Here is a 55,460-nt window from a genome sequence, read left to right on the forward strand (position 1 = left end):
TGGCTCCGTCGACCAGCAGGTTGGAGTCGGCGCGCGTACCCGCGGCGGCGCTTTCCGACACCACGATGCCGGTGTGCGCACTGCCGGACGCACAGGGGGTGAAGTCGACCGGGTAGATCACGTTGTTGAACACCGCGGACCCGGTGGAGGCACCACTGAGCGAAAGGGCTGCCACGCAGTCGAGGAGGAAGGTGTTGTTGGTGACCACCGTGCCGGGTGCGTCCACCGCCGTGACCAGCGTCGCGGTGCCGCTGCGGATGAAGTTGCGGCCGAGGAGGGTGCCCCGGGCACCGCCTTCGATCCGGACGCCGTGCACCTCGCTTCGGGTGAGGCGCACGTCGGTGCTCGCGTCGCCGACCACGACGTCGTCGTCGCCCTCCACGTCCATCCAGTCGAGTTCGACATCCGTGGAACCGCCGACCCGGACGGGACCGGTCGTGACCAGCCCGCGGAGCACCACGTGGGAAGCGCCGCTGACGGTCACGGAGCTCTCACCCAGTGACACCCTGGCTGGGAGTCCGATGTCATCGCGGCCTTCGGCGACGAGGGTGATCGGCTTGCCGGGCTCACCGGAGCGGTCGACGGTGAGGGCCTCGTCGTACCTCTTGCCCGGCTTGATCTGCACGGTCTGGCCCGGCCGCACGACCTTGGCCGCCGCCGAGATGGTGCAGTACGGGACGGCCTGCGTACCCGAACCGGAGTCCGAGCAGTTGGAGTCGGCCTGATTGTTGACGTAGAGGCTGGCCGGGGTCTCGGCGGCCGCGGCGGCCGGGGCGCCGAAGAGGGTGACGAGACCCGCGGTGAGCAGGACCGTCGTGCGAGTGGGACGCACCAGGAGGGTTTCCTTCGTGAAGAGGACTGCGTGGAGTCACGAAGGATGCAGCGGCGCCGCACGACTGGCAGGCGTGACGTTCCCCCAGCGACAGTCGGGCGCACGCGACCCCCCGCGCACTGCGCCCATCATCACATTGTCCGAAAGCCGATGTCACCCCCGTTGACGTGGGGGCCTACGGCAGATACGGACGCACCGCCGCCCACGCGTCCACCGAGGCCGCCAAGGGGTCACCGTCCCCGAGGTGCGGACGGACGAGGGCCAGCCACGGGATAAGGAGCTTGATCCGGCGCAGGTGCAGGATGTCGCCGTGCGGGAGGTCCCGCCAGATCCGGCCCCGCGCCGCCGCCTCCTGCGGGTTCAGGTCGATCAGCGCGAGCAGCTCCCGGCACAGGGCCGCCGGATCGCCGCCGCGTTCCGGGCCGAACTCCCGGATCAGGTAGCCCCGTACGGCGGCCAGCTCGGCCCCCCGGGCCAGCTCGCCCGTGCCCTCGGCCTCCGCGCAGCGGTAGGTCGCGGCCAGCGCCACCCGGCCCCAGCGGAGCCGGATCCCGTCCGGCACCTGGTCGTCCTGCATCCACCCCACCGCCAGGGCGCGCAGCGTCCGCGGAGGGGGTTCGTCGCCCAGCGGCGGGCCGGTGGCCAGCCACTCCTCCAGCTCCTCCAGCGAGTGCCCGTCCGGCGGCACGGCGGTCAGCACCTGCCCCCGGCTGAGCAACGCGACCACCGCGCCGGTGAGATGGACCTTCGCGACGTGCCCGGCGTCGAAGAAGCCGACGGTGCGCCCGTACCGCTCTATGCGGCGCAGCCCGAGCCGCAGCTCCCCCACCGCATAGACCTGGCCCGCCCGCGCCACCCCGCCGACGCAACGCACCACGCACACGCCGCCCGTGACGTCGGCCTCCTCGACGGAGTACACCTGCAATTCGGCGATGGACACCGCGGCCCCCCTCTCCCGGGCGGGAGGCTACCGCGTCTGTCCCGTACGCACAGGAACCCCGTTGTCGGGGTGTGAGGGGGCGCCACCCAGCATGAGCCGGCCGTCAGACCGACCGCCTGACTTTCCGGGGGGAAATTTCCATGCGCTCGTCATCCCGTGCCGCGGCCACGGCCGCCCTCGTCCTCGCCGTCGGCGCCGTCCTGCCCGCCGGCAGCGCGACCGCCGCAGACGGTCCGCAGGTGGGCCCGGCCAGCACCTACTTCTCCGTGTCGAACTACCGCCTGGTGGACACCCGGTTCGGTGACGGAGCCCCGTCGGGCAAGGTCGGCCCGGGCAGCGTCACCAAGATCGACATCAGCAAGAAGCTCGGCCTCATGAGCGGTGCCGTCCCGACCGCCGTCGTGATGAACGTGACGGTCTCGGTGGCCGGGCCGGGCAGGCCGGGCCGGGGTCCAGCACCCGGGTGAAGGTGACCGGGCTGAACGGCGTGCCGGAGGGCGTCGCGGCCGTGGTGATCAACGCGACCTCCACCAACGCGAGCGAGGACGGCCACATCACGGCGCACGCCGCCGGCACCGCCGTCCCCGCCACGTCCAGCCTGAACTACCGCGCCGGCAAGGACGTCGCCTCCATGACGATCGTGGCGGTCAGCGCGGACGGTTACATCGAGCTGTACAACCCGCACGGCCGGACCGACCTGGTCGTCGACGTCCAGGGCTACTACACCGGCTGACGCCGGCCCGCGACCAACGGCTACGAGGTCACGCCGAGGGCGCCTCCAGGACGAGGCGGATCTCCGTCACCTCGTAGCCGGCGCGGTCGAAGGCCGCCGCCATCGGGCGGTTGACGGTGTCGGTGGTCGCCGTGACGCGGTCGGCGCCCGCGGCCGCGTGGAAGCGGGTGATCTCGGCCAGGATCTCGTCGATCAGGCCCTGGCCGCGCTGCTCCGGTACGACGCCCAGGTAGCCGACGTTGCGGTGGTACGGGGTCGCGGAGGGGATCGCCATGCCCGCGAGCGTGCCGTCGGGCAGGTGGGCGAGGCGCCACCAGGAGCGCTCGCCGGGGCAGTCGAGGTAGAACTCGAAGTCCTCACGGGCCAGCTGTTCGGCGTCCATGGAACGCAGTTCGGACTGGGTGTGCTCGTCGAGGCTGCCGTCGGACAGCCGGAGGAAGGCCTCCAGGAACTCCTCGTCCGTGCCCTCGCGGAAGACGAGCCGCCCGGTGGGCTCTGCCGTCCCGGCGGCCGGGGTCCACTCGTAGCGCAGGCGCTCGATCTCGTTCGTGAGACCGGTCTTGTACGCGGCCTCCTGGCGCCAGGCGACGGCCTCGGCCAGGGCCGGGTCGGTCCGCCAGCCGCGCGGCAGCGACAGGTTGTAGAGGGGCTGCACGCCGAAGGCCGCGTGGCCCGCTGCGAGGAGCCCGGCGGCGACGGCGGCCGGGTCGGCCACCGAGGCCCGTACCTGGAGGCAGTCGAGCGCGATGGGACGCTCGCTGTCGGCGCGACCCCACCACAGGGCGCGGGCCAGCACCTCCCCGTCCTCGTCCTCGGCGAACCAGGTCCACTCGGGGCGGAACTGTCCGGCGGCGAGCTCCTCACGGATCTTCTCGGCGGTCAGGGCGGGGACGGGGCCGTCGGCCGGGTAGGCGACTGCGCGGTCCAGGTCTGCGGGGTCTGCGGTGGCAGCGCGAAAGAACATCCGGCGATGATCACACGGCGTGATCACCTTGCCCAGAGGTTTTCCTCCCCGTCAGCACCAGGTCACACGGCCGATGGCCGGCCTCCGCGGGGGAGGCCGGCCATCGGTGGGTACAGCGGGGTGGCTACGACCAGGTGATCAGGCGGCGGGGGTGTTCCAGGACCGCCGCGATGTCGGCCAGGAAGCGGGAGCCGAGTTCGCCGTCGATGAGACGGTGGTCGAACGACAGGGCCAGGGTGGTGACGTGGCGCGGCTTCACCTTGCCCTTGTGGACCCACGGCTGGAGCTTGATCGCGCCGACCGCCAGGATCGCGGACTCGCCGGGGTTCAGGATCGGCGTACCGGTGTCGACGCCGAAGACGCCCACGTTGGTGATGGTGATGGTGCCGTTCTGCATGTCCGCCGGGGAGGTCTTGCCGTCGCGGGCCGTGGCGACCAGCTCGGACAGGGCCGTCGACAGCTCGCCGAGCGTCTTGGCGTCCGCGTCCTTGATGTTCGGGACGATCAGCCCGCGGGGGGTGGCCGCCGCGATGCCCAGGTTGACGTAGTGCTTGAGCACGATCTCCTGGGCCGCCTCGTCCCAGGACGCGTTGACGTCCGGGTTGCGGCGGATGGCCACCAGGACGGCCTTGGCGATCAGGAGCAGCGGGTTGATGCGCAGCCCCGCGAGGTCCGGATCGGCCTTGAGCTCCTGGACCAGCTTCATCGTGCGGGTCACGTCGAAGGTGATGAACTCGGTGACGTGCGGCGCGGTGAAGGCGGAGCCGACCATGGCCTGGGCGGTGACCTTGCGGACGCCCTTGACCGGGATACGGGTCTCACGGGCCTCCCGTGCCTCCCGCACCGGCACCTCGGCCGGGGCCGGGGCCTGAGCCGCCACGGGGGCGGGCGCGGGCGCGGCCTGCGGGGTGATCGCCGCGGCGGCCGCCGCGTGGACGTCCTCCCGGGTCACGACCCCGCCGTCGCCGGTGGGCACCACCGCGGCCAGGTCGATGCCGAGGTCCTTGGCGAGCTTGCGCACCGGCGGCTTGGCCAGGGGCCGCTCGCCGGTCGGCTGCGCCGGGACGGCGGCCGGGGCGGGAGCCGGGGCCGCGGCGGGAGCCGCCGGGGCCGTGCCGTTCTGCGCGGCCGTGGCCGCGCCCGCCGGAGCCTTGCGCGGGCGGCGCTTCGTGGAGGCGGTGGAGACGCCGTAGCCCACCAGGACGGGCTGGCGCGCCTCGGGGGCGGCCGGCTCCTCGGCGGCGACGGCCGGGGCCGCCTCCTGGACCGGGGCCTCGGCCGCGGCGCCACCCTCGGTCTGCACCGAGATGATCACCTGGCCGACGTCGACCGTGGTGCCCTCCTCGAAGAGGAGCGCGTGCACGACGCCGTCGAACGGGATCGGCAGCTCCACGGCGGCCTTGGCCGTCTCGACCTCGCAGACGACCTGGCCGTCGGTGACCGTGTCACCCGGCTGGACGTACCACTTGAGGATCTCGGCCTCGGTGAGGCCCTCGCCCACATCGGGCATCTTGAATTCGCGGATCGTCACAGGGCTCTCCTCAGTACGCCAGCGAGCGGTCGACGGCGTCGAGCACCCTGTCCAGGCCCGGCAGGTACTCGTCCTCCAGGCGGGCCGGCGGGTACGGGGCGTGGAAACCGCCCACGCGCAGCACCGGAGCCTCCAGGTGGTAGAAGCACCGCTCCGTGATGCGAGCGGCGATCTCCGAGCCCACGCCCAGGAAGACCGGCGCCTCGTGGACGACCACGAGCCGGCGGGTCTTCTCCACCGACGCCTGCAGTCCGTCGAAGTCGACCGGGGACATCGAGCGCAGGTCGACGACCTCCACCGACTTGCCCTCCTCGGCCGCCGCGGCCGCGGCCTCCAGGCAGACCTTCACCATCGGACCGTAGGCGGCCAGCGTGATGTCCGCGCCCTCGCGGGCCACCCGCGCCTTGTGCAGCGGGTACGGGATCGCGTCGACGTCGACCTCGCCCTTGTCCCAGTAGCGGCGCTTCGGCTCGAAGAAGATCACCGGGTCGTCGCTGAGGATCGCCTGCTGGAGCATCCAGTACGCGTCGCTCGCGTTCGACGGAGAGACCACCTTCAGGCCCGGGACGTGCGCGAAGAGCGTCTCGGGGGACTCGCTGTGGTGCTCGACCGCGCCGATGCCGCCCGCGTACGGGATACGGATGACGACCGGCATCTTGATCTTGCCGAGGGCGCGCGCGTGCATCTTCGCGAGCTGCGTGACGATCTGGTCGTACGCAGGGAAGACGAAGCCGTCGAACTGGATCTCCACGACCGGCCGGTAGCCGCGCAGCGCGAGCCCGATGGCCGTGCCGACGATGCCCGACTCGGCGAGCGGGGTGTCGATGACCCGCTCCTCGCCGAAGTCCTTCTGCAGGCCGTCGGTGATCCGGAAGACACCGCCCAGCTTGCCGACGTCCTCGCCCATGATCAGGACCTTCGGGTCCTGCTCCAGGGCCTTGCGCAGCGACTCGTTGAGCGCCTTCGCGATAGACATCTTCTCGATGGCCATGGTGGTCACTCCCCACCCTCGAAGGACGCGAGGTAGGCGGCGAACTGCGCGCGCTCCTCGTCGACGAGCGCGTGCCCGTCCGCGTAGACGTTCTCGAAGATCGCCATGGTGTCCGGGTCGGGCATGGCGCGTACGGCCTCGCGCACGCGCTTGCCCATCGCCTCGCTCTCCGCCTCCAGCTCGGCGAAGAAGGCCTCGTCGGCACCGCCGGTGGCCAGCAGGTGGGCCTTCAGGCGCAGGATCGGGTCCTTCGCCTCCCACGCCGCCGTCTCCTCGTCCCGCCGGTACTTCGTCGGGTCGTCGGAGGTGGTGTGCGCGCCCATCCGGTACGTGAACGCCTCGACCAGGGTCGGGCCCTCGCCGCGGCGCGCCCGGTCCAGGGCCCAGCGGGTCACGGCCAGGCAGGCCAGCACGTCGTTGCCGTCGACGCGGACGCCCGGGAAGCCGAAGCCCTGCGCGCGCTGGTAGAGCGGCACGCGCATCTGGCGCTCGGTCGGCTCGGAGATCGCCCACTGGTTGTTCTGGCAGAAGAACACCACGGGGGAGTTGTAGACGGCCGAGAAGGTGAACGCCTCGGCGACGTCGCCCTGGCTGGACGCGCCGTCGCCGAAGTAGGCGATGACCGCGGAGTCGGCGCCGTCCTTGGCCACACCCATCGCGTAACCGGTCGCGTGGAGCGTCTGCGAGCCGATGACGATCGTGTAGAGGTGGAAGTTGTTGGTGTTGGGGTCCCAGCCACCGTGGTTCACACCGCGGAACATCCCGAGCAGGTTCGTCGGGTCGACCCCGCGGCACCAGGCCACACCGTGCTCGCGGTAGGTCGGGAAGACGTAGTCCTCGTCGTTCAGCGCCCGGCCGGAGCCGATCTGCGCCGCCTCCTGGCCGAGGAGCGAGGCCCACAGGCCCAGCTCTCCCTGGCGCTGCAGGGCAGTCGCCTCGCCGTCGAAGCGGCGGGTCATGACCATGTCGCGGTACAGCCCGCGCAGGTCCTCGGTGGTGATGTCGGCGACGAAGGGGGCGAATTCCGCGTTCTCGGCGTTCTCGACCCGGTCCCCTTCGGGCGTCAGCAGCTGTACGAGCTGAGGTTCGGCGTCCTGCGACTGCGCGGTGGCAGCGGCGGTCTTGCGGGCGCTCGCCGCGCCGGCCTCCCGCTTGGTGCCACTGCTGCGTCGCGGCTTGCGCGCGGCAGTGCTCTCCACGGTCACGTGTGCTCCTCCGTCGGTCCGGCACCCGGGTTCTCCGGGGTCCAGTGCGGCTCACCTGGATCCGTACCAGCGCACGGGGTGTGTGCGCGTCGTGTACGGGATTCAGGCGTGACAGGTGCCCCGGCGAGTGCCCTGCGCAATGCACGTTACCCAGTGCGCCGCATAACTGCGAAACCCCGTTTGACCTGCGTTTTTGCTTGGATTTCCAAGTAAATCCGCTGAAGCGGGAACAACCACTGGTCACAGCCTTGCAGGGGCCGGGAACAACGGCACGTTATCCCGGGTAACTCCGGCAGGGAAGAGGTGAGTGTGTGAAACTGACTTCGTGCGCGAAGACGGAAAAATCAAGGTTTTCCTCCTGGACGACCACGAAGTGGTACGTCGGGGTGTCCATGAGCTGTTGTCGGTCGAACAGGACATCGAGATCGTCGGCGAGGCCGGCACCGCCGCCGACGCCATGGTCCGCATCCCCGCCACCCGCCCGGACGTGGCCGTCCTCGACGTGCGCCTGCCGGACGGCAGCGGTGTGGAGGTGTGCCGCGAGGTCCGCTCCCAGAACGAGGACGTCAAATGCCTGATGCTGACCTCGTTCGCCGACGACGAGGCACTGTTCGACGCGATCATGGCCGGCGCCTCGGGCTACGTGCTCAAGGCGATCCGCGGGAACGAGCTGCTCAGCGCCGTGCGTGACGTCGCGGCCGGCAAGTCGCTGCTGGACCCGGTGGCCACCGCGCGCGTGCTGGAGCGGCTGCGCGACGGCAAGAACGGCAAGGGCGACGACCGGCTGTCCCACCTCACCGAGCAGGAGCGGAAGATCCTCGACCTGATCGGCGAGGGTCTGACCAACCGCGTCATCGGCGAGCGGCTGCACCTGGCCGAGAAGACGATCAAGAACTACGTCTCCAGCCTGCTCTCCAAGCTGGGCATGGAGCGCCGCTCGCAGGCCGCCGCGTACGTGGCCCGCCTGCAGGCGGAGCAAAGCCGCTAGCCGGCGCCGCCGGCCGCCGACAACTTCAATTCCCGGGACTCGCGCCTGTAGTCGGTCCAGTTCACCGGAACCGCACAGATCGTCGAACCGACCACCGCCGAACTGGAACTATTCGGCCCCGGTCCGCATTTCGTGGACGGAGCGGTCTTCGACCCCGTCTACACGCAGATCGAACCTCAGTTCGTCACCGTGCACTCTCTTGCCGGGAATCCCGACCGGGAATACCAGCACGCACTCTGACCAGCTCTTTTCGACGTACTAGCCGACGTACGCGTGTCATTCCTCGGAGTTGACGCCGCCCGTCTCCACGGGCTTCGACGGCGAGTTCGTGACCGACTTCGACACCGACGGCGACGGGGAGGACGAGGCCGACTTCGTCGGGGAGGACGAAGCCGACGGCGAGGCCGAAGCCGAGGCCGACGGCGACGTGCTGAACGTCTGGGACCTGCTGCGGCTCGACGTGGGCGGAGTGAACGTGGGGCTGTCGTCAGGGCTCGCCTGGGACGAAGCGGTCGGCGGGGTACCGGAGACGCTCGGCTGCCCGCCGGTGGAGGTCTGGACGTTGCTCGGCGGCTTGTTCTCCTCGCCCTTGCCGGCGCCCACGGTCTTGACCGCGTAGGCCACACCGGCGGCGACCGCGACGATCGCGAGCACCGCGAACAGCCACATCTTCCAGCGGCCGGCGCCGCGGTCCTCGTAGCCGTCGTAGCCCCCGCCGTGGCCGTGGCCGCCCTGGCTGTTGCCGCCCCCGCCGGGGAAGGCCGAGCCGTCGTCCGGGTTCAGCGGCGGCACCATCGGCCGCTGGAACTGCGAGGTCGAGGCGTTCGACGCGTACTGCTGCTGCCCGCCGGTCCCGCCGCCCACGGGCATCGCCGTGGTGGCCGCCGCCCCGCCCCGCCCGTGCGGCAGGGACATGGTGACCGGGCCGGTGTTCCAGGTACCGGTGTTCGGCCCCTGGTCGTGCAGCATCTGGAGCGCGTACTGGACCAGCCCGCGCATCTCCTCGGCACTCTGGAACCGGTCGTCCGGGTCCTTGGCCAGCGACCGCATGACCAAGCCGTCGAGTTCCAGCGGAATGTGCTGGCCCTCCGGCAGCTGCGAGGGCGGCACGGGTGCGTCCTGGACGTGCTGGTAGACCACCGACAGCGGGGTCTCACCGGTGAACGGGGGCCGCAGCGCGAGCAGTTCGTACAGCAGACAGCCGGTCGCGTACAGGTCGGAGCGGTGGTCCACGGCCTTGCCGAGGGCCTGCTCGGGCGACAGGTACTGCGGGGTGCCCATGACCATGCCGGTCTGGGTCATCGTCGACTGGGCGCCGTGCAGGGCGCGGGCGATGCCGAAGTCCATCACCTTGACCGCGCCGGTCTCGGTGATGATGACGTTCGCCGGCTTGATGTCACGGTGCACGATGCCGTGCTGGTGCGAGTAGGCGAGCGCCTCGAGCACGCCCGAGGTGATGATGAGCGCCTGCTCGGGGCCCGGGGCCTCGGCGCTGATCAGCAGGTCGCGGATGGTGCGGCCCTCGACCAGCTCCATCACGATGTACGGGACGGTGTTCGGGCCGACCCGGTCCTCGCCCGAGTCGTACACGGCGACGACGGCGTGGTGGTTGAGCCCGGCGACGGACTGCGCCTCGCGGGTGAACCGGGCCTTGGACACCGGGTCCTCGGCCAGGTCGGCGCGCAGCAGCTTCACGGCGACGGTGCGGCCGAGACGTACGTCCTCGGCGGCGAACACCTCGGCCATGCCGCCACGGCCCAGCCTGTGGGTCAGCCGGTAACGGCCGTCTCCCACCAGGCCGCCGGCGCCCCAGTGCTCAGGACCATCGGCCATCCCGGCGCCGTTTCCCTCGGGTTCGGGTGCCATCAGTCCTCGCCGTCGTATCTCTCGGCCGCCGCTCAGCGGTGTCCTCTTCTTTGATGCTCCGGTAGACGCTACAGCCTCGGAACCGGTCACCGTTCGGACAAGGCGCCCTGTGCCCGTGTGGTCACGGAACGGGCACCTGGCTTGACGTGTGCTTGCCCTCCGGCAGACTGGGCGCGACATGCGCTCAGCCAGACGCGTAGGGACACATCCCGAGGGGAAGCAACAGTCATGAGCCAGGACGGCACTCAGGGCCAGTACGCGGGCGGCTCTCTGGCCGGTGGCCGTTACCAGCTAAGGGACTTGCTGGGTGCGGGCGGCATGGCCTCCGTGTACCTGGCGTACGACTCGGCGCTCGACCGGCAGGTCGCCATCAAGACCCTGCACAGCGACCTCGGCCGCGAGCAGTCCTTCCGGGAGCGTTTCCGACGCGAGGCCCAGGCTGTAGCCAAACTGTCGCACACGAACATCGTCTCGGTATTCGATACCGGTGAAGGTGAAGTGACGTTCGGCTCAGGCTCGGGTGACGGCGCGGTGATGCCGTACATCGTCATGGAGTACGTGGAGGGCCGGCCGCTCGGCTCGGTGCTCGACGCGGACATCCGGCAGTACGGGGCGATGCCGGCGGATAAGGCGCTGAAGGTGACGGCCGACGTGCTGGCCGCGCTGGAGACCAGCCACGAGATGGGCCTGGTCCACCGCGACATCAAGCCCGGCAACGTCATGGTGAACAAGCGCGGCGTCGTCAAGGTGATGGACTTCGGCATCGCCCGCGCCATGCAGTCGGGCGTCACCTCGATGACGCAGACCGGCATGGTCGTCGGCACCCCGCAGTACCTGTCGCCCGAGCAGGCGCTGGGGCGCGGGGTCGACGCCCGCTCCGACCTGTACTCCGTCGGCATCATGCTGTTCCAGCTGCTGACCGGGCGGATCCCGTTCGACGCCGACTCGCCGCTGGCCATCGCGTACGCGCACGTGCAGGAGGAACCGGTCGCCCCGTCCTCCATCAACCGGTCGGTGACCCCGGCCATGGACGCGCTGGTGGCGCGGGCCCTGAAGAAGAACCCGAACGAGCGCTTCCCCACGGCCGCGGCCATGGGCGACGAGGTCGCGCGGGTGCTGGGCTCCGGGCAGACCGGGGCCCCGGTCATCGTCCAGGGCGCCAGCACGGGCGGCAGCGGCGCGGGCGTGGCCTCGGCCGTGTTCCCGCCGGTGGACTCCGGGTACCAGGCGCCGCCGTCCGTGCAGCAGCCGTACCAGCCGCAGCACACCCAGGCGCCGTCCCCGTACGCGCCGACGCCGGCCCCGCAGCCGCAGTCGCAGGGCGGCTACGCCTACCCCCACACTCCTCCGCCGCAGCAGCAGTACGCGCCGCACACCCCGCCGCCGTACACGATCTCGCCGACGACCACGGGCGGCGGGACCGCCGGCCCGGCCGGGGGCGAGAAGCGGAACATGCCGGTGATCGTGGGCGCCATCGCGGTGGCCCTGCTGGCCGTCGGCGGTCTGATCGCCGCGATCGCGATGAACGGCGACGACGACAAGGGCAAGGACACGGCGTCCCCGGGGACCTCGACGGGCAGCTCCGCCAAGGCCGGGTTCAAGGGGCCGGACCCCTCGCGCACGATCGACCCGAAGAGTTGCAAGGAGCCGACGAAGCACTACAAGGACGCGGGGAAGTACCAGGCGCCGGACCTGCGCTACAAGAACCTGCTCTCCGTGAAGGAGTGCATCCAGGCCTCGGGCGGCCAGTACACGGTCGTCAAGAAGGACGAGGCCGTGTACGGCCAGGACATGGTGCTCGAGCAGAACCCGCGGCCCGGCGACCCGATCAACAAGGAGGGCACGGAGTACACGCTGACCGTGTCCACCGGCAATCCGGAGTAGCGGCTCAGGCGCCTCGGCCCTCGCCCCAGCCGTCACCTCAGCCCTGTCAGGGCGCGACACACCGACATCCCGGGTACCCCGATGAGGGGCCCGGGATGCCGCTTTTGCCCCACTATGTAAATCTGGGCGGGACAGCTCGGTCTCTCGGACGGGAGGGGCACCCGTGATCCAAGGTTTCCGCCCGCCGCGCCGGCTGGCCTGGGCCGTGCTGACCGCCGCCGCGCTCGCGGCGGCCGGCCCCGCGTACGCCGTTCCCGCACACGGCGTTCCCCTGCTCGGCGTTCCCCTGCTCGGCGTTCCCGCGCACGGCCGCCCGCACGCCCCGGCGCCCGTACGGGACGACGTGCCCGACGACGTGCGCGAGGGGCTGGCCGGCAGCGCCGCCGGCTCCGGGCGGGAGCGGCCGGGCAGGCCCGCCACCGAGCCCGCGAACCCGGAGATGCTGGTCGCCTCCCGCCCGCTGCCGGTACGGCCGCCGCGCCCCGTACCCCCCGTACCCCCCGAACTCCGCGACCCGCCGCGGGTCGTGCCGACTCAGCCCGAGGCGGTGGTCAGGGCCCTCGGCACCGAGCCGAACGAACGGGCCGCCGACCTGGCCGCCCACATACTGCCGCTGGGCACCGGATTCGCCCTGATGGGACTGGGGCTGGGCTACCTCGGCATGCGGCTGCGCAAAGGCTCGTGACCGCCCCTCAGGCCCCGGCGTCCACCCTGGGATGTACGACCGGAGATGGTTGCAGGAGGTGAACATACTCGGTATATATACCGAGTATGTCGATCCGCCACGGGCTTCTCGCCCTGCTCGAACGGGGTCCCCGGTACGGGTCCCAGCTGCGCACCGAGTTCGAATCGCGCACGGGCTCCACCTGGCCGCTCAACGTCGGGCAGGTGTACACCACCCTCGCCCGCCTGGAACGCGACGGCCTGGTCGCCCCCGGCGGCGAGGACGCCGCCGGACACACCCTCTACGCCATCACCGAAACCGGCCGCACCGAACTGCGCGAGTGGTACGAGCGCCCGGTCGACCGCGCCAACCCGCCCCGCGACGAGCTGTCCATCAAGCTCGCCATGGCCGTGGGCGCCCCCGGCGTGGACATCCGCGCCGTCATCCAGTCCCAGCGGCACGCCACGATCAAGGCGATGCAGGACTACACCCGGCTCAAGGCCACGGCGCTCGCCGCGGTCGAGAGAGGGCAGTCCCGCGAACGCGACGACCTCGCCTGGCTGCTGGTCCTGGAACAGCTCATCTTCCAGACCGAGGCCGAGGCCCGCTGGCTCGACCACTGCGAATCCCGGCTCGTCCGGCTCTCCTCGCCGGCCGACGGGAGAGCCGCACCCGAACCGCCCCAGGCCGCCGACACCCCGGCCCCGACCCCGGCCGCCACGACCACGACCGCCGCCACCGACCGGCCCCGTACCGCCCGCACGCGGCGGGCCTGAACCGTTGTCCCAGGGGGGACCCTTCATGCCTGATCAGCACCAGCCTCAGCGCCCCGTACTGCAGTTGGACCAGCTCATCCGCACCCACGGCAGCGGAGCCACCGAGGTCCACGCCCTGCGCGGCATCAACCTCTCCGTCTTCCCCGGCGAGCTGGTCGCCGTCATGGGCCCCTCCGGCTCCGGCAAGTCCACGCTGCTCACCCTCGCCGGCGGCCTCGACACCCCGACCAGCGGCCGGGTGATCGTCGAGGGCACCGACATCACCGCGGCGAGCCGCAAGGAGCTGGCCGCGCTGCGCCGCCGCAGCATCGGGTACGTCTTCCAGGACTACAACCTGATCCCGGCCCTCACCGCCGCCGAGAACGTGGCCCTGCCCCGCGAACTCGACGGCACCTCCGCCCGCAAGGCCCGCGTCTCCGCGCTCGCCGCACTGGAGGAGATGGGCCTGGGCGAACTCGCCGACCGTTTCCCCGACGAGATGTCCGGCGGGCAGCAGCAGCGCGTCGCCATCGCCCGCGCCCTCGTGGGAGACCGCCGCCTCGTCCTCGCCGACGAACCCACCGGCGCCCTGGACTCCGAGACGGGCGAGTCCGTCCTCGCCCTGCTGCGCTCCCGCTGCGACGCGGGCGCGGCCGGGATCCTGGTCACCCACGAACCGCGGTTCGCCGCCTGGGCGGACCGCGTGGTCTTCCTGCGTGACGGCAGCGTGGTCGACGAGACCCTGCGCAGCCAGGCCGACTCCCTCCTCTCGGGGCAGGCGGCCGGCCAGTGACCTCCTCGCTCCAAGGCTGGTACCACTCCTGGGTCGCGGCCCTGCGGATAGCCCGTCGCGACGCCTGGCGCGCCAAGGGCCGCAGTGCCCTGGTCCTCGCGATGATCGCCCTGCCGATCGTCGGGGTGAGCGCCGCCGACCTCACGCTGCGCAGCGCCGAGCTCTCCCCCCAGCAGTCGCTGGCGCGGCGGATCGGCGGCGCCGACGCCGCGCTGAGCATCTCGCACATGGGCGGGCCCATCTACCAGAAGCCCGACGCCACCAGTTACGCGCCCGTGGGCGGCTACGACGCGTACGACCCGTCGAAGGCGCACAAGGAGACCTCGGAGGCGGTGCCCGCCGTGCTCCCGGCCGGCGCCCGGTCCGTCAAGGACAGCAGCGCCTACAACAAGGTCCGCACCACGCACGGGCTGCTCGACACCGAGCTCCGCGAACTCGACACGCACAGCCCGGTGGTGGCGGGCCTGATCACGCTCGACCGCGGCCGGCTGCCCGAGCGGACGGGCGAGGTCATCGCCACCAACGCCTTCCTGAAGCACTCCGGCTTCCACGTCGGCTCCGCGGTCACCCCGCGGGGCGCGACCTCCGCGTACGAGATCGTCGGCGCGTACGAACTGCCCTCCGAGCTCAAGAAGGACGAGCTCATCGCCCCGCCCGGGACCCTGCTCGGCCCTCTCGACCAAGCCCTGCGGGCCTCCGGGGGGTTCGGGATGCGGACCCAGGACACCTACCTCGTCACGGTCGGCGGCGATGGTTTCACGTGGAACATGGTCAAGGAGGCCAACGCCAAGGGCGTGACGGTCCTGTCCCGAGCCGTCGTCCTGAACCCGCCCGCCGACTCCGAGGTACCGCTCTACCAGCAGGAACCCAGGGAGCAGTTCGAGTCCACCGGCAGCCGGGCCACCGAAATGGCCGCCCTGGCCACCATCGTGGGCCTCGCCATGCTGGAGATCTGCCTGCTCGCCGGCCCGGCCTTCGCCGTCGGTGCCCGGCGCTCGCGCCGCCAGCTCGGCCTGGTCGGCGCGAACGGCGGCGACCGGCGCCACATCCGCGCCATCGTGCTCTCGGGCGGCCTGGTCATCGGCGCCGTGTCCGCCGTCGTGGGCACCGTCATCGGCGTGGCGCTCACCGTCCTGCTGCGGCCGGTGCTGGAGGACCAGCTCGGCAACCGCTTCGGCGGCTTCGACGTCCGCCCGCTGGAACTGGCCGGCATCGCCCTGCTCGCCGTGCTGACCGGGCTGCTGGCCGCGATCGTCCCGGCGATCACCGCTTCGCGGCAGACCGTCCTGGCCTCGCTGACCGGCCGCCGCGGGATCCGGCACGCCAACCGGGTGCTGCCCGTCCTCGGCCTTCTGGCCGTCGCGGGCGGCGCCGCGATCGCCCTGTACGGCACCACCTCCGACATGGGCTCCACCGTGGTGGCGGGCGGCAGCGCCATCGCCGAGCTCGGCATCGTCGCCCTCACCCCGGTCCTGGTCGGCCTGTTCGGACGGCTCGGCCGGTGGCTGCCGCTGTCGCCGCGGCTCGCGCTGCGCGACGCCGTGCGCAACCGCGGGCGTACGGCACCCGCCGTGGCCGCCGTCCTGGCCGCCGTGGCCGGCACCGTCGCGGTGGCCACGTACGAGCACAGCCGGGACCTGCAGAACCGGCACGAGTACGTCGCCGATCTCCCGCACGGCACCGGCATCTTCCAGGTCACCGAGAACAGCGGCCACAAGGAGGTGCCCGCGCTGCGCGAGGCCCTCGCCAAGGAACTCCCGCTGGCGCAGCGGGCGGACGTGGACCGGGTGGTCGTCGGCAAGCCGAGCTGCGAGTCGTACGCCTCGGAGCCGGGGTGCGGCCGGGCCGAAATCCTCGTACCCAGGGAACAGCGCTGCCCGCTGCGCGAGGCCGAGAACGGCCCCGCCTCCTTCACCCCGGAGCAGGCGAAGGCGCTGCGCCAGGACTGGCGGTGCAAGGAGTCCCGGCACAGCGCCTCGCACGCCACCGTCGTCGCCGACGAGAAGCTGCTCGCCGTACTGGCGGTCACCGACCCGGGCTCCGTCTCCGCCCTCAAGGCGGGCCAGGCCGTCTCCTTCGACAGGCGCAACGTCAAGGACGGCAAGGTCACCCTGCGGCTCGTCACCGACCCGGAGGCGGCCGACGCCGTCAAGCCCGGCGAGGACCCGCCGGGCGAGGACAAGGTGCTGCCCGTCCACCAGGCGCCCGACGGCGCCGAGGGCTGGGGCCTGGAACTGGTCCTGCCGCCCGGGGCCGCGAAGGCCTCCGGGCTGAGCACCGCGCCGTTCGGCTCGTACTTCACCCTCGACGGGACGGCCCGTACGGAACAGCGGCAGAAGATGGAGGGGGAGATCGACCGGATGGGCGTGGAGGCTAGCCTGCGCATCGAGGCGGGCTACCAGGCCAACAGCGACCTGGTCCTGCTCGCCCTGACCGTCTTCGCGGGCCTCGTCACCATCGGCGCGGCCGGTATCGCCACCGGGCTCGCCCAGGCCGACGCCGAGGCCGATCTCAAGACCCTGGCGGCCGTGGGCGCGGCCCCGCGGGTGCGGCGGACCCTGAGCGGCTTCCAGTGCGGGGTGGTCGCCCTGATGGGCGTCGTCCTGGGCTCGGCGGCCGGGGTGCTGCCGGCGGCCGGACTGCGCCTCGTCCAGCAGCGGGAGCTGGAGCGCCTCTACCGGTCGGGCGTCGACATGGGCTACATGCCGATGGACTCCGTGCCCTACGTGCCGATCGCGGTGCCGTGGGAGACCCTCGGGTGGCTGCTGATCGCGGTGCCGCTGGGCGCCGCGCTGCTGGCGGCCCTGGTGACGCGGTCGAACGGCGCCCTGGCCCGGCGGGCGGCGGGCTGATCTCGTGCCCCCGTACAGGGTGGATCACGCTCGTACGGGGGCACACCGTCTGCTAACGAAGGTGTGCGAGAGAATGACGGCATGGAGATGCCGAGGAGTGAACGGTCGCAGGACAGTCCCCCGCACGTCCTGATCGTCGGACAGGACGGGATGACGGTCGGCGGCGCCGATGACGAGTCGCGCGAGGTCCCGGTGACGGAGATGGTCGAACAGCCCGCCAAGGTCATGCGGATCGGCAGCATGATCAAGCAACTCCTGGAAGAGGTACGTGCCGCGCCTCTCGACGAGGCGAGCCGGGTCCGGCTCAAGGACATCCATGCCGCCTCGGTGAAGGAGCTGGAGGACGGTCTGGCCCCGGAGCTCGTGGAGGAACTGGAGCGCCTGTCCCTCCCGTTCACCGAGGAGGCCATTCCCTCGGAGGCGGAACTGCGCATCGCCCAGGCGCAGTTGGTGGGCTGGCTGGAGGGTCTCTTCCACGGCATCCAGACGGCCCTGTTCGCGCAGCAGATGGCGGCGCGGGCCCAGCTCGAACAGATGCGCCGCGCCCTCCCGCCAGGCGCCCCCCACGACGACGACGATGACGGCGGCCACGGAGCAGTCCGCTCGGGCCCGTACCTCTAGCCCCCGGCGGTCAGCAGCACAACGGCGGGTCCGCATCGCACACACTGCGATGCGGACCCGCCTCCGTTGTGTCCGGCCCTGCCGCCCACAACGGGCGCCGCCGAGCACAACCCACCCCCGCCGAACACAACCGCGCCGAGCACAACCCACCCCCGCCGAACCCAGCCTGGCCGGGCACAACCCAGCCGCGCCGAACCCAGCCTGGCCGGGCACAACGCAGCCTCGCCGGGCACAACCCAGCCCCGCCGGCGTTTGAGGCGCGGGGTGCGGGGCGGAGCCCCGGTCTTTCAGCCCCGCCGGCGTTTGAGGCGCGGGGCACGGGGCGGAGCCCCGGTCTTTCAGCCCCGCCGGCGTTTGAGGCGCGGGGCACGGGGCGGAGCCCCGGATCCCTGAGCCCCGCCGGGCACAACGCCGCCGCATACTCTGGGGCATGAGCTACGACGCGATCGTCCTGGCCGGCGGCGAAGCGCAGCGCCTCGGCGGGGCGGACAAGCCCGCGCTGAGCGTAGGCGGCCGCCCCCTCCTCGACCGCGTCCTGGACGCCTGCCCCGACGCCCGGACCACCGTCGTGGTCGGCGGCCGCCGGGCCACCGCCCGCCCGGTGCGCTGGACCCGCGAGGACCCGCCCGGCGGCGGCCCGGTGGCCGCGCTGGACGCCGGACTGCGGCAGACCACCGCCGGGCTGGTCCTCGTACTCTCGGCGGACCTGCCGTTCCTGGACCGGGAGACCGTACGGTCCCTGCTGACCGCGCCCGGCGGGCGCGAGGGCGCGCTGCTGCGCGATCCGACCGGCCGGGACCAGCCGCTGATCGCCGTCTACCGGGCGGAACCGCTCCGCCGCGAGCTGGCCCTCCTCGCCACAGAGCACGGCAACCTCATCGGGCTCCCGCTGCGCGCCCTCACCGCCGCACTGGACCTCGCCCGCGTCGCGGCGCAGCCGCTCGCCTCCTTCGACTGCGACACCTGGGAGGATCTCGCCGTCGCCCGCGCCAGGATCAGGGAGCATGGAACCGTGCTGGACCAATGGATCACCGCCGTCAAGAACGAGCTGGGCCTCGACCTCCCCGTCGACACCAAGACCCTGCTCGACCTCGCCCGCGACGCCGCGCACGGCGTCGCCCGGCCCGCCGCACCGCTGACCACCTTCCTGGTCGGCTACGCGGCGGCGCGGGCCGAGGCCTCCGGGGCGGACCCCGCCCAGGCCGTCGCCGAAGCCTCCCGCAAGGCGGCCGACCTGGCGCTGCGCTGGGCCGCCGAGGCGGAGACCGACACCACGTCTCAAGAGAACGGCTCCGGATGACCCCCACCGACGCCGAACACGCCCTGGACCAGGCCCTGGCCCTGGTCAGCCGCACCCCCGAGCCCGGCGGCGGGGGCGGCGGCGGGAGCGGCGGCCACCGCGCCACCGCCTGGCCGCGGGCCCGGGACGTCGCCGTCCACGCCGGCAGCGGGGTGCGGGCCCGCACCCACCAGGCCACCCTCGCGGACGCCCTCGGCGAGGTACTGGCCGAGCCCCTGGACGCCCTGACCGACCTACCTTCCTTCGACACCTCCGCCATGGACGGCTGGGCCGTCGCCGGTCCCGGCCCGTGGACCGTCCGCGCCGGCGACGGGGTGCTGGCCGGGTCCGAGCGGCCCGAGCCCCTCGCGGACGGCGAGGCCGTACGCATCGCCACCGGCGCCCGGATCCCCGCCGACACCACCGCCGTCATCCGCAGCGAGCACTGCCGCGAGAGCGGCACGCAGCTCTTCGCCGACCGGCCCGTGCACACCGGGCAGGACATCCGCCCGCGCGGCCAGGAGTGCCGCGCAGGCGACCTGCTGCTGCCCGCCGGGTCCCTGGTCACCCCCGCCGTGCTGGGCCTCGCGGCGGCCGCCGGGTACGACGAGCTGACCACCCGGCCCCGCCCCCGCGTGGAGATCCTGGTGCTCGGCGACGAGCTCCTCACCGAGGGCCGCCCGCACGACGGGCTCATCCGCGACGCGCTGAGCCCCATGCTCGGTCCCTGGCTCACCCGCCTCGGCGCCGAGGTCATCGGCACGCGGCGGCTCGGCGACGACCCCGCCGGGGCCGAAGCCCTGCTCAAGGCCGTCACCACCTCCGCCGCCGACGTCGTCGTCACCACCGGCGGCACCGCCTCCGGGCCCGTCGACCACGTCCACCCCGTCCTGCGCCGGGCCGGCGCCGAACTTCTGGTCGACGGCGTGGCGGTACGCCCCGGCCACCCGATGCTGCTGGCCCGCGTCGGCGACCGGGCCGAGGAAGGGGCCGACGAACGGGCCGAGGAACGGGCCGACGAACGGGCCGACGAACGGGCCGAGGGCCGGAACACGGCCCGGTACCTGGTCGGGCTGCCCGGGAACCCCCTCGCCGCCGTCTCCGGGCTGCTGACCCTCGTCGATCCGCTGCTGCGCGCCCTGGCCGGCCGCCGCCGGCGCCCCCGCTACACGGCCACGGTCGACGGCGACGTACCGGGCCACCCGTACGACACCCGGCTGGTCCCGGTCCTGCTGAGCGGCGAGCACGCGGTGCCGCTGCGCTACAACGGTCCCGCGATGCTGCGGGGCGTGGCGGCCGCCGACGCGCTGGCCGTCGTACCGCCACACGGCGCCCGGTCCGGGCAGGAGCTGGAGATCCTGGATCTGCCGTGGGCATCCGGAGGATGTTTCACGTGAAACTCGACGGCTCCGACGCCATGGCCCGTGGCGCCGACGAGAAACTCGTCTCCCGGCGCATCAAACTGCCCAAGCGCATCGTCGAGAAGCCGCTGCGACAGGTCACCCGGCGCCTGCTGATGGCCCTGTTCGTGCTGTTCCTCACGGTCCTGATCGTGTGGCTCGACCGCGAGGGCTACCACGACAACGCCAACGGCCGGGTCGACCTGCTCGACTGCGTCTACTACGCGACGGTGACGCTCTCGACGACCGGCTACGGCGACATCGTCCCGTACAGCGACAGTGCCCGGCTGACGAACATCCTTTTGATCACGCCGCTCCGCGTGCTGTTCCTGATCATCCTGGTCGGGACCACCCTGGAGGTCCTGACGGAACGGACCCGTGAAGAGTGGCGGCTGAACCGCTGGAGGAAGAACTTGCGCGAGCACACGGTGGTCGTCGGCTTCGGCACCAAGGGCCGCTCGGCCCTGCAGACGCTGCTGGCCACCGGCCTCTCCAAAGAGCAGGTCGTCGTCGTCGACCCCAGCACCAAGGTGATCGACACGGCCAACGCGGAGGGCTTCACGGGCGTGGTGGGCGACGCCACCCGCTCCGATGTCCTGCTCCGCGCCGAGTTGCAGAAGGCCCGGCAGATCATCATCGCCACCCAGCGGGACGACACGGCGGTGCTGGTCACGCTGACGGCGCGGCAGCTCAACCGGGGCGCGAAGATCGTCGCGGCGGTGCGCGAGGAGGAGAACGCGCCGCTGCTGCGCCAGTCCGGCGCGGACGCCGTCATCACGAGCGCGAGCGCGGCGGGCCGCCTGCTGGGCCTCTCCGTCCTCAGCCCCAGCGCGGGCACCGTGATGGAGGACCTGATCCAGCAGGGCACCGGCCTCGACCTCATCGAACGGCCCGTCAACCGGGGCGAGGTGGGCAAGTCGGTACGGGAGACGGACGACCTGGTGGTGAGCGTCCTGCGCGGGCACCGGTTGCTCGCGTACGACGACCCGCACGCGAGCCCGCTCCAGCTGACGGACCGTCTCATCGTCATCGTCCGGGCGGCGCGGCCGACTTCGCCGCCGGTGATACTGGGTCCCGCCGAGTAGGCGCGAGTTGGCGTAGCCTCCGGGCCATGCATGCGATCACCATCGAGCAGCCCGGCGGCCCCGAGGCCCTCGTCTGGACCGACGTACCCGATCCGGTGGCGGGCGAGGGCGAGGTCCTCGTCGAGGTCGCGGCGAGCGCCGTGAACCGCGCCGACGTCCTCCAGCGCCAGGGGTTCTACGATCCCCCGCCCGGCGCCTCCCGGTACCCGGGCCTGGAGTGCTCCGGACGGATCTCCGCGGTCGGACCGGGGGTGTCCGGCTGGTCGGTGGGCGACGAGGTGTGCGCCCTGCTGGCCGGCGGCGGATACGCGCAGAAGGTGGCCGTTCCGGCCGGCCAGCTGCTGCCCGTCCCGAAGGGCGTGGACCTGGTCACGGCGGCCGCGCTGCCCGAAGTCGTCACGACCGTGTGGTCCAACGTGTTCATGGTGGCCGGGCTGCGCCCCGGCGAGACCCTGCTGGTGCACGGCGGGTCCAGCGGCATCGGGACGATGGCGGTCCAGCTGGCGAAGGCGGTCGGCGCGACGGTGGCGGTGACGGCCGGGGGCCCGGAGAAGCTGGCGCGCTGCAAGGAGCTGGGCGCCGACATCCTGATCGACTACCGAGAGCAGGACTTCGTGGCCGAGCTGCGGGCGGCGACGGGCGGAGCCGGGGCGGACGTGATCCTGGACATCATGGGGGCGAAGTACCTCTCCCGGAACGTCGACGCCCTCGCCGTGAACGGCCGGCTGGCCGTCATCGGGCTCCAGGGCGGAGTGAAGGCCGAACTGAACCTCGCCGCGCTGCTGGCCAAGCGGGCGGCGATCACCGCCACCTCGCTGCGGGCCCGCCCGCTGGAGGAGAAGGCGGCCATCGTCGCGGCCGTGCGCGAGCACGTGTGGCCGCTGGTGTCGGCGGGGCGGGTGCGGCCGGTGGTGCATGCGACGTTCCCCCTGGAGGAGGCCGCCGAGGCGCACCGGGTCATGGAGTCGAGCAGCCACGTGGGCAAGCTGCTGCTCGTCGCGCCTGCGGCTGCGGCTACGGCCTGAGCGCGGCGGCGACCAGCCCCTGCAGGGCGTCCCTGCTGACCGGCGCCCCGGTCAGCAGGGAGTCCAGGATCAGCCCGTCCACACAGGCCAGCAGCGTCAGGGTGCGGGCGTCCGGGTCGGGGGCGCCGTGGGCCGCCACGAAGGCCCGTACGGCGTCCCGGCCGGCGTTGTCGCGCGGGACGAGGATCTCGCGCAGCTCCGGATCGCGGACGCTCTCCACCGCGCAGGTGTAGCGGGCGAGGGAGCGGCGCCGCCCCTCCCCCGTCAGCCGGGCCCGGGCCAGGGCGGCGAAGCCGTCGACGAGCTCGGGCGCGGAGCGCGGTGGCGGAGCGGCTTCTCCGGCGGCCTGCAGCTCGGCCTGGTCCCGGGCCACGAGGCGGCGTACGAGCGCGCACGCGGTACTGGCGTCCCCGCCCGGGATCCGCCACCGGGACCCGCTCGCCTTCCTGAAGCACCGCTTCGGCGACTGGCACCGGCCCGTCCCCGCGCTCCTGGCGGCGACCCGGCCGAAGGACGTCCTGCACCACGACATCCACGAGCTGGTCGCGCCGCTGCCGTCGTACGCGGTGGGCCGGACCGCACTGCTCGCGCGGCGCACGCCATGACGCCGAACCTCGGGCAGGGCGCCTGCCAGGCGCTGGAGGACGCGGTGGTGCTGGCCGCCGAACTGGCCGCCGGGCCGTCCGTCGAGGCCGCGCTGGCCCGGTACGACGCCGTGCGCCGGCCCCGCGCCGAAGCCGTGGCCCGCGCGGCCCGCCGAGCCGGCCGCCTCGGCCACCGCCTCACCCATCCGCTGGCGGTGGCCGCGCGCGACACCGCCCTCCGCCTGGCCCCGTCGGGCGCCACCGTCCGCGCGACCCTCCGCCACGCGGCCTGGCACCCCCCGGTGCTGCCGCCGTCCTAGCCCACGGCCCGCCCTCCTGGGGCTCCGCCCCGGATCTTCAGCCTCGCCGGCGTTTGAGGCGCTGGGGGTCCCCCCGGACGGAGTCTGGGGGAGGGTTCGGGGGCGGAGCCCCCGCAACGGCGCCGCAGGGGTGGGGTCTGGGGGCGGAGCCCCCGGTTTCGGGAAGGGGCGGGGTGGGGGCAGGCTCCGCGCAGCGGCCCCCGCCCGGCCCGCGCCCGAGCTACAGGCTGCGCAGCAGGACCGCCGGGGACTCCACGCAGTCCGCGACGTAGCGGAGGAAGCCCCCCGCCGTACCCCCGTCGCAGACCCGGTGGTCGAACGTCAGCGACAGCTGTACGACCTGACGGACCGCCAGCTCCCCACCGTGCACCCACGGCTTCGGCATGATCCGCCCCACCCCGAGCATCGCCGCCTCCGGGTGGTTGATGATCGGCGTGGAGCCGTCGACCCCGAACACCCCGTAGTTGTTCAGGGTGAAGGTCCCGCCCGTCAGATCGGCCGGCGCCAGCTTCCCGGCCCGCGCCAGCTCCGTCAGCCGGGCGAACTCCGCCGACAGGGACTCCGGGTTCCGCGTGTGCGCATCGCGCACCACGGGCACCATCAGCCCCCGTTCCGTCTGGGCCGCGAAGCCCAGGTGCACGGCCGGCAGCCGGACGATCTCCTTCGCTTCCAGGTCCACGGTGGAGTTGAGCTCCGGGTACCGGGCCAGCGCGGCCGTGCAGATCCGGGCCAGCAGCGCGAGCACCGAGATCTTGGGGCCGCCCACCGCGTTCATCGCGGCCCGCGCCGCCATCAGTTCGGTGGCGTCCGCGTCGACCCAGCAGGTGGCGTCCGGAATCTCGCGCCGGCTGCGCGACAGCTTCTCGGCGACAGCCCCGCGCACCCCCTTGAGCGGAATCCGTTCACCCACGGTCGCGGCGACGGTCGCCGCCACGGCCGAAGCCGCCGGGACCGCGACCGGCTCCGGCGCGCGCAGCGCCGCCTCGACGTCCGCCCGCAGGATCAGGCCCTCCGGCCCCGACCCGCGCAGGGCACGCAGATCGACCCCGTTGTCCTTGGCCAGCTTGCGCACCAGTGGCGAGATCACCGGCACAGGCCCCGCCGGAACGGCCGGAGCCGCCGCGACGGGAACGGGAGCCGGGGCAGGAGCCGCGGCCGGGGCCGCGACGGGCGCCGACACCGCTGCGGTGACGGGTCGCACCCGTCGCCGTCGCGCCGGGCGCGAGTGGTCCGTGCCGTAACCGATCAGGGGCCGGGGCACGCTGCCGGAGCCTTCGGCTTCAGCCCCCGGGGCCTCCGGGGCCTCCGGCATCGCCTCCGCACCTACCGCCACGGTGATCAGCGGGGCCCCGACCGGAAGCTCCTGCCCCTCCTCCCCGAAGCGGGCGGTGACCACACCGCCGTACGGGCAGGGCACTTCCACCATCGCCTTGGCCGTCTCGACCTCGACGACCGGCTGGTCGATGGCGACGACATCGCCCACCGCCACCAGCCAGCGCACGATCTCGGCCTCGGTCAGGCCTTCACCGAGGTCGGGCAGCTTGAACTCCATGACCTGCGGCATCAGTTCTCCCACTGGAGGCGGGCGACGGTGTCCAGGATCCGGTCCACACCCGGCAGGTGGTGCTTCTCCAGCATCGGCGGCGGGTACGGGATGTCGAAGCCCGTCACCCGCAGCACCGGCGCCTCCAGGTGGTGGAAGCAGCGCTCCGTCACCCGGGCGGCGATCTCCGCGCCCGGTCCGCCGAAGCCGTTCGCCTCGTGGACGACCACCGCGCGCCCGGTCCGGCGTACGGACTCCACGACCGTGTCCTCGTCGAAGGGGACCAGCGAGCGCAGGTCCACGACCTCCAGGTCCCAGCCCTCCTCGCGCGCCGCCTCGGCGGCCTCCAGGCACACCGGCAGCGAGGGTCCGTACGTGATCAGCGTCGCGCTCGTGCCCGTACGCCGGACCAGCGCCTTGCCGATCCCCGGCACCGCGGCCGGTGCCTGCGGCGACCAGTCGGCCTTCGACCAGTAGAGCCGCTTCGGCTCCAGGAAGACCACCGGGTCGTCGCTCGCGATCGACGCGCGCAGCAGCCCGTACGCGTCCTCGACGGTCGCCGGCGTCACCACGTGCAGTCCGGGGGTGGCCAGGTAGTACGCCTCGGAGGAGTCGCAGTGGTGCTCCACCCCGCCGATCCCGCCGCCGTACGGCACCCGGATGGTGATCGGCAGCGGCATCGCGCCCCGCGTACGGTTGCGCATCTTCGCCACGTGCGAGATCAGCTGCTCGAAGGCCGGGTACGCGAACGCGTCGAACTGCATCTCCACGACCGGCCGCAGCCCGTACATGGCCATGCCGACCGCCGCGCCCAGGATTCCCGCCTCCGCGAGCGGGGTGTCCGTACAGCGGTCCTCGCCGAACTCCTTCGCGAGGCCGTCCGTGATCCGGAAGACCCCGCCGAGCGTCCCGACGTCCTCGCCCATGACGTGGACCGTCGGGTCCTCGGCCATCGCGTCGCGCATCGCGCGGGTCAGGGCCTGGGCCATCGTCGCGGGCTTGACCCCGGACTTCGCCGTCTTCGCCGCCACCGTGGTCATGCGTCTCCCTCCGCGTCGAGCTCGGCGCGCAGCATGGCCGCCTGCTCGCGCAGCCTGCCGGTCTGCTCCGCGTACACGTGCGCGAAGAGGTCCATCGGGTCCAGCACCGGGTCCGCGTTCATCCCCTCGCGGAGCGCCGCGGCCATCGTCTCGGCCGCGTCGCGCGCCTCCTGGACGCCCGCCTCGTCGAGGATCCCGCGCGCGGTCAGCTCGCGCTCCAGGAGCTCGACCGGGTCGTGCGCCTTCCAGGCCTCGACCTCGGCGTCACCGCGGTAGCGGGTGGCGTCGTCGGCGTTCGTGTGGGCCTCCATCCGGTACGTGACGGCCTCGATCAGGGTCGGACCGCCTCCGGCCCGGGCCCGCCGGACGGCCTCGGTCAGCACCTCGTGCATCGCCGCGATGTCGTTGCCGTCGACCAGCCGGCCGGGCATCCCGTACCCCACGGCCTTGTGGGCCAGCGTCGGGGCGGCGGTCTGCTTGGCCAGCGGGACGGATATCGCGAAGCCGTTGTTCTGCACGAGGAAGACCACCGGTGCCTGCCAGACGGCGGCGAAGTTCAGTGCCTCGTGGAAATCGCCCTCGCTGGTGCCGCCGTCGCCGACCATGGCGAGGGCGACGACGTCGTCGCCGCGCAGCCGGGCGGCGTGTGCCAGGCCCACCGCGTGCGGCAGCTGGGTGGCGAGCGGGGTGGAGAGCGGGGCTATCCGGTGCTCACGGGGGTCGTAGCCGGTGTGCCAGTCGCCCCGCAGCAGCGTCAGCGCCTGTACGGGGTCCAGCCCGCGCGCGACGGCCGCCAGGGTGTCGCGGTAGCTCGGGAAGAGCCAGTCCCGGTCCTCCAGGACCAGTGCCGCCGCGATCTCGCAGGCCTCCTGGCCCACGGTGGACGGGTAGACGGCGAGCCGCCCCTGCTTGGTCAGCGCGGTGGCCTGCGCGTTGTACCGGCGGCCGCGCACCAGCTCCGCGTAGCAGCGGCGCATCAGCGCGGGGTCGAGCCGGTCTGCCGCCGGTGTGCCCAGCACCCGGTAGGGCTCCGGGTCCGGCAGCAGCGGCGCGGCGTCCGTACGGGGCCTCCAGGCGGGCGGCGGGGTGGGACGGTGGGACGCACCGGCACCGGGCAGCTCTTGGACCGTCATGGCGGCGTACACCTCCTCGTGGGAAGCGGGCATGGAGGGCTCGGGTGTGAGGCGCCTCACCTACCGATTGTTCGGTTGTCCGCGCAATTTGGCTACAGGCGGACCCAGGCTGTGGACAAACTGGCGCCGGGGCCCTGGGATGGATGCAGGACGTCCAGGAGAGGGAGGCATCGGGCAATGCCGGATGAACAAATGGCCGGAGCGGGTTCCGCACCGGTCCCGCCAGGGGGCACCTCTGGAGTCCCACCGGTACCACCCCGCCCCCTGGACCCGATCGACCGGTCGATCATGCGGCTGCTCCAGGCGGACGGCCGCGCGTCCATACGCTCGGTGGCGGAGCAGGTGCACGTCTCGCGCGCGAACGCCTACGCCCGGATCAACCGGCTCATCGACGACGGGGTGATCCGCGGGTTCACGGCCCGCGTCGACCACGAGCGCGCGGGCCAGGGCGCCTCCGCGTACATCACCCTGAAGATCGTCCAGAACTCCTGGCGCACGGTCCGCGAACAGCTCCGCGAACTCCCGGGCGCCGCGCACATCGCCCTGGTCAGCGGAGACTTCGACGTGCTGCTGCTGGTCCACACCCCGGACAACCGCACCCTGCGCGAACTGGTCCTGACCCGCCTCCAGGCCATCCCGGAGGTCCTCTCCACACGCACCCTGCTGGTCTTCGAGGAAACGGATCTCCTGGCTCCGGGCCTGGGGCAGGGGCAGGGGCCGGTAGGTCCGGCGATCTCGGAGGAGTAGCCGGCCGTTCGGCCGTTCGGGCGGCCTGCCACCCGGCCGACTAGTCGCGGACGGTCCGCAGCCCGTCGAAGGCCATGTGGACGACCGCGTCCGCGACCTGGTCGTGGCCCGTGCCCGGGTGCGGGCGGTACCACTCGACCAGGGAATTCACCATGCCGAAGAGCAGGCGGGTGGCGAGGCGGATGTCCACGTCCGCGCGGAGGTCGCCGTCGGCGGCGGCGGCCTTGAGGAGGTCGGCGACCTGGTGGTCGAACTCGCGGCGGCGTTCCAGCGCCCAGCGCTCGGTCCGCGTGTTGCCGCGTACCCGCAGCAGCAGCGTCACGTACGGCAGTTCACCGACGAGCACCTCCACCGTGCGGCGCGTGACGTACTCGACGCGCTCGACCGCCCGGCCGCGTACCGCACCGGGCTCCTCCAGGATCGCGAAGAGCCCGTCGAGGGCGCGGCTCACGGCGCGCCGGAGCAGCTCCTCCTTGCCCGTGACGTGGTGGTAGATCGAGGACTTCGAGATGCCCGCGGCCTTGGAGAGGTGCTCCATCGAGGTGCCGTCGTAGCCGCGCTCGTTGAAGACCTGGACGGCGACCGACAGAAGCGTCTCGGGGGTGTAGGTGTCCCGCTTCACCGTCGTCATTCGGTCTCCCCCGTCTCGTCTTCTTCCCCTGCGGCGTAGCCCAGCTTGAACAGGGCCAGCGAGGGCGCGTACCGCCCGCCGGGACAGCGCTCGTCGAGGTGGTGCAGCAGGTCGTAGGCCCAGTCCCGGCCGAGCCGGTCGTGCCATTCGGCCGGTCCGAGCGGGTAGTTGACGCCGAGCTTCATCGCCGTGTCGATGTCCTCGGCGGTGGCGACGCCGCGCGCGACCGCGTCGGCCGTGAGGTCGATCAGCATCGCCACGGTCCGGGCGACGATCATGCCGGGGACGTCGCCGATGACGGAGACCTTCTTGCCCAGCTTCTGGAACAGGCCGACGGCCTCGGCGAGGGTCCGCTCGCTCGTGTCCTCGCTGGCGGAGAGCGCGATCCGGGTGGCGCCCCGGTAGTCGAGCGCGAGGTCGAAGTAGACGACGTCCGCGAACTCGACGGAGGTCTTGCCGTCCGCGAGGACCAGCTGGCCCTCGCCGGGCAGCTGGATGTACGGGCCCCCGTGCTCGGTGGCGTCGACCGCGATCCCGGCCTCCTCCAGGAGGTCGGCCAGCTCCGCCGCCGGCCCGAGGTCGCCGACCACCGTGACCTTGTCCGGGGCGTCCTCGGGTGCGGCGGTGTGCGGCTCGGGCACGGTGGCGTCCGGGCCGTACGGGAACCAGCCGTGCCCCGACTTGCGGCCGAGGCGGCCCGACTGGACCAGCCGGCGCTGCGCGAGGGACGGGGTGAACTTGGGGCTGCGGAAGAGGGACTCCCACACCGAGCGGGTCACGGCCTCGTTGACGTCCTGGCCGATCAGGTCGGTCAGCTGGAACGGGCCCATCTTGAAGCCGCCGCTCTCGCGGAGCACGGCGTCGATGGTGGCCGGGTCGGCGCCCTGCTCCTCGTACACCGAGAAGGCCTCGGCATAGAAGGGGCGCGCGATCCGGTTGACGATGAAGCCGGGGGTGTCGGCGCAGCGGACCGGCGTCTTCCCCCAGCCGAGGACCGTGCCGTACGCGCGCTCGGCGGCCGCCGGATCGGTCGCGAAACCGCTGACCACCTCGACGAGGGGGAGCAGCGGGGCCGGGTTGAAGAAGTGCAGGCCGAGGAAGCGGCCGGGGTGCGCGAGACCGGCGGCGAGCTCGGTGACGGAGAGGGAGGAGGTGTTGGTGGCCAGCAGCGCGTCCGGCGAAACCACCTCTTCGAGTGCGGCGAAGAGCGTCTGCTTGACGGTGACGTTCTCGACCACCGCCTCGATGACGAGGGCGGCCCCGGCGAGGTCCGCGAGGGCGCCCGCCGAACCGATTCGGCCGATCGCGTCCTCGGCCTCGGCCCGGTCCAGACGGCCCTTGGCGGCCATCCGCTCGACGCGGTCCTGCACGAAGCCGACACCGTCGGCGGCGAGGGCCGCGTCGATGTCGTAGATCAGCACGCGGTGACCTGCGAGAAGGGCGACCTGGGCGATGCCCTGGCCCATGGTGCCCGCGCCGACGACCGCCACAGTGCGGGACCGCTCGATTGCTGTCATGTCCTGATCCTCCCGCACCGACTTATCCACAGGTCTGCCGGGCCCTCTTGTCCCGACCGATCGTTCGGTTACTCTAACTCCAGTCTGCTCTCCTTCGCCCGGCTCAACGAGGAGTTGGTCCCTGATGGCCGCCGAGCTCACCGTCCCCCAGCTGTCCGCCAAGCACCGGCCCACCCTGGACCAGGCCTTGTCGGCGATCCGCAGCCGTGCCTACTGGTCCCCGCATCCCGAGCACCCCAAGGCGTACGGGGAGACCGCCCCGGCCGACGGCCTCGCCGCCTTCGAAGCCCTCCGCGGCACCCGGCTGGACCTGGGCCAGCCCGGCACGGACGGCTGGACCGGCGCCGAGGTGTCCCCGTACGGCCCGACGCTGGGCGTCGAGTACCCGCACGCCGACCCGGACGTGCTGCTGCCCGCGATGAAGGCCGGCATGGCCGCCTGGCGGGACGCGGGCCCCGAGGCGCGCGCCGTGGTCTGTATCGAGATCCTGTCGCGCATCTCCGCCCGCACGCACGAGTTCGCGCACGCGGTCATGCACACCAGCGGCCAGGCCTTCATGATGGCGTTCCAGGCGGGCGGCCCGCACGCACAGGACCGCGGCCTGGAGGCGGTGGCCTACGCGTACGAGGAGCAGACGCGTGTCCCCGGGCAGGCCGACTGGTCGAAGCCGCAGGGCAAGCGTGATCCGCTGGAGCTCGGCAAGACGTTCACCGCGGTCCCGCGCGGCATCTCCCTGATGATCGGCTGCAACACCTTCCCCACCTGGAACGGCTACCCGGGCCTGTTCGCCTCCCTGGCCACCGGCAACGCGGTGCTGGTGAAGCCGCACCCGCGCGCCGTCCTCCCGCTGGCGCTCACGGTCCAGGTGGCCCGTGAGGTCCTCGCCGAGGCGGGCTTCGACCCGAACCTGATCGCGCTGGCCGTCGAGCGCCCGGGTGAGGGCATCGCCAAGACCCTCGCGCTCCGCCCCGAGGTCAAGCTGATCGACTACACCGGGTCCACGGAGTTCGGCGACTGGCTGGAGGCCAACGCCCGCCAGGCGCAGGTCTACACGGAGAAGGCCGGCGTCAACACGGTGGTCGTGGACTCCACCGACGACTACAAGGGGATGCTCTCCAACCTGGCGTTCTCCCTGTCCCTGTACAGCGGCCAGATGTGCACCACCCCGCAGAACCTGCTGATCCCGCGCGACGGCATCGCCACGGACGCCGGGCACAAGACCTACGACGAAGTCGTCGCCGACCTCGCGGCCTCGGTCGGCGGCCTGCTGGGCGACGACGCCCGGGCCAACGCGCTGCTGGGCGCGCTGGTCAACCCGGACGTCAAGGCCCGGCTGGAGGCGGCGGCCGGCCTGGGCGAGGTCGCGCTGGCCTCCCGCGAGGTCGTCAACCCGGAGTTCCCGGACGCGGTGGTCCGCACGCCGGTGATGGTGAAGCTGGACGCGTCCAAGCCGGACCCGGACGCGGCGTACCTCTCGGAGTGCTTCGGCCCGGTGTCCTTCGCGGTGGCGGTCGACTCGACCGCCGACGCCCTCGACCTGCTGCGCCGTACGGTCCGTGAGAAGGGCGCGATGACGGTGGGCGCGTACACGACGTCCGCCGACACCGAGCGGGCGATCGAGGAGGTCTGCCTGGAGGAGTCCGCGCAGCTCTCCCTGAACCTCACCGGCGGGGTGTACGTCAACCAGACCGCGGCGTTCTCGGACTTCCACGGCTCGGGCGGCAACCCGGCGGCCAACGCGGCACTGTGCGACGGCGCCTTCGTGTCGAACCGCTTCCGTGTGGTGGAGGTCCGCCGCCAGGCCTAGTCCGTGTCCCTGGGCCCGCCCCAGTGGAACAGCGTCATCGCGACACTGGTGGCGAGGTTGTAGCTGGAGACCTGCGGGCGCATCGGCAGCGCCACCAGATGGTCGGCTCGTTCATGCAGCTCGGGTGAGATGCCGTGCCGCTCCGAGCCGAAGGCGAGCAGGGCGTCGTCCGGGAGGGTGAGGGTGCGGATGTCCTCGCCCTCCGGGTCGAGCGCGTAGAGCGGCCCGGGCGGCAGTTCGTCCAGGTCCAGCCGTTCGACGGTGGTCGCGTAGTGCAGCCCGGCCCCGGCCCGGACCACGTTCGGGTGCCAGGGGTCGAGGTCGCCGCGGGTCACCACGCCGGTGGCGCCGAAGCCCGCGGCGAGCCGGACGACGGCTCCGACGTTGCCGAGGTTGCGGGGGTTGTCGAGGACGACGACGGGTGCGGGGCGCGGTGTCTTCGCCAGTGCGGCCAGCCCTGCGCCCCGGTCGGGCCGTACGGCCAGCGCCGCGACCCCGGTGGGATGCACGCGGGGCAGCAGCCCCTTCAGCGACGCCGCCCGTACCAGCCGGGCCACGTCCGCCTCGACATCCGGAGCCAGCTCGCCGGCGAGCGCCCGTACGCCGTCGGGGTCGTCGGCGACGGCCATGCGCACATCGGCCCCGAACCGCAGGGCGTGCTTCAGCGCGTGGAACCCGTCCAGCAGTACGAGGTCGCCCCGACCGACGGCCTCCCGCCACTGCCGCACGACCTCTTCGGGGCTCTGATCCTCACTCATACCCCGACCCTACGGTCCCACCCCCGCCCGCCCACCCCACCGGCCGCACCGCTGCACGGACCCGGGCGCCGACCGTGCCGACGCCAGGCACATCCAGCCCCGCCGGCGTTTGAGGCGCGGGGCCCGGGGCGGAGCCCCGATCTTTCAGCCCCGCCGGCGTTCGAGGCGCGGGGCACGGGGCGGAGCCCCGGATCCCTGAGCCCCGCCGGCATGTGAGGCGCGGATCCGTGGCGGAGCCCCGGCCTCCCAGCCCCGCCGGCGTTTGAGGCGCGGGGTCCGGGGCAGCGCCCCGGCAACGGCGCCGCAGGTCAGGTCAGGGCGGACCCGGCCGCCACCGGGGCCGACTCCGGTTCCGGGGCCGGCGGAGCCGACGGGCCCGGCACCAGCACGGCGGCCCTGGCGCCCAGCCAGACCAGGAACGCCGTCGGCAGAAAGACCGCGTCGGCGGCGATCATCGCCAAAGAGAAGAACGGCAGCCCCAGCAGCACCGCGATCCCGGCATGCTCCAGCATCATCACACCCAGCAGCACGTTCTTGATCCGCCGGTTGAACAGCGTGAACGGGAACGCGACCTGCACCGCCACCGTCCCGTACGACAGCAGCATCACCACCGTCCCGCTGCTCGCCAGCAGCGCCGACAGCCCCGGCCACGGCGTGAAGTAGTCCAGCCCCAGGGGGTAGTACAGCGCCGTCCCGTCCTGCCACCGCGATCCCTGGATCTTGTACCAGCCCGCCGTGGCGTAGATCAGGCAGACCTCCGCCATGATCACCAGCATCCCGGCGTTGTGCAGCAGGTTGGCCAGCACGTCCAGCGTCGCGCGCCCCTCCCCTTCCGGTTCGTACCGGTCGACCACCCACCACAGCCCGCAGACCACCCACACCGCCGCGAAGGCCGCCAGCCAGCCGTGGCTGAACCGCCCGGTCGCCGTCCCGTACGCGAACACCGCGCCCAGCACCGCCCACAGCACCGGCCCGGCGGCCCCCGCGGAGGCCGACCCCCGCAGCCGGGACCGCCGCGCGTCCAGGGACCACACCTGCGCGCACCGGGTCAGCACCAGGTAGAGGGCCATCAGGTGGATGACGTTGTCCCCGCCGTCGCCCATGAACACGCTGCGGTTCTGCAGGGAGAGCACCCCGATCATGAACACCACGGACGCGGCCCGCGTCCGCCAGCCCAGCAGCAGCCCCACGCTCGACAGCACGGCCACCGCGTAGACGATCTCGAACCACACCGCCGAACCGGACCACATCAGCACCGTGAAGGCCCCGTTGGAGGCGATCAGCCGCTCCGCCAGCTCCCAGCTCCACGGCCCGTCCGGCCCGTACAGCTCGCCGCGGTACGGGAACTCGCGCAGCAGGAAGAAGAGCCAGGTCCCGGCGAAGCCGATGCGGATCACGGCGCTCTGGTACGGGCCCATGGCCTGCCCGGTGACCTTCGCCAGCGCCCGCCCCGCGGAGGACCGGAGTCTCACACCGTCCACCACGGCAGCTCCCGGTAGTAGGTCTGGGTGTCGGTCGTCTCGTCGCTCCACTCGGGCGCGGCCACCGCCGTCGTCGCCGAGCGCAGCTGGACCCGCAGGACCCGCCCGCCCGGGTGCGCCGGGGCGAGCCGGTCCACGGCGATCCGCCGCAGGTACTCCTCGGACAGCGCGCCGCGCTCGCCGTTCGGCTTGTTGTCCTCGTCGTGGGAGCCGGTGAAGAAGTCCCAGGCCCGGCGGAGCTCGTTCTGTTCCGTGTGGCTCGGCAGCAGGCTGTGCCGGATCGCCGCGCCGTCCTCGGCGCTCAGGTTCCGCCAGTCGGTGGTGGTGAGCTCGCCGCCTGCGGTCCGTACCTGCGCGCGCGCCTCCACCGCGATGTTCTGCTGGAGCGGGTTGGGAGCGAAGAGCTTCCAGTTCTGTTCGAACTCGGGGTAGATCCAGCCGTCGACCGTCCGCGCGTGCTGCCGGCTCACCGTGTTCGTCGGGGCGACGTGCAGGAACACCAGTGCGAGATGCGCGCAGGCAGTCACCGCGAGGGCCCCGAGGGCGAGCGCGGCGACCATCCGGTACGGGGTGGACAGACCGGCTATTCCGGGCACCCGCGGGGGTGGAGGAGCGGCCCTTCCGGCGGGCTCGCGCTCGTTCGAATCCATCCCGCCCCGATCGTCCGGCGTCCACAGGGTTGACCACAGAGGTTGACACCCTACGGGCCGTCGTCTCACCATTGAAGAGGATGAACCGAACGATCGGTCGGTCGGGCGGAAACCAGACTCTGACAAGGGGCCGGGATGGTGGCAGTGACCCCGGAGACGGGGCCGGAGACGGCCCTCGGGACAGACGGGACGGATGGGACAGCCATGGCTGCTGACCTGGGCGCACAGCTCGCGGCGGCCTTCGACGCGGCCGTCGCGGCGGAGGAGCGCGTGGAACCGCGCGACTGGATGCCCGAGGAGTACCGCGCCTCCCTCGTCCGCCAGATGGCCCAGCACGCCCACTCCGAGATCATCGGAATGCAGCCCGAGGCCAACTGGATCACCCGCGCGCCCTCGCTGCGCCGCAAGGCGATCCTGATGGCCAAGGTGCAGGACGAGGCCGGCCACGGGCTGTACCTCTACAGCGCCGCCGAGACCCTGGGCACAAGCCGCGACGAGCTGCTCGACAAGCTCCACGCGGGCAAGCAGAAGTACTCCTCGATCTTCAACTACCCCACCCTGACCTGGGCGGACGTCGGCGCCATCGGCTGGCTGGTGGACGGCGCGGCGATCACCAACCAGGTGCCGATCTGTCGCTGCTCCTACGGGCCGTACGCGCGCGCCATGGTCCGGATCTGCAAGGAGGAGTCCTTCCACCAGCGCCAGGGCTTCGAGCTCCTCATGACCCTGTCCAAGGGCACCGAGGCGCAGCACGCGATGGCCCAGGACGCGGTCGACCGCTGGTGGTGGCCCTCGCTGATGATGTTCGGCCCGCCGGACGACGAGTCGGCGCACTCCGCGCAGTCGATGGCCTGGCGGATCAAGCGGCACTCGAACGACGAGCTGCGCCAGCGGTTCGTCGACATAGCCGTCCCGCAGGCCGAGGCCCTCGGCCTGACCCTGCCCGACCCGGACCTGAAGTGGAACGAGGAGCGCGGGCACCACGACTTCGGCGCCATCGACTGGACGGAGTTCTGGAACGTGCTCAAGGGCAACGGACCGTGCAACGAGCAGCGCCTCAGCCAGCGGCGCACGGCCCACGAGGAAGGCGCCTGGGTGCGCGACGCGGCCGCAGCGTATGCGGACAAGCAGGCGGCACAGCACGCCGCACAGAACGAGGAGGCACGGGTATGACGCAGAACTGGCCCCTGTGGGAGGTGTTCGTCCGCTCGCGGCGCGGCCTCTCGCACACGCACGCGGGAAGCCTGCACGCCCCCGACGCGGAGATGGCCCTGCGCAACGCCCGCGACCTCTACACCCGGCGTGGTGAGGGCATCTCGATCTGGGTGGTGCCCTCCACCGAGATCACCGCCTCCTCGCCTGACGAGCGGGACCCGTTCTTCGCCCCGTCCGCCGACAAGCCCTACCGGCACCCCACGTTCTACGACATCCCGGAGGGGGTGAGCCACCTGTGACCGGCACCGACACCACCGCGGACACCACTGCCGCCACCGCGGCGGCCCTCGCCCTCGGCGACGACGCCCTGATCCTCTCCCACCGCCTCGGCGAGTGGGCGGGGCACGCCCCCGTCCTGGAGGAGGAGGTCGCGCTCGCCAACATCGCCCTCGACCTGCTCGGCCAGGCCCGCGTCCTGCTGTCCATGGCGGGCGACGAGGACGAGCTGGCGTTCCTGCGCGAGGAGCGCTCCTTCCGCAACCTCCAGCTGGTGGAGCAGCCCAACGGCGACTTCGCCCACACCATCGCCCGGCAGCTCTACTTCTCCTTCTACCAGCACGAGCTCTACGGGGAGCTGGCGCGCGGCGACGGCCCGATCGCCCCGCTGGCGGCCAAGGCCGTCAAGGAGACCGCGTACCACCGCGACCACGCCGAGCAGTGGACCCTGCGCCTCGGCGACGGCACCGAGGAGAGCCACGCCCGCATACGGGCCGCCCTGGACGCCCTGTGGAAGTACACCGGCGAGATGTTCCAGCCGGTGGAGGGGCTCGACGGCCTGGACTGGGCCGCCCTGGAAACGCGCTGGCTGGCCGCGCTGACCGACGTACTGGAGCGGGCCGGGCTCGCCCTGCCCGAGGGGCAGCGCACCGGAGCCTGGGCGGCCGGCGCCGGGCGCCAGGGCCTGCACACCGAGCCCTTCGGCCGGCTGCTCGCCGAGATGCAGCACCTGCATCGCAGCCACCCGGGGGCGTCATGGTGACCGCCGACGCCGGGACGACCCGCCTGGAGGCGGAGCTCGCCGAGCTGGCCGGCTCCGTCCCGGACCCCGAGCTGCCCGTACTCACCCTCGGCGAGCTCGGCGTGGTGCGCGGGGTGCGGGTGCTCGAGGACGGCCACGCCGAGGTGACCCTCACCCCCACCTACACCGGCTGCCCCGCCATCGAGGCCATGTCCGCCGACATCGAGCGGGTCCTGACCGGCCACGGCATACCCGAGGTGCGGGTGACCACCGTGCTGGCCCCCGCCTGGTCGACCGACGACATCAGCGCCGAGGGCCGGCGCAAGCTCGCCGAGTTCGGCATCGCCCCGCCGCGCCCGCACGCGGCCGGCGGGCCGGTCCCGCTCACCCTGTCGGTCCGCTGCCCGAACTGCGGATCGACCGACACCGAGCTGCTCAGCCGGTTCTCCTCCACCGCATGCAAGGCGCTGCGCCGCTGCACCGCCTGCCGCGAACCGTTCGACCACTTCAAGGAGCTGTAGATGGCCGCACCCCGCCACGGCGCGTTCCACCCGCTGACGGTGGCGGCAGTCGACCGGCTCACCGACGACTCGGTGGCTCTGACCCTCCGGGTCCCGCAGGAACTGCGGGAGGACTACCGGCACGCCCCCGGCCAGCACCTCACCCTGCGGCGCACCGCCGCCGAGGGCGAGGAGATCCGGCGCACCTATTCGATCTGCTCCCCCGCCCCGGGTCCGGACGGCCCCGGCCCGGCGGAGCTGCGGGTCGGGGTGCGGCTGGTGGAGGGCGGAGAGTTCTCCACCTTCGCGCACAAGGAGATCGCCGCCGGCGACGTGCTGGACGTGATGGTCCCGGCCGGACGGTTCGTACTGGACCCGGCCGCCGCCCCCGCCGCGGCGCACTACGCGGCGATCGTGGGCGGCAGCGGGATCACCCCCGTGCTGTCCATCGCCGCGAGCCTGCTGGCCGCCCGCCCCGACGCTCGCTTCTGCCTCGTGCGCAGCGACCGTACGGCGGCGTCGACGATGTTCCTGGAAGAGGCCGCCGACCTCAAGGACCGGTATCCGGACCGGTTCCAGCTGGTCACCGTCCTCTCCCGGGAGGAGCAGGAGGCAGGACTGCCCTCCGGCCGCCTCGACGAGGAGCGGCTGGCCGCCCTGCTGCCCGCGCTCCTGCCGGTGGCGGACGTGACGGGCTGGTTCCTGTGCGGACCGTACGGCCTGGTCCAGGGCGCGGAGCGGGCGCTGGGCGCGCTCGGCGTCGTACGGACCCGGGTGCACGAGGAGATCTTCCACGTCGAGGACATCACGGCGCCGGCCCGCGCCGCGGCCGCGACGGCCCCCTCCCACGGGCGGGTCACCGCACGGCTCGACGGCCGTTCCGGCACCTGGCCAGTCCGGGACGGGGAATCCCTGCTGGACGCGGTGCTCCGCAACCGCGCGGACGCCCCGTACGCCTGCAAGGGCGGGGTGTGCGGCACCTGCCGGGCGTTCCTGGTGACGGGCGAGGTCCGGATGGATCGGAACTTCGCGCTGGAGTCCGAGGAGACGGAGGCCGGGTTCGTGCTGGCCTGCCAGTCGCACCCGGTGACGGAGGAAGTGGAGATCGACTTCGACCGCTGACCGGCTGTTCTCCCCGCCCCCTGTCCAATTTCAGGAACGTGTTCTATCTTGACGCACCGTCAGGACAGGATCGACCGGGTGCGCGCGGGAGGACAGGCAGTGGACTTCACCTTCACCGAGGAGCAGCAGGCGGCCGTCGAGGCGGCCAGGGCCGTGTTCGCGGACGTCGCACCCGACGGCGTGCCCAGCCCCGCGCTCACCCCGGGGGCCGTCGCCGACGACTTCGACCGCCCGCTGTGGGCCAGGCTCGCCGGATCCGACCTGCTGAGCCTGGTCCTCGCCGAGGAGCACGGCGGCGCCGGCCTGGACGCCATCGCCCTGTGCCTGGTGCTGCGCGAGGCCGCCAAGGTGCTGGCCCGGGTGCCGCTGCTGGAACACTGCGCCACCGCCATGGCCGTACAGACCCACGGCAGCCCCGAACTGGCCGCCGCCCTGCTGCCCGGCGCCGGGAACGGAAGCCTCGTACTCACCGCCGCCGCACACGGGCGCTCCGGCCACGACCCGGCCGAACTCGCCGTCACCGCCCGCCGCGAGAGCGACGGCGGCGGCGGCGACTGGATCCTGGACGGCACGCAGACCGCCGTCCCCTGGGCGCACAGCGCCGACTGGATCGCCGTACCCGCCCACACCGGCGAAGGCGAGGCCGTCCTCGCGCTCGTCCCGCGCACCGCCGAGGGCCTCGCCCTCGCCGAGCAGGTCTCCACCAGCGGGGAGCGGCTCGCCGAACTCGCCCTGGACGGCGTACGGGTGGCCCCCACGCACCTCATCGAGGACCCCGGCGCCTGGGACCGGCTCCGCCAGCTCCTCGCCACCGGGACCTGCGCCCTCGCGCTCGGCCTCGGCGAGGGCGTCCTCACCATGACCAGCCGGTACACGAGCAAGCGCGAGCAGTTCGGCTTCCCGGTGGCCACCTTCCAGGCCGTCGCCGTCCAGGCCGCCGACCGCTACATCGACCTGCGCGCCATGGAGGTCACCCTCTGGCAGGCCGCCTGGCGGCTCGATGCGGCGACCGGCGGCGCCGGCGGCCCGCTGCCGGCCTCCGGTGACGTCGCGGTCGCCAAGATCTGGGCCTCGGAGGGCGTACGCCGGGTCGTACAGACCGCCCAGCACCTGCACGGCGGCTTCGGCGCCGACACCGACTACCCGCTGCACCGCTACCACGCGTGGGCCAAGCAGCTGGAGCTCCAGCTCGGCCCGGCCGCCGCGCACGAGGAGGCCCTGGGCGACCTGCTGGCCGCCCATCCCCTCGCCTGACGGCGGCTACAGCACGAAGGCCGGGTTCCCGCCGTCCGTCACCATCGGGCGCCCGGCGCCGTCCCAGGCCTGCATGCCGCCGTCGACGTTCACCGCGTCGATCTCCTGACGCACCAGGTACTGGGTCACCTGCGCGGAGCGGCCGCCGACCCGGCACATCACGTACACCCGGCGGCCGTCCTCGACGGCCTCCGTGAGCTCACCGAAGCGGGCCACGAAGTCGCTCATCGGGATGTGCAGAGCGCCCTCGACATGGCCGGCGGCCCATTCGTCGTCCTCACGGACGTCGAGGACAAACCCTTCGGAGGGCACCGCGGCGGCGTCCACCGAGGGAAGCGGTCCGAAGTTCATACGTCGCCTTCTCTCATCGCAGATGGTGGTTCCAACCTATCCGACACCGGATCAGGCCAAGCCTCACCCAGCGGCAAGCGCAGCCGCCAGCTCCGCCTCCCGCTCGGAAACCTGCGCCAGCAACTGCTCCGCGATCTCCTCCAGCAGCCGGTCGGGATCCTCGGGCGCCATCCTCAGCATCGACCCGATCGCGCTGTCCTCCAGCTCCTTGGCCACCAGCGACAGCAGCTCCTTGCGGCGCGCCAGCCACTCCAGGCGGGCATACAGCTCCCCGCTCCCGCCCTGCGCCGGCTCCTCGGGCGCCGGACCGGCCGCCCACTCCTCGGCCAGCTCGCGCAGCAGCTGCTCCTCGCCCCGCCCGTACGCGGCGTTGACCCGCGCGATGAAGGCGTCGCGGCGCTCCCGCTCCGCGTCGTCCTGGGCGAGGTCCGGGTGGGCCTTGCGGACCAGCTCACGGTAGAGACGGCGTACCTCCTCCGAGGGCCGCACCCGCTCCGGCGGCCGCACGGGCCGGTCGGTGAGCATCGCGGCCGCGTCGTCGGACATCCCGTCCGAGCCCAGCCAGTCGTGGAACAGCTCGTCCACCCCCGGCATCGGCATGACCAGCGAGCGCGCGTCCCGCGCACGCCGCAGGTCCTCGGGATCCCCGGTACGGGCCGCCTTGGCCTCGGCGATCAGCGCGTCCAGTTCGTCGAGCCGCGAGTACATCGGGCCGAGCTTCTGGTGGTGCAGGCGGGAGAAGTTCTCCACCTCGACCCGGAAGGTCTCCACCGCGATCTCGAACTCGATCAGCGCCTGCTCGGCGGCCCGCACGGCCCGCTCCAGGCGCGCCTCGGGACGCTCCTCGCCCGCATCGCCGGATTCGCCAGGGCCTGTCTGCTCCGTCTGCTCGCTCACCCGGCCAGCCTACGGCCCGTCCGTGCGGGCGATGTTTCACGTGAAACACCGCCCTCCGCGAGGAGCCCCGCGAAAGGCACCTGAGAAGCCCCGTGAGACCTGCCTAGTGCTGTGGCCGGAAAGGTTTGCCGGGGCGCGGCTCCCCCAGCTACCGCTGGGAGGTGCCCCCAGGTGCGGTGCATCGCAAGGCGGAGGGCCGCGGCTCGTACTGGACGTACTTGCGCGGTCCGACAACGCGGCGAGGTGCCGTGCCTGGGGGTACCTCCCTGGGGGTCCCCCCGGACGGAGTCTGGGGGAGGTAGCTGGGGGAGCGTCGCGACCCGGTGAACCTTGCCGGTCACAGCACTAGACCCCGGCCTCCGCCGCGATCCGCCCCGTCCGGACCGCCGCCACCAGGTCGGCGTGATCGGCCTCGGTCCGGTCCGCGTAGGCCACGGCGAAGGCCGCCATCGCCTCGTCCAGCTCCTCGTTCTTCCCGCAGTACCCGGCCAGCAGCCGCGGGTCGACGCTGTGCGCGTGTGCCCGGGCCAGCAGCGCCCCCGTCATCCGCCCGTAGTCGTCGATCTGGTCGACGGCCAGCGCCGCCGGATCCACACTGCCCTTGCGGTTGCGGAACTGCCGCACCTGGAAGGGCCGGCCCTCCACCGTGGTCCAGCCCAGCATGATGTCCGAGACCACCTGCATCCGCTTCTGCCCGGCCACCACCCGGCGTCCCTCGTGCTCCTCCGGCGGCGACACGAAGCCCAGCGCGGGCAGGTGCGGCAGCAGCACCGAGGGCCGCGCCTCCTTCACCTGGAGCACCAGCGGCTCGCCCCGGTGGTCCAGCAGCAGCACCACGTACGAACGGGTGCCGACGCTCCCGGTCCCCACCACGCGGAAGGCCACGTCGTGGATCGCGTACCGGGCCAGCAGCGGCAGCCGGTCCCCCTGGAGCGTGTGCAGGTACGGTCCCAGCGCGGCCGCCACGGCCTCCGCCTCCCCGTCCCCGACCCGGCGCAGCACCGGCAGCGCGTCCACGAACCGCCGGCTGCCGTCCGCCCCGCTCTCCGTCGACTTGGCCGCGAACCGCGCCGAGGTGTTGTTGCGGGCCTTCTCCGAGACCCGCTCCAGGGTGCCCAGCAGATCGCGGGCATCGGTGTGCGAGACCAGCTCCTCGTCCGCGATGGCGTTCCACGCGTCGAGCGCGGGCAGCCTGGCCAGCAGCCGCATGGTCCGCCGGTAGGCGCCCACCGAGTCCAGCGCGGCCGCCCGGCAGGTGTCCTCGTCCGCGCCCGCCACCCGGCCGGCCAGCACCAGCGAGGTCGCCAGCCGCTTCACGTCCCACTCCCACGGACCGAACACGGTCTCGTCGAAGTCGTTCAGGTCGATGACCAGCCGCCCGCGCGCGTCCCCGTACAGGCCGAAGTTCGCCGCGTGCGCGTCACCGCAGATCTGCGCGCCGACCCCGGTCACGGGGCCGCCGGACAGGTCGTGGGCCATCAGCCCGGCCGCCCCGCGCAGGAACGCGAAGGGATTCGCGGCCATCCGGCCCACCCGTATCGGCGTCAGCTCGGGAACCCGGCCGGCATTGGACTCCTCCACCGCCCGCACGGCGTCCGGGCGACCGGCCGGCGCCTCGAAGGCGGCGTGCGCCGCCCGCGGCACCCGTCCGCGCAGCGCCTTGCCCTCCTCCTTCGGCGAGCCCACCACCACCCGCGGCGCGAACCCCGTCACCTCCGGTATCCGCTGCCCCGCTACCGCCGCCATGCGCGCCGCCCCCACCCGTACGTTGATCGCTTCCGGAACGGGCTGACCGTATCTACAGCCCGGCGTCCCTGGCCAGCAGTGCGGCCTGCACCCGGTTCTCGCAGTCCAGCTTCGCCAGGATCCGGCTCACGTACGTCTTCACGGTCGCCTCGCTCATGTGCAGCCGCCGCCCCGCGTCCGCGTTCGACAGGCCCTCCCCCAGCAGCGCGAGGACCCCGCGCTCGCGTTCGCTCAGCGCCGCGACCTGGCGCCGGGCCTCCTCGCCGCGCGCCACGGCCTTCCCCGACGCCAGCTGGTCCACCACATGGCGCGTCGCCGACGGCGAGAGGTACGCGTCCCCGGCCGCAGCCGCCCGGACGGCGCCGATCAGCTCGCCCGGCGCCGAGTCCTTCAGCAGGAACCCCGCACCGCCCTGGCCCAGCGCCCGCAGCACGTTCTCCTTCTCCCCGAAGGTCGTCAGGATCAGCGCCCGCACCTCCGGCACGGCCCGCCCCAGCTCGCCCAGCGCCGTCAGCCCGTCCATCACCGGCATCTGGATGTCCAGCAGCACCACGTCCGGGGCGTGCGCGCGGGCCAGGTCCACCGCCTCCCGGCCGTTCGCCGCCTCCGCGACGACCTCGATGTCCGGCGCCGAGGTCAGGATCATCCTGATCCCGGCCCGGATCAGCGGCTCGTCATCGGCGATCACCACTCGGATCACTTCGGCTTGCACCCGCGCTCCTACTGCTTGACCTCGTAAGCCTGCTTGTCCACGAGCTTGCCGTCCTTGAAGCAGAACCGGAAAACCAGGTCGGTTCCCAGGGCGTTCGAGTCGTCCTCCGCCAGCAGCGCCAGGCACTGCGAGCCCTCCGGCCGCGGCGGCCCCTTGCGGTCCGCCCCGGCGGTCAGGAAGCTGTCGCCGCTCGGCAGCCGGTCGCGCACGGCCTGCTCCGGCTCGCCCACCTTCACCGCGTCGAACGCCTCCCGGTCGAGCATGGCGTCGCTCATCGAGCCCACCAGCAGGGCCATCACCGCGCCGACCACGATCACCATGAGCACCACCGCCGCGAAGGCGATGCCGCAGCCCAGCGCGAAGCCGCCGCTGCGGCTGCGCACCCGTACGGCCAGCTCCCGGTCCACCGCTTCCCAGTCCATCGGCGGCGCACCCCGCAGCCCCCGTGCCTGCGCCTGCTGCCCGAAGTCGTCGGCGACGTCCTCCACCCCGGCCGGCTCCGCCCCGTACGGCAGCACCCCGGCCACCCGGAACCCACCGCCCTCGGCCGCCCCCGCGTGCACCATCCCGCCGACCAGGCGGGCCCGCTCGCGCAGCCCCGTCAGCCCCTGCCCGCCCGACACCACCTCACCGGCCCCCGGACCGGCCGCCGGACCGTTGGCGATCTCCACCACCAGCGAGTCGTCCTCGTACCGCAGCTCCACCGTGATCGGGGCCCCCGGCGCGTGCTTGTACGCGTTCGTCAGCGCCTCCTGCACGATCCTGTACGCCGCGTGGTCGCAGGCCGCCACCAGCGGCCGCGGCTGACCCGACACGGACATCCGCACATCGGTCCCCGCGCCCCGCGCCGCCTCCACGACCCCCGTGATCCCGGCCACCCCGCGCGCCGCGGGCTGCGCCGCCTCCTCGACCGGCACCGGCGCCTCGACCCCGTCCCGCAGGATGCCCACGACCTCGCGCAGCTCGTGCATCGCCGCCACCGACGCCTGCCGCAGCACCCCCACCGCCTCGCGCTGGCGGTCGGTGAGCTTCGGATCCACCTCCAGCGCACCGGTGTGCACGGAGATCAGAGCCAGCTGGTGGCCGAGGCTGTCGTGCATGTCCTGGGCGATCCGCTGCCGCTCGCGCAGCCTCGCCTGCCCGGCGACCATGGCCCGCTCGCGCAGCAGCTGCCCGTTGCGCTCCTGGAGCGCCCGCAGCAGCGTCCTGCGCTGCGACCAGTACCGGCTGGCCAGACCCGGCATCACCGTCGTCGCCAGGAACATCAGCGTGGAGAACACGACCACCAGCAGCGGCTGCATCTGCGACCACTCGTGCAGGACGCTCAGGCCGACCGACGCGAGGAAGGCCAGCGTGAAGGCGGCCCCCGCCCGCCCCACCCCTACGATCCGGCGCCCCGCCGACCAGCCCAGCAGCCCCGTGATCAAGACCGTGCCGGGCAGGAACGCGCTCACCGCCGAACCCACCACGAGCGTCGTCGCCGGCATCCGCCGGCGCAGCAGGGTCAGCACCACCACGACCACGACGCTCGCCAGCATCCGCTGCCCGGAGCCGTTGTCGAGCTCCTCGACGCCCAGGCCGAGCAGGGCCAGGATCCCCGCGAGCGCCAGATCCCCCGCCAGCATCCGCCCGGTCCACGGCTCCGGCCCCCTCAGCCAGTCCCAGCCCGCACGCGTCATCGCCTTCGCATCCACCCGGCCGACCCTAGACACCCCCGCACACCGCCGGCAGCCCTCTTTCGTCGCGCCCCTCGCGACGAAAGTCGGACGCCCGGGTCAGCGACCCCGCACACCGGCCCTGACCACCCGTCAGCGGCGGCGCACACCGTGGCCTACGTCACCCCCACCGCCCACCCGCACCACCCGCACCGCCCCACCGGACCGGCCCGCGCACGTACAACACGAAACGGCCGCCACCGCTTTCGCGATGACGACCGTTTCGTCGATGTGGGCGAGGGGGGATTTGAACCCCCACGTCCCGAAGGACACTGGCACCTGAAGCCAGCGCGTCTGCCGTTCCGCCACTCGCCCGAGCAGCACCCCAGTGGATCTTCCCTTTCGGGCCGTTCCCCTGGCGACGTCGAAACATTAGCACGGAGAACGGGGTGGAATCACATCGCTTTCCCCCCGCCCCCGCACCCCGCCCGGGACGGCCCCTCCCGCACTCCGCTCCCGGTGCGGGACACTGTCCCTGGGGCGCCCCTACGATCCCTTGTGAGGACCAACACTCGTCCCCACAGGACCGATGGGGAACCACCCGAATCCGCCACGCGTGGATACGATCAGTAAGCAGTACAGGGCGACAACGACGGAGGAGGTGCCCCATGGGAGTTCTGAAGCGGTTCGAGCAGCGACTCGAAGGTCTGGTGAACGGCACCTTCGCCAAGGTGTTCAAGTCCGAGGTCCAGCCGGTGGAGATCGCCGGAGCCCTCCAGCGGGAGTGCGACAACAACGCCACCATCTGGAACCGCGAGCGGACCGTCGTCCCCAACGACTTCATCGTCGAACTCAGCGCCGGTGACTACGACCGCCTGAGCCCCTACTCCGGGCAGCTCGGCGACGAGCTCGCGGGCCTCGTCCGCGACTACGCCAAGCAGCAGCGCTACAGCTTCATGGGCCCCATCAAGGTCCACCTGGAGAAGGCCGACGACCTCGACACCGGGCTCTACCGGGTCCGCAGCCGCACCCTCGCCTCCAGCACCTCCCAGCCGCAGGCCCCCCAGGGCCGGCCGCAGGGCGGTCCGGCCGGCCAGGGCGGATACGGCTACCCCCCGGTCGCCGCCCCGCCCATGCCCAGCGCCCCGCCCCCCGGCGGACCCGGCGCCCGGCGGCCCGCCCCGAGCGGACCCGGCGCGGCAGCACCCGTACCGACCTCCGGCGCCCCACGGCGCCACTGGATCGAGATCAACGGCACCCGCCACCAGATCTCGCGCCCCACGCTCGTACTCGGCCGAAGCACGGAAGCCGACGTGCGGATCGACGACCCCGGCGTCTCGCGCCGGCACTGTGAGATCCGGACCGGAACGCCCTCGACGATCCAGGATCTCGGGTCCACCAACGGCATCGTGGTGGACGGGCAGCACACCACCCGCGCTACGCTCCGCGACGGCTCGCGGATCGTCGTGGGCAGTACCACCATCATTTACCGGCAAGCCGAAGGGTGAAGCGGGGGCAATGTCAGAGCTGACCCTGACGGTCATGCGGCTGGGTTTCCTAGCCGTTCTGTGGCTGTTCGTCATCGTGGCCGTCCAGGTCATTCGCAGCGACCTCTTCGGAACGAGAGTGACGCAGCGCGGCTCCCGCCGCGGCGGCGCGGGCAACACCCCGCAGCAGCCGGGGCGCCAGGCCGCGCCACCGCAGCAGCGCCAGCGCCGCGGTGCGCCCACCAAGCTCGTCGTCTCCGAGGGCACCCTCACGGGCACCACGGTGGCCCTCGCGGGCCAGACGATCACGCTGGGCCGCGCCCACGACTCGACCATCGTGCTGGACGACGACTACGCGTCCAGCCGCCATGCCAGGATCTACCCCGACCGTGACGGCCAGTGGATCGTCGAGGATCTCGGGTCCACCAACGGCACGTATCTCGACCGGACCCGGCTGACCACCCCGACGCCCATTCCGCCGGGCGCCCCGATCCGCATCGGGAAGACCGTCATCGAGCTGCGGAAGTAGTACGAGAATGAGCGAGCGGAGCGAGCGCGCGGCGGTGATCCGTCCCACCGAGGAAACGGACACGTGCGCGCTCCCGACCGGAGGGTGGGCAGTGTGGCTCGAGACCGGTTGTACCCGGAGCCGACCGGCGAGGTGCGCATGAGTCTGTCCCTGCGGTTCGCCGCCGGATCGCACAAAGGCATGATCCGCGAGGGGAACGAGGACTCCGGCTACGCCGGACCCCGCCTCCTCGCGATCGCCGACGGCATGGGAGGCCAGGCCGCCGGCGAGGTCGCGAGCTCCGAGGTGATCTCCACCCTCGTGCAGCTCGACGACGACGTCCCGGGCTCCGACATCCTCACCTCCCTCGCCACGGCCGTGCAGCGCGCCAACGACCAGCTGCGCGTCATGGTCGAGGAGGACCCCCAGCTCGAAGGCATGGGCACCACGCTCACCGCCCTGCTGTGGACCGGCCAGCGCCTCGGCCTCGTCCACGTCGGCGACTCCCGCGCCTACCTGCTCCGCGACGGCGTCCTCACCCAGATCACCCAGGACCACACCTGGGTGCAGCGCCTCGTCGACGAGGGCCGCATCACCGAAGAGGAAGCCACCACCCACCCGCAGCGCTCCCTCCTCATGCGGGCCCTCGGCAGCGGCGACATCGTCGAACCCGACCTCTCCATCCGCGAGGTCCGCGCCGGCGACCGCTACCTCATCTGCTCCGACGGCCTCTCCGGCGTGGTCTCCCACCAGACCCTCGAAGAGACCCTCGCCGACTACCACGGCCCCCGCGAGACCGTGCAGTCGCTGATCCAGCTCGCCCTGCGCGGCGGCGGACCCGACAACATCACCTGCATCGTCGCCGACGTCCTCGACACCGACAGCGGCGACACCCTCGCCGCCCAGGTCAGCGACACCCCGGTCGTCGTCGGCGCGGTCGCCGAGAACCAGCACCAGCTCTTCGACGGCGGCAACGCCATGCAGACCCCGGCCGGCCGCGCCTCCGGCCTCGGCCGCCAGGCCGCTCCGCCCGCCGGCGCCTTCGGCCCCCCCGGCAGCGGCGAGGCCAACGCCTACGGGTACGCCGACCAGGGCCAGGGCGGCGCGTACGGCAGCTTCGGCGAAGCCGACGCCTACGACGCCGACTCCGGGTACGAGGACACGTACGACCACCCCCGCCGGCGCCGCAGCAAAGGGCGCAAGTGGACCACCCGTACGCTGATCCTGCTCCTCGTCGCCGGCGTCGTCGGCGGCGGCGTCTACGCGGGCTGGCGCTGGACCCAGACCCAGTTCTACGTCGGCGTCAAGGGCGACCACGTCGCGCTCTTCCGCGGCATCAGCCCGAAGCTCGGACCGCTGGAGCTCTCCAAGGTGGAGACCGACCGCCCCGAGATCGAACTGAAGTACCTGCCGCCCTTCAAGCGGAAGCTCGTCGAGGCCACCATCAGCGAAGGCAAGCTCGACGTCGCCCGCGAGAAGCTCGACGACCTCGGCGTCCAGGTCTCCGCCTGCAAGAAGGACGAGGAACGCCGCAACGCCGAGGCGCAGAACCAGACACCGGGCTCCACTCTGACTCCCGCGGAGCAGCAAGTGGTCAGCCTCTGCGGCAAGCAGTAGACACTCGCGGGCACAGGGGGCCTGCCACACCATGAGCGTTGTCACCAACACGACCACCATCGGCGCCATCGAGCTGCCGAGCCGGCGGAACACCGAGCTCCTGCTGCTCGGCTTCGCCGTGGTCATCCCGATCTTCGCCTACGCCAACGTAGGCCTGTCGATCCACGGCAAGATGCCCCCCGGCATGCTGCTCTACGGCCTCGGCCTCGGCGCCCTCGCCGGGATCGCGCACCTCGTCGTACGCCGGTACGCCAAGTACGCCGACCCGCTGCTGCTGCCCCTGGCCACGCTCCTCAACGGCCTGGGCCTCGTCCTGATCTGGCGCCTCGACCAGTCCGAGCGGCTGCAGAACCTCGCCAAGCGCTCCTACGGCGCCTTCACCCCCTCCGCGCCCCGCCAGATGATGTACACGGCGGTCGCGATCGCCCTGTTCGCGGCCGTCCTGCTCATCCTCAAGGACCACCGCGTCCTGCAGCGCTTCACGTACATCTCCATGGCCGGCGCCCTGGTCCTGCTGATCCTGCCCGTCATCCCGGGCCTCGGCGCCGACGTCTTCGGCGCCAAGATCTGGATCAGCGTCGGAGGCTTCTCCATCCAGCCCGGCGAGTTCGCGAAGATCGTCATCGCGATCTTCTTCGCCGGCTACCTCATGGTGAAGCGCGACGCCCTCGCACTCGCCAGCCGCCGCTTCATGGGCCTCTACCTGCCGCGCGGCCGCGACCTCGGCCCGATCCTGATGATCTGGGCGATGAGCCTGCTCGTCCTGGTCTTCGAGAACGACCTCGGCACCTCGCTGCTCTTCTTCGGCATGTTCGTGATCATGCTGTACGTCGCCACCGAACGGACCAGCTGGATCGTCATCGGCCTGCTCATGTCCGTCGGCGGCGCGACCGTCGTCGGCGCCACCGCCAGCCACGTCAAGGTCCGCGTCAACGCCTGGCTCGACCCCTTCGCCTGCTACTCCAAGTCCGGAGCCTGCGAACAGGTCGGCCAGTCGATCATGAGCTTCGGCTCCGGCGGCGTCCTCGGCACCGGATGGGGACAGGGCAACTCCGACCTCATCGGCTTCGCCGCCAACTCCGACTTCATCTTCTCCACCGTCGGCGAAGAGCTCGGCCTCGCGGGCGTGATGGCCTTCCTCCTGCTCTACGGCCTCATCATCGAGCGGGGTGTCCGCACCGCCCTCGCCGCCCGCGACCCCTTCGGCAAGCTCTTCGCCATCGGCCTCTCCGGCGCCTTCGCCCTCCAGATCTTCGTCGTCGCCGGCGGAGTCATGGGCCTCATCCCCCTCACCGGCATGACGATGCCCTTCCTCGCCTCCGGCGGCTCCTCCGTCCTCGCGAACTGGATCCTCATCGCCATCCTCATCCGGATCAGCGACACCGCACGCCGACCTGCGCCGGCCCCCGCCCCGTCCCCCGACTCCGAGATGACCCAGGTGGTCCGCCCGTCATGAACAAGCCCCTGCGCCGCATCTCGCTGTTCTGCGGGCTGCTCGTCCTCGCGCTGCTGATCCGGACCAACTGGCTGCAGTACGTCCAGGCCGAGGAACTCAGCACCCGCAAGGAGAACCGCCGGGTCCAGATCGCCCAGTACGCCACCGAACGCGGCAACATCATCGTCGGGGGCGAGCCGATCACCGGCTCGGCGGTCACCGACGGCAGCGACTACAAGTACAAGCGGACCTACACGGACGGCCCCCTCTGGGCCCCCGTCACCGGGTACGCCTCGCAGGCCTTCGGCTCCACCCAGCTCGAATCCCTCGAAGACGGCATCCTCACCGGCAACGACGACCGGCTCTTCTTCGACCGCACCATCGGCATGTTCACCGGGGAGAAGAAGCAGGGCGGCAACGTCGTCACCACCCTGAACCCCGACGCCCAGAAGGCCGCCTTCAAGGCCCTCGGCAACAACAAGGGCGCGGCCGCCGCCATCGACCCGCGCACCGGCGCCATCCTCGCCCTGGTCTCCACCCCCTCGTACGACCCCTCCCGCTTCGCCGGCAACTCCAAGACCGACGAGAAGGCCTGGGTCGAACTGAAGGACAGCGAGGACAAGAACCTCGTCAACCGCGCCCTGCGCGAGACCTACCCGCCGGGCTCCACCTTCAAGGTCGTCACCGCCGCCGCCGCGCTCGAGAACGGCGTCGTCAAGGAGATCAACGACCCGACGGACACGCCGGAGCCGTACTTCCTGCCCGGCACCAAGACCGTGATGGAAAACCACGCCAAGGGCTGCGAGAAGGCCAGCCTCAACGAGGCCATGCGCGTGTCCTGCAACTCCGTCTTCGCGAACATGGGCGACAAGGTCACCCGCGACAAGATGGTGGAGACCGCCGAGAAGTTCGGCTTCAACAACGACAAGATCGACATCCCGGTCCGCGCCTTCGCCAGCGTCTACGACAAGAAGATGGGCAAGGACGGCAACGCCCTCAGCTCCATCGGCCAGTTCAACACCGCCGCGACGCCGCTCCAGATGGCCATGGTCACCGCCGCGATCGCCAACGACGGCAAACTGATGAAGCCGTACATGGTCGACCACCTCACCGCGCCCAACCTCGACGTCATCGAGAAGCACTCTCCGCAGGAGATGAGCCGGCCCCTCTCCGCCGCCAACGCCCAGAAGGTCCAGGAGATGATGGTCAACGTCGTCGAGAACGGCACCGGCACCAAGGCCAAGATCAAGAACGTCAAGGTCGGCGGCAAGACCGGCACCGCCCAGCACGGCGAGGGCAACAAGAAGCGCCCCTACGCCTGGTTCATCTCCTACGCCGAGAACCAGGACGGCACCTCGCCCGTCGCCGTCGCCGTCGTCATCGAGGACAGCGGCGCGGACCGCGAGGACATCAGCGGCGGCGGGCTCGCCGCCCCGGTCGCCCAAGCCGTCATGGAAGCCGTACTGAAGAGCCAGGGATGATCCAGAGATGACCCTGGGATGACGGGCCGCCGGAAGAGAGTGATCCACATCACTGATCCCGGCCGGATCCGAGCGTACGGTACCGGTCCAGTATCAGCCTGTGGCCACGAACCGATCACAGACGATCGGCCGGTAGCCTTTGCGCGAACAGCACACCGCCGGACCACACACAGGTGCGGTCGGGACTGACGGAGAGGGCTGCAACGTTATGGAAGAGCCGCGTCGCCTCGGCGGCCGGTACGAGCTGAGCCACGTGCTCGGCCGCGGTGGCATGGCCGAGGTCTACCTCGCCCACGACACCCGGCTCGGCCGTACCGTCGCCGTCAAGACCCTGCGCGCCGATCTCGCCCGCGACCCGTCCTTCCAGGCCCGGTTCCGGCGCGAGGCCCAGTCGGCCGCGTCGCTGAACCACCCGGCGATCGTCGCCGTCTACGACACCGGCGAGGACTACGTCGACAACATCTCCATCCCGTACATCGTGATGGAGTACGTCGACGGGTCCACCCTGCGCGAGCTGCTGCACTCCGGGCGCAAGCTGCTGCCCGAACGCACCCTGGAGATGTGCATCGGCATCCTCCAGGCCCTGGAGTACTCCCACCGCGCCGGCATCGTGCACCGCGACATCAAGCCCGCCAACGTGATGCTGACCCGCACCGGCCAGGTCAAGGTCATGGACTTCGGCATCGCCCGCGCCATGGGCGACTCCGGCATGACCATGACGCAGACGGCCGCCGTCATCGGCACCGCCCAGTACCTCTCCCCGGAACAGGCCAAGGGCGAGCAGGTCGACGCGCGCTCCGACCTCTACTCCGCCGGCTGCCTGCTCTACGAGCTGCTCAGCGTGCGGCCCCCGTTCATCGGCGACTCCCCCGTGGCCGTCGCCTACCAGCACGTACGGGAAGAACCGCAGCCGCCGTCGAACTTCGACCCCGAGATCACGCCCGAAATGGACGCGATCGTGCTGAAGGCGCTGGTCAAGGACCCCGACTACCGCTACCAGTCCGCCGACGAGATGCGCGCCGACATCGAGGCCTGCCTCGACGGCCAGCCCGTCGCCGCCACCGCCTCCATGGGCGCGGCCGGCTACGGCTACCCCGACCAGGGCCACGGCTACGGACACCAGGGCTACGACCAGCCCACCACCGCCCTGCGCGCCGCCGACTCCGGCCAGACCTCGATGATGCCGCCCACGCCCCCGGGCGACGGCGGCTACGGGTACGGCGACCAGGGCCACGGCGGCTACGACCAGGGGCCGCACCGCCGCCAGAAGAAGAGCAGGGTCTCCACGATCCTGCTGGTGACGGCCGGCATCCTCGTCCTGGTCGGCGCGATCCTCATCGGCCGCTCCCTCTTCAACGGCAACGCCGACAACCGGCCCGCCGTGCCCAAGCTCGTCGGCGCGCCCTTCGACCAGGCACAGAAGAGCGGCGACAACGTCGGCCTCAAGGTCGTCAAGGGCGCCGACGAACCCTGCGACCAGCCCAAGGGCAGCGTCTGCAAGCAGGACCCGGCGGCCGAGACCAAGGTCGCCAAGGGTTCCACGGTCACCGTGACGGTCTCCTCCGGCGCGCCCAAGGTGCTGGTCCCCGACGTGCTCAACCTCAAGTACGAAGAGGCCGAGAAGGCACTGAAGGACAAGGGCTTCCAGGTCGACCGCAAGCTCCAGGAGTCCGATCGCACCGCCGGGATCGTCCTCGACCAGACCCCCAAGGCCGGCGGCGAGGCGGAGAAGAACACCGTCATCACGCTGACCGTCGCCAAGGAGCAGTCCAAGGCGATCGTCCCGGACCTCAAGGGCAAGAGGCAGGACGACGCGGAGAAGGCCCTCAAGGCCGTCAAGCTGAAGCTCGGCTCCGTCACCGAGGTCGACTTCCCCGGAGCCGCCCCGAAGACCGTCATCGAGCAGCAGTACCAGCCCAATGAACAGCTCGAGGTGGGCAAGACGGTCAACATCACGATCGCCAAGGCCGTGCAGCAGACCCAGGTACCGAACCTGGCGGGCAAGACCGTGGCCCAGGCGAAGGTGGAACTGGCCTCCAGGGGCCTGACCTTCGGCATGGTCCTCAACGGCCCGACGGACGACAACGCGATCGTGCTGCGCTCGGACCCCGGCGCCGGCACCCCGGCCAACACCGGCCAGGCGGTCAACGTCTTCACGATGCAGGGCGGCCAGCAGGACGGCGGCAACGGCATCTTCGGCGGCCTGACCGGCGGCCCCCGGTAGAAGCAACAACCGAGGTCCGGCCCTTCTCCACGGAGAAGGGCCGGACCTTTTTGCGTACGTGTCTTCATATGTACGAATTCGTTAACCCGGATGGGGGTGGGGTATTGGGCTCCGCCCGGGAGGGACGGATCATGATCAACGAATCGGTGCTGCTGGAATCCCGGACCTTGCGGACGAGCGTGCTGGAACGGACAGACGTTCTCGACAAGGTGAAGGTTCTGTCGCTGCTGCCGGACGGTCTGCACGTGACGACGGCGATGGTGGCGGCCTACTTCGAAGTCGCGGAGGAGGTTGTCAACCGGCTGCGCCAGCGGCACCGCGAGGAACTCACCGCGAACGGCATGCGCACCCTCAAGGGCGCTGACCTGGAAGGTTTTGAAAGAGACAACCTGTCTCTTTCAAACGAGAGTTATCCACAGGGTCGTGGTGGGCGGATTCACCTGGCCGTCTACACCCGACGGACCATCCTCAACGTGGCGATGCTGCTGCGTGACAGCAAGGTTGCTCGCAGCGTTCGCACCTACCTGCTCGACCGCGAGCAATCGTCCCGGCCGCAGCCCGTCCCCAACGACATCGAATCGCTCGACGAGCGGATCACCCGGCTCAGCGAGGCGAGCTTCACCAAGCTGCTGGGCAGGACCGTCGTCCCCATGCTCAGCGCCCTCGTCGAGGCCTCCGCCGAACAGCGCAGGGACCTCCTCAGCCTCCGCAATGACGTCGAGCAGATCCAGCTGAAGCTGGTCGAGCACGACCTCGCGCTCAGCCGGCTCCAGCGCGGACAGGACGTGAAGGCCCTCACCGGGGTGATCGGGACCATCGACGCCATGAACTGGAGGGAGTTCGAGCTCCACGTCGCCGGGCTGCTGCGCCGCGACGGCTGCACCGACGTGGAGGTGTACGGCGGTCACGGCGGCGACCGTGGCGTCGACATCACCGCCCGCACCGCCGACGGCCGCACGGTCGCCGTCCAGTGCAAGAACTTCGCCCCGTTCCGCCATGTCCTCAGCGGCGAGATGCAGAAGTTCCTCGGTGCGTCGAAGGTCCTCCACCAGGCCGATGTGGCCCTCTATGTGGCCACGTGCGCCTTCACACGCGAAGCCCTGGCCATCGCCGCCCAGGGAGGCGTCACAGCCGTCCACAGGGGCCTCCTGGAGGCCTGGAGCGCGGGAGTCCAGCTCCAGGTCCTGCGCTGATTGAGAGTGACAAGGTGTCACGCTCAAACGGACTTATCCACAGCCCCTGTAACTGAGCTCCTTGAGGGAGCTCAGTTACACAACGTAACCACCGTCAGCGCAGCTCCGCCGGCAGCGTCCGCTTCGCGTCCACCTTCTCCGTGCGGACCAGCTCGCCCCACACCACGTACCGGTACTTCGACGTGTACACCGGCGTGCACGTGGTCAGCGTGATGTAGCGACCCGAGGTCGTCCTGCCCGACTCCTTCGGGACCGGGTTGATCACGTCCACGTTGTACTTCGACGTCTGACGCAGCTCGGCGAAGACCTTGTACACGTACCAGGTGTCCTTGGTTTCGAAGACGATCGCGTCGCCGTTCTTCACCTTGTCGATGTTGTGGAACTTGGCGCCGTGCCCGTCCCGGTGCGCGGCCAGCGAGAAGTTCCCCTTCTCGTCCCACGGCAGCGCCGACTTCACCGGCTGCGTGTAGTAGCCCGCGACTCCGT

51 protein-coding genes and 1 tRNA gene (2 of these 52 cut by a window edge) are annotated in these 55,460 nt (G+C 72.0%); 29 read left to right on the forward strand and 23 right to left on the reverse strand.

Annotation, left to right across the window (positions count from 1 at the left end):
- Together ACGFYQ_RS15995 and ACGFYQ_RS16000 are read right to left on the reverse strand one after the other, a co-directional pair.
- A protein-coding gene (locus ACGFYQ_RS15995; RefSeq protein ID WP_393744182.1) for a PKD domain-containing protein crosses the window boundary here: on the reverse strand, nucleotides 1-832 show its 5' portion. It extends 1,925 nt beyond the left edge of the window; 832 of the gene's 2,757 nt are visible here — the first part of the coding sequence; the start codon lies at nucleotides 830-832; its stop codon lies off the left edge, out of view.
- A 175-nt stretch (nucleotides 833-1,007) separates the two neighbouring features.
- Nucleotides 1,008-1,772, reverse strand: a complete 765-nt coding sequence (locus ACGFYQ_RS16000; RefSeq protein ID WP_393744184.1) for a hypothetical protein — start codon at nucleotides 1,770-1,772, stop codon at nucleotides 1,008-1,010.
- A 140-nt stretch (nucleotides 1,773-1,912) separates the two neighbouring features.
- Between ACGFYQ_RS16000 and ACGFYQ_RS16005 the strand changes: the two genes are divergently transcribed.
- Nucleotides 1,913-2,239 (forward strand): hypothetical protein, encoded by a 327-nt coding sequence (locus ACGFYQ_RS16005; protein ID WP_393744186.1) that lies wholly within the window; start codon nucleotides 1,913-1,915, stop codon nucleotides 2,237-2,239.
- A gap of 2 nt (nucleotides 2,240-2,241) precedes the next feature.
- The gene (locus ACGFYQ_RS16010) at nucleotides 2,242-2,505 is read left to right on the forward strand and encodes a hypothetical protein (RefSeq protein WP_393744188.1); all 264 of its coding nucleotides are present in this window, start codon (nucleotides 2,242-2,244) and stop codon (nucleotides 2,503-2,505) included.
- A gap of 28 nt (nucleotides 2,506-2,533) precedes the next feature.
- On the opposite strand, the gene ACGFYQ_RS16015 is transcribed toward ACGFYQ_RS16010, so the two are convergent.
- The 4 genes from ACGFYQ_RS16015 to pdhA (ACGFYQ_RS16030) form a co-directional block, all read right to left on the reverse strand.
- Nucleotides 2,534-3,469: a GNAT family N-acetyltransferase gene (locus ACGFYQ_RS16015; protein ID WP_393744190.1), complete on the reverse strand. Its 936-nt coding sequence runs from the start codon at nucleotides 3,467-3,469 to the stop codon at nucleotides 2,534-2,536.
- A 124-nt stretch (nucleotides 3,470-3,593) separates the two neighbouring features.
- Nucleotides 3,594-4,979, reverse strand: a complete 1,386-nt coding sequence (locus tag ACGFYQ_RS16020) for a dihydrolipoamide acetyltransferase family protein (RefSeq protein ID WP_393744687.1) — start codon at nucleotides 4,977-4,979, stop codon at nucleotides 3,594-3,596.
- Between the two features lie 31 nt (nucleotides 4,980-5,010).
- Entirely contained in the window at nucleotides 5,011-5,991 is a 981-nt protein-coding gene (locus ACGFYQ_RS16025; protein WP_393744192.1) for an alpha-ketoacid dehydrogenase subunit beta, read from the reverse strand.
- 5 nt (nucleotides 5,992-5,996) lie between these two features.
- On the reverse strand, nucleotides 5,997-7,196 hold the full coding sequence (gene pdhA / locus ACGFYQ_RS16030) for a pyruvate dehydrogenase (acetyl-transferring) E1 component subunit alpha (protein ID WP_362389423.1): 1,200 nt from the start codon (nucleotides 7,194-7,196) through the stop codon (nucleotides 5,997-5,999).
- Between the two features lie 325 nt (nucleotides 7,197-7,521).
- On the opposite strand from pdhA (ACGFYQ_RS16030), the gene ACGFYQ_RS16035 reads away from it, so the two are divergent.
- Nucleotides 7,522-8,184: a response regulator gene (locus ACGFYQ_RS16035; protein WP_393744194.1), complete on the forward strand. Its 663-nt coding sequence runs from the start codon at nucleotides 7,522-7,524 to the stop codon at nucleotides 8,182-8,184.
- 276 nt (nucleotides 8,185-8,460) lie between these two features.
- On the opposite strand, the gene ACGFYQ_RS16040 is transcribed toward ACGFYQ_RS16035, so the two are convergent.
- A complete protein-coding gene (locus ACGFYQ_RS16040) occupies nucleotides 8,461-10,050 on the reverse strand; it encodes a protein kinase (RefSeq protein WP_393744196.1) in 1,590 nt (529 codons plus the stop codon).
- Between the two features lie 228 nt (nucleotides 10,051-10,278).
- Here ACGFYQ_RS16040 and ACGFYQ_RS16045 point away from each other — a divergent pair, with 228 nt between their 5' ends.
- The 10 genes from ACGFYQ_RS16045 (at nucleotide 10,279) to ACGFYQ_RS16090 (ending at nucleotide 22,408) form a co-directional block, all read left to right on the forward strand.
- A complete protein-coding gene (locus ACGFYQ_RS16045; RefSeq protein ID WP_393744198.1) occupies nucleotides 10,279-11,934 on the forward strand; it encodes a protein kinase in 1,656 nt (551 codons plus the stop codon).
- Between the two features lie 163 nt (nucleotides 11,935-12,097).
- The gene (locus ACGFYQ_RS16050) at nucleotides 12,098-12,619 is read left to right on the forward strand and encodes a hypothetical protein (protein ID WP_393744200.1); all 522 of its coding nucleotides are present in this window, start codon (nucleotides 12,098-12,100) and stop codon (nucleotides 12,617-12,619) included.
- An 86-nt stretch (nucleotides 12,620-12,705) separates the two neighbouring features.
- A complete protein-coding gene (locus ACGFYQ_RS16055; RefSeq protein WP_393744202.1) occupies nucleotides 12,706-13,374 on the forward strand; it encodes a PadR family transcriptional regulator in 669 nt (222 codons plus the stop codon).
- A 25-nt stretch (nucleotides 13,375-13,399) separates the two neighbouring features.
- Nucleotides 13,400-14,146, forward strand: coding sequence for an ABC transporter ATP-binding protein (locus tag ACGFYQ_RS16060; protein ID WP_393744204.1), 747 nt, complete (start codon nucleotides 13,400-13,402; stop codon nucleotides 14,144-14,146).
- A 101-nt stretch (nucleotides 14,147-14,247) separates the two neighbouring features.
- Nucleotides 14,248-16,998: an FtsX-like permease family protein gene (locus tag ACGFYQ_RS16065; RefSeq protein WP_393744689.1), complete on the forward strand. Its 2,751-nt coding sequence runs from the start codon at nucleotides 14,248-14,250 to the stop codon at nucleotides 16,996-16,998.
- Between the two features lie 81 nt (nucleotides 16,999-17,079).
- Nucleotides 17,080-17,619 carry a bacterial proteasome activator family protein gene (locus tag ACGFYQ_RS16070; protein ID WP_393744206.1) on the forward strand — a complete coding sequence of 180 codons (540 nt, stop codon included), beginning with the start codon at nucleotides 17,080-17,082 and terminating at the stop codon, nucleotides 17,617-17,619.
- A gap of 430 nt (nucleotides 17,620-18,049) precedes the next feature.
- Complete coding sequence (locus ACGFYQ_RS16075; RefSeq protein WP_393744208.1) at nucleotides 18,050-18,919, forward strand: NTP transferase domain-containing protein; 870 nt, start codon at nucleotides 18,050-18,052, stop codon at nucleotides 18,917-18,919.
- Nucleotides 18,916-20,295 (forward strand): molybdopterin molybdotransferase MoeA, encoded by a 1,380-nt coding sequence (locus ACGFYQ_RS16080; RefSeq protein ID WP_393744210.1) that lies wholly within the window; start codon nucleotides 18,916-18,918, stop codon nucleotides 20,293-20,295. Before ACGFYQ_RS16075 ends, ACGFYQ_RS16080 begins: the two co-directional genes overlap by 4 nt.
- The gene (locus ACGFYQ_RS16085) at nucleotides 20,283-21,383 is read left to right on the forward strand and encodes a potassium channel family protein (protein WP_393744213.1); all 1,101 of its coding nucleotides are present in this window, start codon (nucleotides 20,283-20,285) and stop codon (nucleotides 21,381-21,383) included. Before ACGFYQ_RS16080 ends, ACGFYQ_RS16085 begins: the two co-directional genes overlap by 13 nt.
- A 26-nt stretch (nucleotides 21,384-21,409) precedes the next feature.
- Nucleotides 21,410-22,408: an NAD(P)H-quinone oxidoreductase gene (locus ACGFYQ_RS16090; protein WP_393744215.1), complete on the forward strand. Its 999-nt coding sequence runs from the start codon at nucleotides 21,410-21,412 to the stop codon at nucleotides 22,406-22,408.
- Here the strand turns inward: ACGFYQ_RS16090 and ACGFYQ_RS16095 are convergent.
- A complete protein-coding gene (locus tag ACGFYQ_RS16095) occupies nucleotides 22,398-23,006 on the reverse strand; it encodes a TetR family transcriptional regulator C-terminal domain-containing protein (protein WP_393744217.1) in 609 nt (202 codons plus the stop codon). The genes ACGFYQ_RS16090 and ACGFYQ_RS16095 overlap by 11 nt on opposite strands.
- Nucleotides 23,007-23,009: 3 nt before the next feature.
- On the opposite strand from ACGFYQ_RS16095, the gene ACGFYQ_RS16100 reads away from it, so the two are divergent.
- Entirely contained in the window at nucleotides 23,010-23,312 is a 303-nt protein-coding gene (locus tag ACGFYQ_RS16100) for a hypothetical protein (RefSeq protein ID WP_393744219.1), read from the forward strand.
- A gap of 220 nt (nucleotides 23,313-23,532) precedes the next feature.
- On the opposite strand, the gene ACGFYQ_RS16105 is transcribed toward ACGFYQ_RS16100, so the two are convergent.
- The 3 genes from ACGFYQ_RS16105 to pdhA (ACGFYQ_RS16115) are packed head-to-tail and all read right to left on the reverse strand — an operon-like array spanning nucleotide 23,533 to nucleotide 27,028.
- On the reverse strand, nucleotides 23,533-24,876 hold the full coding sequence (locus tag ACGFYQ_RS16105; protein WP_393744221.1) for a dihydrolipoamide acetyltransferase family protein: 1,344 nt from the start codon (nucleotides 24,874-24,876) through the stop codon (nucleotides 23,533-23,535).
- Nucleotides 24,876-25,895, reverse strand: coding sequence for an alpha-ketoacid dehydrogenase subunit beta (locus tag ACGFYQ_RS16110; RefSeq protein WP_393744223.1), 1,020 nt, complete (start codon nucleotides 25,893-25,895; stop codon nucleotides 24,876-24,878). Before ACGFYQ_RS16110 ends, ACGFYQ_RS16105 begins: the two co-directional genes overlap by 1 nt.
- The gene (gene pdhA, locus ACGFYQ_RS16115) at nucleotides 25,892-27,028 is read right to left on the reverse strand and encodes a pyruvate dehydrogenase (acetyl-transferring) E1 component subunit alpha (protein ID WP_393744691.1); all 1,137 of its coding nucleotides are present in this window, start codon (nucleotides 27,026-27,028) and stop codon (nucleotides 25,892-25,894) included. Before pdhA (ACGFYQ_RS16115) ends, ACGFYQ_RS16110 begins: the two co-directional genes overlap by 4 nt.
- 177 nt (nucleotides 27,029-27,205) lie before the next feature.
- Between pdhA (ACGFYQ_RS16115) and ACGFYQ_RS16120 the strand changes: the two genes are divergently transcribed.
- Entirely contained in the window at nucleotides 27,206-27,775 is a 570-nt protein-coding gene (locus tag ACGFYQ_RS16120; RefSeq protein WP_393744225.1) for an Lrp/AsnC family transcriptional regulator, read from the forward strand.
- A 40-nt stretch (nucleotides 27,776-27,815) separates the two neighbouring features.
- On the opposite strand, the gene ACGFYQ_RS16125 is transcribed toward ACGFYQ_RS16120, so the two are convergent.
- Nucleotides 27,816-28,406: a TetR/AcrR family transcriptional regulator gene (locus ACGFYQ_RS16125; RefSeq protein WP_393744227.1), complete on the reverse strand. Its 591-nt coding sequence runs from the start codon at nucleotides 28,404-28,406 to the stop codon at nucleotides 27,816-27,818.
- Nucleotides 28,403-29,923 (reverse strand): 3-hydroxyacyl-CoA dehydrogenase, encoded by a 1,521-nt coding sequence (locus ACGFYQ_RS16130; protein ID WP_393744229.1) that lies wholly within the window; start codon nucleotides 29,921-29,923, stop codon nucleotides 28,403-28,405. The genes ACGFYQ_RS16125 and ACGFYQ_RS16130 overlap by 4 nt, the downstream gene beginning before the upstream one ends.
- 124 nt (nucleotides 29,924-30,047) lie before the next feature.
- Between ACGFYQ_RS16130 and paaN the strand changes: the two genes are divergently transcribed.
- Complete coding sequence (gene paaN, locus ACGFYQ_RS16135; protein ID WP_393744231.1) at nucleotides 30,048-31,730, forward strand: phenylacetic acid degradation protein PaaN; 1,683 nt, start codon at nucleotides 30,048-30,050, stop codon at nucleotides 31,728-31,730.
- On the opposite strand, the gene ACGFYQ_RS16140 is transcribed toward paaN, so the two are convergent.
- The 3 genes from ACGFYQ_RS16140 to ACGFYQ_RS16150 all read right to left on the reverse strand — a co-directional run bounded on the left by ACGFYQ_RS16140 (nucleotide 31,727) and on the right by ACGFYQ_RS16150 (nucleotide 34,565).
- Nucleotides 31,727-32,488 carry a TrmH family RNA methyltransferase gene (locus tag ACGFYQ_RS16140; protein ID WP_393744233.1) on the reverse strand — a complete coding sequence of 254 codons (762 nt, stop codon included), beginning with the start codon at nucleotides 32,486-32,488 and terminating at the stop codon, nucleotides 31,727-31,729. The two genes, paaN and ACGFYQ_RS16140, sit on opposite strands and share 4 nt — an antisense overlap.
- Before the next feature lie 308 nt (nucleotides 32,489-32,796).
- Nucleotides 32,797-33,906: an HTTM domain-containing protein gene (locus ACGFYQ_RS16145; protein WP_393744693.1), complete on the reverse strand. Its 1,110-nt coding sequence runs from the start codon at nucleotides 33,904-33,906 to the stop codon at nucleotides 32,797-32,799.
- Nucleotides 33,907-33,956: 50 nt separating this feature from the next.
- Complete coding sequence (locus tag ACGFYQ_RS16150; protein ID WP_393744235.1) at nucleotides 33,957-34,565, reverse strand: DUF5819 family protein; 609 nt, start codon at nucleotides 34,563-34,565, stop codon at nucleotides 33,957-33,959.
- 189 nt (nucleotides 34,566-34,754) lie between these two features.
- On the opposite strand from ACGFYQ_RS16150, the gene paaA reads away from it, so the two are divergent.
- From paaA to ACGFYQ_RS16180, 6 genes are all read left to right on the forward strand, one after another.
- Nucleotides 34,755-35,792, forward strand: a complete 1,038-nt coding sequence (gene paaA / locus ACGFYQ_RS16155) for a 1,2-phenylacetyl-CoA epoxidase subunit PaaA (RefSeq protein ID WP_393744237.1) — start codon at nucleotides 34,755-34,757, stop codon at nucleotides 35,790-35,792.
- Complete coding sequence (gene paaB / locus ACGFYQ_RS16160) at nucleotides 35,789-36,073, forward strand: 1,2-phenylacetyl-CoA epoxidase subunit PaaB (protein ID WP_030009045.1); 285 nt, start codon at nucleotides 35,789-35,791, stop codon at nucleotides 36,071-36,073. The genes paaA and paaB overlap by 4 nt, the downstream gene beginning before the upstream one ends.
- Nucleotides 36,070-36,813, forward strand: coding sequence for a 1,2-phenylacetyl-CoA epoxidase subunit PaaC (gene paaC / locus ACGFYQ_RS16165; protein WP_393744240.1), 744 nt, complete (start codon nucleotides 36,070-36,072; stop codon nucleotides 36,811-36,813). The genes paaB and paaC overlap by 4 nt, the downstream gene beginning before the upstream one ends.
- Nucleotides 36,807-37,313 carry a 1,2-phenylacetyl-CoA epoxidase subunit PaaD gene (gene paaD, locus ACGFYQ_RS16170; RefSeq protein WP_393744242.1) on the forward strand — a complete coding sequence of 169 codons (507 nt, stop codon included), beginning with the start codon at nucleotides 36,807-36,809 and terminating at the stop codon, nucleotides 37,311-37,313. Before paaC ends, paaD begins: the two co-directional genes overlap by 7 nt.
- Nucleotides 37,314-38,414 carry a 2Fe-2S iron-sulfur cluster-binding protein gene (locus ACGFYQ_RS16175; protein ID WP_393744244.1) on the forward strand — a complete coding sequence of 367 codons (1,101 nt, stop codon included), beginning with the start codon at nucleotides 37,314-37,316 and terminating at the stop codon, nucleotides 38,412-38,414.
- Between the two features lie 99 nt (nucleotides 38,415-38,513).
- A complete protein-coding gene (locus ACGFYQ_RS16180) occupies nucleotides 38,514-39,668 on the forward strand; it encodes an acyl-CoA dehydrogenase family protein (RefSeq protein WP_393744695.1) in 1,155 nt (384 codons plus the stop codon).
- A gap of 6 nt (nucleotides 39,669-39,674) precedes the next feature.
- Here the strand turns inward: ACGFYQ_RS16180 and ACGFYQ_RS16185 are convergent, their stop codons facing one another.
- The 6 genes from ACGFYQ_RS16185 to ACGFYQ_RS16210 form a co-directional block, all read right to left on the reverse strand.
- Nucleotides 39,675-40,019, reverse strand: a complete 345-nt coding sequence (locus ACGFYQ_RS16185; protein ID WP_393744246.1) for a rhodanese-like domain-containing protein — start codon at nucleotides 40,017-40,019, stop codon at nucleotides 39,675-39,677.
- Between the two features lie 63 nt (nucleotides 40,020-40,082).
- Nucleotides 40,083-40,916, reverse strand: a complete 834-nt coding sequence (locus ACGFYQ_RS16190) for a hypothetical protein (protein WP_393744248.1) — start codon at nucleotides 40,914-40,916, stop codon at nucleotides 40,083-40,085.
- A 345-nt stretch (nucleotides 40,917-41,261) separates the two neighbouring features.
- Nucleotides 41,262-42,662: a DUF2252 domain-containing protein gene (locus ACGFYQ_RS16195; protein ID WP_393744250.1), complete on the reverse strand. Its 1,401-nt coding sequence runs from the start codon at nucleotides 42,660-42,662 to the stop codon at nucleotides 41,262-41,264.
- A gap of 52 nt (nucleotides 42,663-42,714) precedes the next feature.
- Nucleotides 42,715-43,362 (reverse strand): response regulator, encoded by a 648-nt coding sequence (locus ACGFYQ_RS16200; protein WP_393744696.1) that lies wholly within the window; start codon nucleotides 43,360-43,362, stop codon nucleotides 42,715-42,717.
- 20 nt (nucleotides 43,363-43,382) lie between these two features.
- Nucleotides 43,383-45,053 (reverse strand): sensor histidine kinase, encoded by a 1,671-nt coding sequence (locus tag ACGFYQ_RS16205; RefSeq protein WP_393744698.1) that lies wholly within the window; start codon nucleotides 45,051-45,053, stop codon nucleotides 43,383-43,385.
- A 268-nt stretch (nucleotides 45,054-45,321) separates the two neighbouring features.
- Nucleotides 45,322-45,404, reverse strand: a tRNA-Leu gene (locus ACGFYQ_RS16210).
- Nucleotides 45,405-45,697: 293 nt separating this feature from the next.
- Here ACGFYQ_RS16210 and ACGFYQ_RS16215 point away from each other — a divergent pair.
- The 7 genes from ACGFYQ_RS16215 to ACGFYQ_RS16245 all read left to right on the forward strand — a co-directional run bounded on the left by ACGFYQ_RS16215 (nucleotide 45,698) and on the right by ACGFYQ_RS16245 (nucleotide 54,974).
- Complete coding sequence (locus tag ACGFYQ_RS16215; RefSeq protein WP_393744252.1) at nucleotides 45,698-46,537, forward strand: FhaA domain-containing protein; 840 nt, start codon at nucleotides 45,698-45,700, stop codon at nucleotides 46,535-46,537.
- 10 nt (nucleotides 46,538-46,547) lie between these two features.
- Nucleotides 46,548-47,045 (forward strand): FHA domain-containing protein, encoded by a 498-nt coding sequence (locus ACGFYQ_RS16220; RefSeq protein WP_393744254.1) that lies wholly within the window; start codon nucleotides 46,548-46,550, stop codon nucleotides 47,043-47,045.
- Between the two features lie 138 nt (nucleotides 47,046-47,183).
- Nucleotides 47,184-48,641 carry a PP2C family protein-serine/threonine phosphatase gene (locus ACGFYQ_RS16225; protein ID WP_393744256.1) on the forward strand — a complete coding sequence of 486 codons (1,458 nt, stop codon included), beginning with the start codon at nucleotides 47,184-47,186 and terminating at the stop codon, nucleotides 48,639-48,641.
- 31 nt (nucleotides 48,642-48,672) lie between these two features.
- Nucleotides 48,673-50,097, forward strand: a complete 1,425-nt coding sequence (locus ACGFYQ_RS16230; protein WP_393744258.1) for an FtsW/RodA/SpoVE family cell cycle protein — start codon at nucleotides 48,673-48,675, stop codon at nucleotides 50,095-50,097.
- Entirely contained in the window at nucleotides 50,094-51,557 is a 1,464-nt protein-coding gene (locus ACGFYQ_RS16235; RefSeq protein WP_393744260.1) for a peptidoglycan D,D-transpeptidase FtsI family protein, read from the forward strand. Before ACGFYQ_RS16230 ends, ACGFYQ_RS16235 begins: the two co-directional genes overlap by 4 nt.
- Before the next feature lie 208 nt (nucleotides 51,558-51,765).
- Nucleotides 51,766-53,781, forward strand: a complete 2,016-nt coding sequence (pknB, locus tag ACGFYQ_RS16240; protein WP_393744262.1) for a Stk1 family PASTA domain-containing Ser/Thr kinase — start codon at nucleotides 51,766-51,768, stop codon at nucleotides 53,779-53,781.
- 131 nt (nucleotides 53,782-53,912) lie between these two features.
- A complete protein-coding gene (locus tag ACGFYQ_RS16245) occupies nucleotides 53,913-54,974 on the forward strand; it encodes a restriction endonuclease (protein ID WP_393744264.1) in 1,062 nt (353 codons plus the stop codon).
- 94 nt (nucleotides 54,975-55,068) lie between these two features.
- Here the strand turns inward: ACGFYQ_RS16245 and ACGFYQ_RS16250 are convergent, their stop codons facing one another.
- Nucleotides 55,069-55,460, reverse strand: partial view of a class E sortase gene (locus tag ACGFYQ_RS16250; protein WP_393744266.1) — the 3' portion only. 340 nt of this gene lie beyond the right edge of the window; the window shows 392 of its 732 coding nt (coding positions 341-732); its start codon lies beyond the right edge, outside the window; the stop codon is at nucleotides 55,069-55,071.

It is taken from the genome of Streptomyces sp. NPDC048258 (assembly GCF_043201995.1).
Lineage (GTDB): Bacteria > Actinomycetota > Actinomycetes > Streptomycetales > Streptomycetaceae > Streptomyces.

Coding starts and splice junctions, on each gene's coding strand:
- ACGFYQ_RS16005 (WP_393744186.1), top strand. CDS start 1,913: ATGCGCTCGTCATCCCGTGCCGCGGCCACGGCCGCCCTCGTCCTCGCC.
- ACGFYQ_RS16015 (WP_393744190.1), bottom strand. CDS start 3,469: ATGTTCTTTCGCGCTGCCACCGCAGACCCCGCAGACCTGGACCGCGCA.
- ACGFYQ_RS16020 (WP_393744687.1), bottom strand. CDS start 4,979: ATGCCCGATGTGGGCGAGGGCCTCACCGAGGCCGAGATCCTCAAGTGG.
- ACGFYQ_RS16025 (WP_393744192.1), bottom strand. CDS start 5,991: ATGGCCATCGAGAAGATGTCTATCGCGAAGGCGCTCAACGAGTCGCTG.
- ACGFYQ_RS16040 (WP_393744196.1), bottom strand. CDS start 10,050: ATGGCACCCGAACCCGAGGGAAACGGCGCCGGGATGGCCGATGGTCCT.
- ACGFYQ_RS16045 (WP_393744198.1), top strand. CDS start 10,279: ATGAGCCAGGACGGCACTCAGGGCCAGTACGCGGGCGGCTCTCTGGCC.
- ACGFYQ_RS16055 (WP_393744202.1), top strand. CDS start 12,706: ATGTCGATCCGCCACGGGCTTCTCGCCCTGCTCGAACGGGGTCCCCGG.
- ACGFYQ_RS16060 (WP_393744204.1), top strand. CDS start 13,400: ATGCCTGATCAGCACCAGCCTCAGCGCCCCGTACTGCAGTTGGACCAG.
- ACGFYQ_RS16065 (WP_393744689.1), top strand. CDS start 14,248: ATGATCGCCCTGCCGATCGTCGGGGTGAGCGCCGCCGACCTCACGCTG.
- ACGFYQ_RS16070 (WP_393744206.1), top strand. CDS start 17,080: ATGGAGATGCCGAGGAGTGAACGGTCGCAGGACAGTCCCCCGCACGTC.
- ACGFYQ_RS16075 (WP_393744208.1), top strand. CDS start 18,050: ATGAGCTACGACGCGATCGTCCTGGCCGGCGGCGAAGCGCAGCGCCTC.
- ACGFYQ_RS16080 (WP_393744210.1), top strand. CDS start 18,916: ATGACCCCCACCGACGCCGAACACGCCCTGGACCAGGCCCTGGCCCTG.
- ACGFYQ_RS16085 (WP_393744213.1), top strand. CDS start 20,283: ATGTTTCACGTGAAACTCGACGGCTCCGACGCCATGGCCCGTGGCGCC.
- ACGFYQ_RS16090 (WP_393744215.1), top strand. CDS start 21,410: ATGCATGCGATCACCATCGAGCAGCCCGGCGGCCCCGAGGCCCTCGTC.
- ACGFYQ_RS16100 (WP_393744219.1), top strand. CDS start 23,010: ATGACGCCGAACCTCGGGCAGGGCGCCTGCCAGGCGCTGGAGGACGCG.
- ACGFYQ_RS16105 (WP_393744221.1), bottom strand. CDS start 24,876: ATGCCGCAGGTCATGGAGTTCAAGCTGCCCGACCTCGGTGAAGGCCTG.
- ACGFYQ_RS16110 (WP_393744223.1), bottom strand. CDS start 25,895: ATGACCACGGTGGCGGCGAAGACGGCGAAGTCCGGGGTCAAGCCCGCG.
- pdhA (WP_393744691.1), bottom strand. CDS start 27,028: ATGACGGTCCAAGAGCTGCCCGGTGCCGGTGCGTCCCACCGTCCCACC.
- ACGFYQ_RS16120 (WP_393744225.1), top strand. CDS start 27,206: ATGCCGGATGAACAAATGGCCGGAGCGGGTTCCGCACCGGTCCCGCCA.
- ACGFYQ_RS16125 (WP_393744227.1), bottom strand. CDS start 28,406: ATGACGACGGTGAAGCGGGACACCTACACCCCCGAGACGCTTCTGTCG.
- ACGFYQ_RS16130 (WP_393744229.1), bottom strand. CDS start 29,923: ATGACAGCAATCGAGCGGTCCCGCACTGTGGCGGTCGTCGGCGCGGGC.
- paaN (WP_393744231.1), top strand. CDS start 30,048: ATGGCCGCCGAGCTCACCGTCCCCCAGCTGTCCGCCAAGCACCGGCCC.
- ACGFYQ_RS16140 (WP_393744233.1), bottom strand. CDS start 32,488: ATGAGTGAGGATCAGAGCCCCGAAGAGGTCGTGCGGCAGTGGCGGGAG.
- ACGFYQ_RS16145 (WP_393744693.1), bottom strand. CDS start 33,906: ATGGGCCCGTACCAGAGCGCCGTGATCCGCATCGGCTTCGCCGGGACC.
- paaA (WP_393744237.1), top strand. CDS start 34,755: ATGGTGGCAGTGACCCCGGAGACGGGGCCGGAGACGGCCCTCGGGACA.
- paaB (WP_030009045.1), top strand. CDS start 35,789: ATGACGCAGAACTGGCCCCTGTGGGAGGTGTTCGTCCGCTCGCGGCGC.
- paaD (WP_393744242.1), top strand. CDS start 36,807: ATGGTGACCGCCGACGCCGGGACGACCCGCCTGGAGGCGGAGCTCGCC.
- ACGFYQ_RS16175 (WP_393744244.1), top strand. CDS start 37,314: ATGGCCGCACCCCGCCACGGCGCGTTCCACCCGCTGACGGTGGCGGCA.
- ACGFYQ_RS16185 (WP_393744246.1), bottom strand. CDS start 40,019: ATGAACTTCGGACCGCTTCCCTCGGTGGACGCCGCCGCGGTGCCCTCC.
- ACGFYQ_RS16195 (WP_393744250.1), bottom strand. CDS start 42,662: ATGGCGGCGGTAGCGGGGCAGCGGATACCGGAGGTGACGGGGTTCGCG.
- ACGFYQ_RS16205 (WP_393744698.1), bottom strand. CDS start 45,053: ATGACGCGTGCGGGCTGGGACTGGCTGAGGGGGCCGGAGCCGTGGACC.
- ACGFYQ_RS16215 (WP_393744252.1), top strand. CDS start 45,698: ATGGGAGTTCTGAAGCGGTTCGAGCAGCGACTCGAAGGTCTGGTGAAC.
- ACGFYQ_RS16220 (WP_393744254.1), top strand. CDS start 46,548: ATGTCAGAGCTGACCCTGACGGTCATGCGGCTGGGTTTCCTAGCCGTT.
- ACGFYQ_RS16225 (WP_393744256.1), top strand. CDS start 47,184: ATGAGTCTGTCCCTGCGGTTCGCCGCCGGATCGCACAAAGGCATGATC.
- ACGFYQ_RS16230 (WP_393744258.1), top strand. CDS start 48,673: ATGAGCGTTGTCACCAACACGACCACCATCGGCGCCATCGAGCTGCCG.
- ACGFYQ_RS16235 (WP_393744260.1), top strand. CDS start 50,094: ATGAACAAGCCCCTGCGCCGCATCTCGCTGTTCTGCGGGCTGCTCGTC.
- pknB (WP_393744262.1), top strand. CDS start 51,766: ATGGAAGAGCCGCGTCGCCTCGGCGGCCGGTACGAGCTGAGCCACGTG.
- ACGFYQ_RS16245 (WP_393744264.1), top strand. CDS start 53,913: ATGATCAACGAATCGGTGCTGCTGGAATCCCGGACCTTGCGGACGAGC.